The 56946-nt window shown below is 67.1% G+C and carries 50 protein-coding genes and 1 pseudogene (2 of these 51 only partly in view); 13 read left to right on the top strand and 38 right to left on the bottom strand.

Going from position 1 to position 56946, the window contains the following annotated elements; translation table 11 throughout:
* From AZKH_RS23880 to AZKH_RS23905, 6 genes are all read right to left on the bottom strand, one after another.
* Positions 1–687: the 5' portion of an electron transfer flavoprotein subunit alpha/FixB family protein gene (locus tag AZKH_RS23880; RefSeq protein ID WP_015451870.1), read on the bottom strand. The gene continues 273 nt to the left of window position 1, outside the view; only the first 687 of its 960 coding nucleotides appear in the window; its start codon is at positions 685–687; the stop codon falls past the left edge of the window.
* A complete protein-coding gene (locus AZKH_RS23885) occupies positions 687–1487 on the bottom strand; it encodes an electron transfer flavoprotein subunit beta/FixA family protein (protein ID WP_015451871.1) in 801 nt (266 codons plus the stop codon). The genes AZKH_RS23880 and AZKH_RS23885 overlap by 1 nt, the downstream gene beginning before the upstream one ends.
* A complete protein-coding gene (locus AZKH_RS26480) occupies positions 1484–2929 on the bottom strand; it encodes a hypothetical protein (RefSeq protein WP_015451872.1) in 1446 nt (481 codons plus the stop codon). The genes AZKH_RS23885 and AZKH_RS26480 overlap by 4 nt, the downstream gene beginning before the upstream one ends.
* Entirely contained in the window at positions 2913–5078 is a 2166-nt protein-coding gene (locus AZKH_RS23895; RefSeq protein ID WP_015451873.1) for a (Fe-S)-binding protein, read from the bottom strand. The genes AZKH_RS26480 and AZKH_RS23895 overlap by 17 nt, the downstream gene beginning before the upstream one ends.
* A 214-nt stretch (positions 5079–5292) precedes the next feature.
* Entirely contained in the window at positions 5293–7485 is a 2193-nt protein-coding gene (locus AZKH_RS23900; RefSeq protein WP_015451874.1) for an FAD-dependent oxidoreductase, read from the bottom strand.
* Between the two features lie 61 nt (positions 7486–7546).
* A complete protein-coding gene (locus AZKH_RS23905) occupies positions 7547–8662 on the bottom strand; it encodes an aminomethyltransferase family protein (protein ID WP_015451875.1) in 1116 nt (371 codons plus the stop codon).
* Positions 8663–8821: 159 nt separating this feature from the next.
* On the opposite strand from AZKH_RS23905, the gene AZKH_RS23910 reads away from it, so the two are divergent.
* Entirely contained in the window at positions 8822–9334 is a 513-nt protein-coding gene (locus AZKH_RS23910; protein WP_015451876.1) for a flavin reductase family protein, read from the top strand.
* 189 nt (positions 9335–9523) lie between these two features.
* On the opposite strand, the gene AZKH_RS23915 is transcribed toward AZKH_RS23910, so the two are convergent.
* From AZKH_RS23915 to AZKH_RS23970, 12 genes are all read right to left on the bottom strand, one after another.
* Positions 9524–11680 carry a hypothetical protein gene (locus AZKH_RS23915; RefSeq protein WP_015451877.1) on the bottom strand — a complete coding sequence of 719 codons (2157 nt, stop codon included), beginning with the start codon at positions 11678–11680 and terminating at the stop codon, positions 9524–9526.
* Between the two features lie 314 nt (positions 11681–11994).
* Positions 11995–12915, bottom strand: a complete 921-nt coding sequence (locus AZKH_RS23920) for a DUF4238 domain-containing protein (protein ID WP_172642516.1) — start codon at positions 12913–12915, stop codon at positions 11995–11997.
* A gap of 415 nt (positions 12916–13330) precedes the next feature.
* Complete coding sequence (ltrA, locus tag AZKH_RS23925; protein ID WP_041657898.1) at positions 13331–14728, bottom strand: group II intron reverse transcriptase/maturase; 1398 nt, start codon at positions 14726–14728, stop codon at positions 13331–13333.
* 650 nt (positions 14729–15378) lie between these two features.
* On the bottom strand, positions 15379–16416 hold the full coding sequence (gene fba, locus AZKH_RS23930) for a class II fructose-bisphosphate aldolase (protein ID WP_015451880.1): 1038 nt from the start codon (positions 16414–16416) through the stop codon (positions 15379–15381).
* A gap of 70 nt (positions 16417–16486) precedes the next feature.
* Positions 16487–17791 (bottom strand): phosphoglycerate kinase, encoded by a 1305-nt coding sequence (locus AZKH_RS23935; protein ID WP_015451881.1) that lies wholly within the window; start codon positions 17789–17791, stop codon positions 16487–16489.
* 1 nt (position 17792) lies between these two features.
* Complete coding sequence (gap, locus tag AZKH_RS23940) at positions 17793–18806, bottom strand: type I glyceraldehyde-3-phosphate dehydrogenase (RefSeq protein WP_015451882.1); 1014 nt, start codon at positions 18804–18806, stop codon at positions 17793–17795.
* Positions 18807–18853: 47 nt separating this feature from the next.
* Complete coding sequence (tkt, locus tag AZKH_RS23945) at positions 18854–20911, bottom strand: transketolase (RefSeq protein ID WP_015451883.1); 2058 nt, start codon at positions 20909–20911, stop codon at positions 18854–18856.
* A 2-nt stretch (positions 20912–20913) separates the two neighbouring features.
* Complete coding sequence (locus AZKH_RS23950; RefSeq protein ID WP_015451884.1) at positions 20914–21789, bottom strand: phosphoribulokinase; 876 nt, start codon at positions 21787–21789, stop codon at positions 20914–20916.
* Positions 21790–21842: 53 nt separating this feature from the next.
* Positions 21843–22916, bottom strand: coding sequence for a class 1 fructose-bisphosphatase (locus AZKH_RS23955; RefSeq protein WP_015451885.1), 1074 nt, complete (start codon positions 22914–22916; stop codon positions 21843–21845).
* A 19-nt stretch (positions 22917–22935) separates the two neighbouring features.
* Positions 22936–23913, bottom strand: coding sequence for a CbbX protein (cbbX, locus tag AZKH_RS23960; protein WP_015451886.1), 978 nt, complete (start codon positions 23911–23913; stop codon positions 22936–22938).
* A 62-nt stretch (positions 23914–23975) separates the two neighbouring features.
* The gene (locus AZKH_RS23965; protein WP_015451887.1) at positions 23976–24401 is read right to left on the bottom strand and encodes a ribulose bisphosphate carboxylase small subunit; all 426 of its coding nucleotides are present in this window, start codon (positions 24399–24401) and stop codon (positions 23976–23978) included.
* A gap of 29 nt (positions 24402–24430) precedes the next feature.
* Positions 24431–25897 carry a form I ribulose bisphosphate carboxylase large subunit gene (locus AZKH_RS23970; RefSeq protein ID WP_015451888.1) on the bottom strand — a complete coding sequence of 489 codons (1467 nt, stop codon included), beginning with the start codon at positions 25895–25897 and terminating at the stop codon, positions 24431–24433.
* A 111-nt stretch (positions 25898–26008) separates the two neighbouring features.
* Between AZKH_RS23970 and AZKH_RS23975 the strand changes: the two genes are divergently transcribed.
* Positions 26009–26929 carry a LysR family transcriptional regulator gene (locus AZKH_RS23975; protein ID WP_015451889.1) on the top strand — a complete coding sequence of 307 codons (921 nt, stop codon included), beginning with the start codon at positions 26009–26011 and terminating at the stop codon, positions 26927–26929.
* A 55-nt stretch (positions 26930–26984) separates the two neighbouring features.
* Positions 26985–27875: a LysR family transcriptional regulator gene (locus AZKH_RS23980; protein ID WP_015451890.1), complete on the top strand. Its 891-nt coding sequence runs from the start codon at positions 26985–26987 to the stop codon at positions 27873–27875.
* Between the two features lie 4 nt (positions 27876–27879).
* Here AZKH_RS23980 and folE read toward each other — a convergent pair whose 3' ends face one another.
* The 9 genes and pseudogenes from folE to AZKH_RS24025 form a co-directional block, all read right to left on the bottom strand.
* Positions 27880–28569 carry a GTP cyclohydrolase I FolE gene (gene folE, locus AZKH_RS23985; protein ID WP_156822330.1) on the bottom strand — a complete coding sequence of 230 codons (690 nt, stop codon included), beginning with the start codon at positions 28567–28569 and terminating at the stop codon, positions 27880–27882.
* A 25-nt stretch (positions 28570–28594) separates the two neighbouring features.
* Positions 28595–29908 carry an alanine racemase gene (locus AZKH_RS23990; protein ID WP_015451892.1) on the bottom strand — a complete coding sequence of 438 codons (1314 nt, stop codon included), beginning with the start codon at positions 29906–29908 and terminating at the stop codon, positions 28595–28597.
* Entirely contained in the window at positions 29898–30602 is a 705-nt protein-coding gene (locus tag AZKH_RS23995) for an HAD family phosphatase (protein WP_015451893.1), read from the bottom strand. Before AZKH_RS23995 ends, AZKH_RS23990 begins: the two co-directional genes overlap by 11 nt.
* Positions 30603–30715: 113 nt before the next feature.
* A pseudogene (gene pabB, locus AZKH_RS24000) lies at positions 30716–31945 on the bottom strand (aminodeoxychorismate synthase component I); the annotation flags it as partial.
* 139 nt (positions 31946–32084) lie between these two features.
* Entirely contained in the window at positions 32085–32615 is a 531-nt protein-coding gene (gene fae / locus AZKH_RS24005) for a formaldehyde-activating enzyme (protein ID WP_015451895.1), read from the bottom strand.
* A 26-nt stretch (positions 32616–32641) separates the two neighbouring features.
* The gene (locus AZKH_RS24010; RefSeq protein WP_015451896.1) at positions 32642–33472 is read right to left on the bottom strand and encodes a formylmethanofuran dehydrogenase subunit C; all 831 of its coding nucleotides are present in this window, start codon (positions 33470–33472) and stop codon (positions 32642–32644) included.
* Positions 33469–34410 (bottom strand): formylmethanofuran--tetrahydromethanopterin N-formyltransferase, encoded by a 942-nt coding sequence (fhcD, locus tag AZKH_RS24015; RefSeq protein WP_015451897.1) that lies wholly within the window; start codon positions 34408–34410, stop codon positions 33469–33471. The genes AZKH_RS24010 and fhcD overlap by 4 nt, the downstream gene beginning before the upstream one ends.
* Positions 34407–36083 (bottom strand): formylmethanofuran dehydrogenase subunit A, encoded by a 1677-nt coding sequence (locus AZKH_RS24020; RefSeq protein WP_015451898.1) that lies wholly within the window; start codon positions 36081–36083, stop codon positions 34407–34409. The genes fhcD and AZKH_RS24020 overlap by 4 nt, the downstream gene beginning before the upstream one ends.
* A complete protein-coding gene (locus tag AZKH_RS24025) occupies positions 36080–37357 on the bottom strand; it encodes a formylmethanofuran dehydrogenase subunit B (protein ID WP_015451899.1) in 1278 nt (425 codons plus the stop codon). Before AZKH_RS24025 ends, AZKH_RS24020 begins: the two co-directional genes overlap by 4 nt.
* Before the next feature lie 335 nt (positions 37358–37692).
* Here AZKH_RS24025 and AZKH_RS24030 point away from each other — a divergent pair, with 335 nt between their 5' ends.
* On the top strand, positions 37693–38703 hold the full coding sequence (locus AZKH_RS24030) for a beta-propeller fold lactonase family protein (RefSeq protein ID WP_015451900.1): 1011 nt from the start codon (positions 37693–37695) through the stop codon (positions 38701–38703).
* 139 nt (positions 38704–38842) lie between these two features.
* A complete protein-coding gene (locus AZKH_RS24035; protein ID WP_015451901.1) occupies positions 38843–39364 on the top strand; it encodes an SRPBCC family protein in 522 nt (173 codons plus the stop codon).
* A gap of 137 nt (positions 39365–39501) precedes the next feature.
* Here AZKH_RS24035 and AZKH_RS24040 read toward each other — a convergent pair whose 3' ends face one another.
* Together AZKH_RS24040 and AZKH_RS24045 are read right to left on the bottom strand one after the other, a co-directional pair.
* Positions 39502–40128: an HD-GYP domain-containing protein gene (locus tag AZKH_RS24040; protein ID WP_015451902.1), complete on the bottom strand. Its 627-nt coding sequence runs from the start codon at positions 40126–40128 to the stop codon at positions 39502–39504.
* A complete protein-coding gene (locus AZKH_RS24045) occupies positions 40128–40334 on the bottom strand; it encodes a hypothetical protein (RefSeq protein ID WP_015451903.1) in 207 nt (68 codons plus the stop codon). The genes AZKH_RS24040 and AZKH_RS24045 overlap by 1 nt, the downstream gene beginning before the upstream one ends.
* Before the next feature lie 267 nt (positions 40335–40601).
* Between AZKH_RS24045 and AZKH_RS24050 the strand changes: the two genes are divergently transcribed.
* From AZKH_RS24050 to AZKH_RS24070, 5 genes are all read left to right on the top strand, one after another.
* Positions 40602–41234 (top strand): B12-binding domain-containing protein, encoded by a 633-nt coding sequence (locus AZKH_RS24050; RefSeq protein ID WP_015451904.1) that lies wholly within the window; start codon positions 40602–40604, stop codon positions 41232–41234.
* A complete protein-coding gene (locus tag AZKH_RS24055; RefSeq protein WP_015451905.1) occupies positions 41231–42283 on the top strand; it encodes a uroporphyrinogen decarboxylase family protein in 1053 nt (350 codons plus the stop codon). The genes AZKH_RS24050 and AZKH_RS24055 overlap by 4 nt, the downstream gene beginning before the upstream one ends.
* Before the next feature lie 13 nt (positions 42284–42296).
* Positions 42297–44069: a sensor histidine kinase gene (locus tag AZKH_RS26485; protein ID WP_015451906.1), complete on the top strand. Its 1773-nt coding sequence runs from the start codon at positions 42297–42299 to the stop codon at positions 44067–44069.
* A gap of 77 nt (positions 44070–44146) precedes the next feature.
* Positions 44147–45751 (top strand): ATP-binding protein, encoded by a 1605-nt coding sequence (locus AZKH_RS24065; RefSeq protein WP_172642517.1) that lies wholly within the window; start codon positions 44147–44149, stop codon positions 45749–45751.
* A gap of 201 nt (positions 45752–45952) precedes the next feature.
* On the top strand, positions 45953–46261 hold the full coding sequence (locus AZKH_RS24070) for a hypothetical protein (protein WP_015451908.1): 309 nt from the start codon (positions 45953–45955) through the stop codon (positions 46259–46261).
* Positions 46262–46304: 43 nt separating this feature from the next.
* On the opposite strand, the gene AZKH_RS24075 is transcribed toward AZKH_RS24070, so the two are convergent.
* From AZKH_RS24075 to AZKH_RS24115, 9 genes are all read right to left on the bottom strand, one after another.
* Entirely contained in the window at positions 46305–47258 is a 954-nt protein-coding gene (locus AZKH_RS24075) for an MBL fold metallo-hydrolase (RefSeq protein ID WP_015451909.1), read from the bottom strand.
* Complete coding sequence (locus AZKH_RS24080) at positions 47259–48092, bottom strand: quinoprotein dehydrogenase-associated SoxYZ-like carrier (RefSeq protein WP_041657900.1); 834 nt, start codon at positions 48090–48092, stop codon at positions 47259–47261.
* Positions 48083–49042, bottom strand: a complete 960-nt coding sequence (locus AZKH_RS24085; RefSeq protein WP_015451911.1) for a quinoprotein relay system zinc metallohydrolase 2 — start codon at positions 49040–49042, stop codon at positions 48083–48085. The genes AZKH_RS24080 and AZKH_RS24085 overlap by 10 nt, the downstream gene beginning before the upstream one ends.
* Entirely contained in the window at positions 49027–49377 is a 351-nt protein-coding gene (locus AZKH_RS24090) for a hypothetical protein (protein WP_015451912.1), read from the bottom strand. Before AZKH_RS24090 ends, AZKH_RS24085 begins: the two co-directional genes overlap by 16 nt.
* Before the next feature lie 2 nt (positions 49378–49379).
* Positions 49380–50108: a hypothetical protein gene (locus AZKH_RS24095; protein ID WP_051071806.1), complete on the bottom strand. Its 729-nt coding sequence runs from the start codon at positions 50106–50108 to the stop codon at positions 49380–49382.
* A 7-nt stretch (positions 50109–50115) separates the two neighbouring features.
* On the bottom strand, positions 50116–51033 hold the full coding sequence (locus AZKH_RS24100) for a quinoprotein dehydrogenase-associated putative ABC transporter substrate-binding protein (RefSeq protein ID WP_015451914.1): 918 nt from the start codon (positions 51031–51033) through the stop codon (positions 50116–50118).
* Between the two features lie 4 nt (positions 51034–51037).
* Entirely contained in the window at positions 51038–51436 is a 399-nt protein-coding gene (locus tag AZKH_RS24105; protein WP_041657901.1) for a cytochrome c, read from the bottom strand.
* A gap of 91 nt (positions 51437–51527) precedes the next feature.
* On the bottom strand, positions 51528–53330 hold the full coding sequence (locus AZKH_RS24110) for a methanol/ethanol family PQQ-dependent dehydrogenase (protein ID WP_015451916.1): 1803 nt from the start codon (positions 53328–53330) through the stop codon (positions 51528–51530).
* Between the two features lie 417 nt (positions 53331–53747).
* Positions 53748–54446, bottom strand: a complete 699-nt coding sequence (locus AZKH_RS24115) for a HisA/HisF-related TIM barrel protein (protein WP_015451917.1) — start codon at positions 54444–54446, stop codon at positions 53748–53750.
* Between AZKH_RS24115 and AZKH_RS24120 the strand changes: the two genes are divergently transcribed.
* The 3 genes in view from AZKH_RS24120 to AZKH_RS24130 are tightly spaced (each overlapping or abutting the next) and all read left to right on the top strand, a layout consistent with a single transcriptional unit that may run on beyond the window.
* Entirely contained in the window at positions 54445–55458 is a 1014-nt protein-coding gene (locus AZKH_RS24120) for an ATP-grasp domain-containing protein (RefSeq protein WP_015451918.1), read from the top strand. The two genes, AZKH_RS24115 and AZKH_RS24120, sit on opposite strands and share 2 nt — an antisense overlap.
* Entirely contained in the window at positions 55445–56530 is a 1086-nt protein-coding gene (locus AZKH_RS24125; RefSeq protein WP_015451919.1) for a hydantoinase/oxoprolinase family protein, read from the top strand. Before AZKH_RS24120 ends, AZKH_RS24125 begins: the two co-directional genes overlap by 14 nt.
* A protein-coding gene (locus AZKH_RS24130) for an aspartate/glutamate/uridylate kinase (RefSeq protein ID WP_015451920.1) crosses the window boundary here: on the top strand, positions 56521–56946 show its 5' portion. The gene runs 177 nt beyond the window's last position; 426 of the gene's 603 nt are visible here — the first part of the coding sequence; it begins with the start codon at positions 56521–56523; its stop codon lies off the right edge, out of view. The genes AZKH_RS24125 and AZKH_RS24130 overlap by 10 nt, the downstream gene beginning before the upstream one ends.

Below are 56946 nucleotides of genomic sequence, written 5' to 3' on the forward strand. Positions count from 1 at the left end.
GACGCTGTCGGCGAGCTCCTTGAACTGCTCGACGTTGTCTTCCTCGCCGACGCCGCGGCCGATCGAGACGATGAACTCGGCGCCGGGGATGTTGACGTCGTCCCCGCCGGCCGGCTCCTCGAAGCCGAGATGCTGGCTGCGGGGCATGACCGCCGGCGCCGGGATGGCCGAAACGGCGGGCTCGGCGAGGGTCTCCACCGGCTTGTAGGAACCCGGGCGCACGGTCAGCACCACGACGGAACGCCCGGGGAAGTCCACTTCGATGTTCACCTTCTGGCCGTAGCCGGAGCGCGTCGCCACCCAGCCATCGGCGTCGCGTTCGATGCCGAAGACATCGCTGGCGAAGCCGTAGCCGTTCTTCACGACGAGCGGCGCTGCGTAGCCCAGGCTGTCGACCGAATGGGCGAGCAGCACGAGCGAGGGCTCGCGCGCCTCGATCAGCGCCCGGACCGAGGCCTCGTAGATCTCCGGATCGAAGGCGTCGACCACCGCCTGCACCGTAAGGATCTCGTCGACGCCGGCGAGCTTCAGCTCGGCAACGTAGCGCTCCGGCGCCTCTCCGATGACCGCTACCCGCACCGGTTCGCCGGTCGCGTGCTTCAGCGCTACCGCGGCACCCACCAGTTCGCGGCTCACCGGCCGCAGCTCGCCATTGCGATGCTCGCTGACTACCAGAATTCCACTCATCACGCTGCCCCCCCGAATTCCTTGATGATTTGCGCCAGACGCGCTGCCTGTTCCGCAGGCGTTCCCTCGATCATCTGGGCACGTCCCTTCTCGGGCACATACATGCGGCGCACGCGCGAAGCCGAACCCGCCGCCCCGAGAGCATCTGCCGTCACGCCGAGCGCTTCGGCGTCGAGTACCTCGATCGGACGCTGAGCGGCCTGCTTGATGCCGCGCAGTGACGCGTAGCGCGGGGTGTTGATGCCGAGTTGCAGCGTCAGCACGGCCGGGCAACCGATGCGTACCGATGCGTAGCTGCCGCCTTCGAGCTCACGGCGGACCGTCGCGCTGTGGCTGCCGGGAACATAGTCCAGCGCCGCGACCACGGCGGCGTGCGGGAGGTCGAGAAGCCCCGCGAGTGCCATTCCGGTGGCGCCGCAGGCGTGGTCCGCGGCCTGCACCCCGGCGAAGATGAGATCGGGCGATTCGCGTCGCGCCAAGGCGGCGAGCACGCGCGCCACGCCGACGGCATCGGCATCCTCTAGGGCGTCGCTCCACACCCGTACGGCGCGGTCGGCGCCCTTGGCGAGGCACTTGCGCAGCTCCTCGTCGACACTCTCCGGGCCCACGGTGGCGACCACCACCTCGATGCCCTCGCCGCCGGGGCCTTCCTTCAGGCGCATCGCCTCCTCGAGCGTGTAGTTGTCCCACTCGTTGAGGTCATGGATGAGAAAGTCAGGGTCGACGTCGCGGCCGTCGTCGCGGAACTCGAAGTCCTCGTCGAGCGTGGCCACCTGCTTGATCGGCACTAGTATTTTCATGTCGTCTCCTTGTGCTCCTTGGGTGGATGGGGGTGGTATTGCAGCTGCGGCGTGGCATCGCGCCGCGCGAAGTGCTGGAAGACTCGGAAGCGCACCTGCACGTCCGGGTCGTCGCGCATGCGCCAGCGGTCGGTGTCGGCGAGGCGGGGGTGGTCGACCGCCATGGCGCGGTGCAGGGCGTAGCCGTCCTGGCGCAGCAGTCGCAGCACCGGGCGCGGCGTGCGCGGATTCAGGATCACCGCGCGGCGCACGTCAGGGCAGTCGTGGACGGCCAGGCGGGCAAGCCGTGAGGGCGCCGTGGCGGGGTGGCGCGCAACGCCTGCGAGCACATCCACGTCGCTGCTTCGGGCGAGGCGCCGCAAGACCGCAAATGGGATGTCGTCACGATAGGCCACTGCGGCCTGCACCCACGCGACCCCGTCGCGGCTCAGGCGATCGAGCAGTTCGTGCGGGCAATGGGGGTGTCGGGCGGCAGCACGACGCACCTCGGAATCGGCATCGGCGGCCGGTCGCACGAGGAGCTCCGGCGGGCAGGCCGGGTTGCGCGCGAGCACGCGGCGGACCCAGGCGTCGGAGTCGTCGACCAGGCAGCCGGCAAGCACAGGCGAGAGGTCACGCCGGGCAGCGACGGCGCGACGCACGGATGCATCGGCATCGAAGCAGCCCGTCACGAGCGCCGCCAGCGGCGTGCCGGGGTTGGCGGCCGCGGCGCGCCGCACGACTGCGTCGCGGTCGTTCGCGAGTTCGGCGAGCAGCGCCTGGGGGGCGCGCGTCTGCCGGGCGAGGCAGCGGCGTTCCAGAATCGATGCCGGAACCGTTGTAAGGAGTACGTCCGGGCAGTGCGGATGCAACAGGATCTGGGCGCGCACCGCCTCGTCGTCCGCCTCGGCCCACAGCGCAATGAGCGTGTCTTCGGCGGTAGCGAGGTTCACTGCCAGCAGGCGCTGTAGCACACCGATGCGGTGCTCGCTCACCGCTGCCAGCACATCGGCGGCCACCCCACCGTTCTCGCACAGCGCGCGCAGCGTCTCGATCTCGTCGGCAGCAGCGGCAATCTGCCCGAGGATGACCTTGGGCGTGTGGGCATGGCGAGCGATGAGCTGGCGCTGGCGGGCGCTCGTGCCCGCGCGCCACAGCGCGGCGAGAGCGATTGCGGGCGTCGCCGGATTGCGCGCAAGGCGCAACTGCAGAGCTTCGTCGTCTTCGAGCGCGGCGAGTCGCGCGAGCACCGCCGACGCGACAAAGTGCGCCGAGGCAAGCGCCAGGCGGTCGCGGCGCTCCCCGAACATCCGCGCCTCGAGGCCGGCGCGGTCCGACGGCGCGGCGTAAGGGTAGAGCGCGGCAGCGACGAAGGGGGCGTCGTCCGCGCAAGCCCGAGCCGCCAGCTCGCGCCATTGGCGCCGAGCCGTGCCACGGGTGCGCGGATCAGGCGAGGAGCGCATCTTCTGCATCCTCACGCACCGCGCCCGGTACCGAAGCGGGGCCGGCGAGCGCCTCGGTGATGAGCTCGATGAGCTCGCGCACGACGAAGCGCCCTTCGAAGCCGCTGGTCTTCAGCGCGTCCTCGAACATCGTGAGGTCCTTCGGGCAGCACACCACGAAGACCTCCAGTCCTTCGATGTCGCCCGCCTCGCGCATGCGGATCTGCGAGGGTTTCTCCGCGCCCACAGGATCGGGCATCCAGATGCGGCCACCGCCGGCACCGCAGCAGAAGGAGTTGTCGCGGTTCCGCACCATCTCGACCAGCTCGCAGCCGAGCGCCTGGAGAATCCGCCGGGGGGCGTCGTAGCCCTTGTTATAGCGACCGAGGTGGCAGGGGTCATGCAGCGTGACGCGATACCCCAAGGGGCGCGGGACCCTTAGCGTGCCCTCCTCCAGCATGCGCTGCACGAAGCTGGTGTAGTGCTCGATCTCGTACTTGCCGCCGAAATCGGGGTATTCGTTCCGGATCGTGTTGAACGAATGGGGGTCGGTGGTGACGATGCGCTTGAAGGTCGAGGCGGCCAGCATCGCGATGTTGTTCTCGGCCAGGAGCTCGTAGAGGCCCTCCTCGCCCACCCGGCGCACGTCGTTGCCGGCGTTGGATTCGCCCTCGAAGAGCAGGCCGTAATCGACGCCCTTGTCGTGCAACAGCGTGGCGAAGGCCTGGCTCACCTTCTGGTTGCGTGGATCGAAGGCGGCGTAGTCGCCGACGAACCACAGCACGTCCACCGCGTCCTTGCGCGCGTCCTTGATTTGGAAGGGGAGCGCCTTGGTCCACGCGGCACGCTTGCGCTTGGATTCGCCGAACGAGTTGCCGGTCTTGTGGATGGTCTGCAGGGTCTTCTGCAGCTGCGGCTCCATCGCGCCGTCCTCGACGAGTTTTCTCCTCATCTGCACGATGATGGGCACATGCTCGATCGCCACCGGGCAGATCTCGACGCAGGCCATGCACGTGCGGCAGGACCACAGCGTCTCCATGAACACCTGGCCGATGTCCTTGCCATGCACCGAGAGCTTCGCCTCGTCGGGCAGCGCGTTCTTCTGCAGCGCCTCGTTGGCGAACTCGCGCAAGGACAGGATGACGTCGCGCGGCGACAAGGGGGCGCCCGACGCCCGCGCAGGACAGGCTTCGTGGCAGCGGCCGCACTTGGTGCAGGCGTCGAGGTTGAGGAGATGCTTCCAGGTGAAGTCGGTGATGGTGGAGTAGCCGACGCGCTCGCTGTCGGCCGACTGGCGCGGCAGGCGTTGGGCGGCAAGCGGGTTGCGCAGCATCAGCGAGGCCGGCGCGGTGACAATATGCTTGACCTTGGTGAAGGGAATGAGCGCGATGAGCGTGAGCGCCAGCGCGCCGTGGAACCACCACAGGCCGCTACGCAGGGCCCCCGCTCCATCGGCGTCCAGGCCCGCGCCGCGCATGGCCTCGGCGACGAGCGCACCGATCGGCGACCACCAGCGCAGCTCCCACACTTCGGGGCGGGCCTGCAGCCACACCAGGCGGGAGGCTTCGAGCACGAAACCGGTCGCGCCGATGACGATGAGCGTCCACAGGAAGGCCCAATCCTCGCGGCGATAGAAGCTGCGGTCGTAGTCCGGGTCGCCGGGCTGGCGGTCGGGGCGCGCGTAGTCGAGCTTGGGCGGTTTGATCCAGCCGCGGCGCGCCATCATGTAGAGCAGACCGCCGATGAGGGCCACGCCGGCGAGATCGAGCACCAGCGAAAACCACAGGTAGAAGTCGCCGGTCCAGACGCTCCGACCCATGAGGCGGGCGATGACGTCGTAGTCGAGCGCGATCACTGAAGTGCCGACGAAGAGCAACGCGAAGCCGAAAAAGATCAGCCGATGCGCGCGACCGGCGGACGGATCGCGGCGCACGAGGGTGCGGTGGGAAAGCACCGTGCGGCACATGTCGATGAAGCGCGGGACGAGCTCGAGCGCGACGCCCAAGGGCTGGCCGCGGCGGTACTTGCGGATCTGCACCCAGGTGCCCCAGCAGAAGACACCGATGGCGGCAAAGCCGACGACATAGAACAGCGCGATGGCCGGCGACGAGAACCCCTCGAAGAGGATGCGCGTCACGTGTTGCGGATCGAATCTCTCTGTAGCGAACATGGGCGATGGTCCGTCTGATGTGGCGGGTGCCGGCCGGGCCGGCGTCCAGCGCCGCGTATGCCCCCTCTCCCCGCAAGGAGAGGGACGGGGAAAGGGGGCGGCGACGCAGGGGACGGTCGGATCGGGGCGCGGGAGGGGGCAGGCCCTCCCCTACCCTCGTCCGGACGGGAGAGGGTTGCCCGGCACCGGACCGCCCCCTCGGGGGCTACGGCGCTTACACCTTGTACTGGATCTCGAAGGTCCCGCCCGGCTTGTGCGGCGTCCCCCACACCGCCACCTCGCGGCGGTACGGCAGCGGCAGCTGGGCGTTTTTCTCCTCGATCTCGCGCGCCAGACGGTGGCCGCTGAAGGTCGCGTCGGCGATCAGGCGCGGCGCTTCGGCGTCACCGATGAGATACACGTCCTTGATGCCCTTCGCCGCCCACTGGTCCTGCGCCGCCTTGAGTTCGCGGAACAGGCTGTCGTTGGAGCGCCGGCCGGTGACCAGCACCAGCGAGTCGAACTCGAGCCAGCGGTGCGTCTTGTTCGTGTCGCGGGGCAGGTTGCCCGGGCCGCGATAGGTGCGCTTCGAGCCGTCGCCCCAGATGTTGTACACCTCCAGCGCCCCCGGCTTGATCTGGCTGCAGAAGTGGTCGCCCATCTCCTTGACGCCGAGCTCGTGCAGCCGCCGCATCATGTTCGGGTACTCGAGCGTGAAGTGCATGTAGTTCGCCAGATGCACCCCGCTGACGATCGTCACCTCGTGCCCCGCCACCGCCAGCTTCTCGGCGAGGCTCGGCGCCATGAAGTAGGTGTCGGCGTTGAGGATCACGACACGCTTGCCGATCGGCTTCTTGCCGGCGATCACCTGCTCCGGCGTGAGCTGGTCGTCGCGGGTGGCATCGGCGCCCGGGATGATGTCGTGCGAGAGGCAGTTCGTGCCGTCGCCGACCCAGTGCGCGCCCGTCGCGATGACGACCTTCTCCGCGCCGTACTCGAGGATTTCCGCCGCGCTCATCGGCTTCTGACCGAGGGCGAGCTGGTGCTGCTTGTTCTGCTTCAGCAGCTTGGCGATCTGCGTCTCGCGGTAGTCGCGGTGATAGCCCCATTCGCCCAGGCCCGGCAGCGTGACGACCTGATTGAGGTGGCCGCCGATCTTCTCGGCCGTGTCATAGAGGTGCACCGTGTGGCCGCGCTCCATCAGCACGCGCGCGCACTCGGAACCGGACGGGCCGGCGCCGATCACGAGCACCGCGTCATCCGACTTGGCCTTGGCGAACTTCTCGGGATGCCATCCGCGGCGGTATTCCTCGCCGGCCGTCGCGTTCTGCGTGCAGATCATCGGCGGCCCGCCGATCTCCCAGCGCGAGATGCACACGTTGCAGCCGAGACAGACGCGGATGTCGTCGACGCGGCCCTCTTCGATCTTCTTCGGCAGGTAGGGATCGGCGATCGAGGGGCGCGCGGCGCCGATGATGTCGGCATAGCCCTTGGTGACGATCTCGGCCATCTTCTCCGGATCGGTGTAGCGGCCCACGCCCAGCACCGGCTTCTTCGACACCTGCTTGATGAACTTGGTCCAGGGCACTTGGTGGCCCTGCTGGTAGAAGCGCGACGGACCGGCGTCCTCACCCCACTCGGCGATGTCGCCGACATCGACGTCCCACAGGTCGAGCAGCGAGTCGGCCATCTCGACGAAGGCCATGCCGTCCCTTTCGACCTCGATGCCGGCCTGCCCGTACAGCGAGTCGACCGCAAAGCGCGTCGCGATCGCGCAGTCGTCGCCAACGGCGCGGCGCACCTTCTCCAGCGTTTCGAGCCAGAAGCGGGCGCGGTTCTGGACCGAACCGCCGTACTTGTCGGTGCGCTTGTTGTAGTAGGGCGACAGGAACTGCAGCGGCAGGTAGGAATGCGCGCCGTACACATAGACGATGTCGAAGCCAGCATCACGTGCGCGCAGCGCCGCATCGACGTAGAACTGCTGCACCTGGGCGATGTCGTCGAGGTCCATCTCCTTGCAGTAGGTCAGCGTCTCGAACTCGGAGGCATACTGGCTCGGCCCGCGCGGCGTGGCGCGGCTCTCCATGCAAGGCGCATGAGCGCCGCCGTACCACATCTCGATGCCGGCCAGCGCGCCGTACTTGTGCACCTCATCGGTCATCGCGCGCAGGTTGCGCACGTCGCCTTCGTCCCAGATGCGGGCTGACAGGCGATGGGTGTCATCGGACTCGGGGTGGATCGAGCAATATTCGGTGTTCATCGCCGCCCAGCCGCCTTCGGCCTTCATCGAGCGGTGCGCAGCCTGGAATCCGGGCAGGTTCGAGCCGGCGCCGATGCAGTGCGGAACCTGATAGAAACGGTTGCGCAGGGTTTTCGGGCCGATCTGGATCGGTTCGAAGAGAATGTCGTAACGGGGATCGCGGGCCATCTTATTGTCTCCAAGTCTCCAACCGGTGATGAAACGGGATTTGCAACTCCGCCGCCTGAACTCAGGCCGCCTGAACTCTGGCGCGCAGGCGCAGTGGGTCATAGAACGGCGTCCTCACGACCACACCGCCGTGGTTGCCGGTGCCATCGCGGATCTCGACCTTCGTCCCGAGCGCCTTGTACTCGGGCTTGAGGTGAACCAGCGCGAGGGATTGCATCAGGTAGCGGCTGAAGGAGGCGCTGGTCACGACGCCGGCCTCCTTGCCGTCAACCAGGATCGGCGCCCCGGCCTCGACTGCGGCGTCGTGACGTACGGCGACCCCCGCCTGGAAGAAGCGCTCCTTGCCGCGTGCCGCGAGCAAGGCCGTCTTGCCGACATAGTCGGCGGCCTTGTCGGCATCGATCGCCCAGCCGAGATTCACCTCCCAGGGCGTGGTATCTCCCTCGGGCATGTCGAAGGGGAAGAACAACAGCCCAGCCTCGATGCGCGCCACCTCGAGCGAATCCCACGAGCAGGGAATGACGCCGTGCGCGGCGCCCACTTCGAGGATCGCATCCCATAGGGCCACGGCATGCTTGGAGGCGCAGGCGAGTTCGAAGCCCTGCTCACCCGAGTAGCCGCCGCGCGAAACGGCCACCGGCAGACCGCAGAGCGTGGTCTCCCGATGTTCGAAATACGGCAGCGAGGCGAGCTCGGTGCCTATATGGGGCTGCAGCAAGGCGGCCGAGCGCGGCCCCTGCAGCGAAAGCATGTGGATGTCGAGATCCTGCTCCCAGCTCACCCGACGTCCCTCGCACAGCGCGGCAAGTTGCGCCTGCGTGGTGCCGCTGCCGTGGGACAGGCGGAACGCCGACTCGCCGTCGCGGATCACCATCAAGTCGTCGCTGATCGCGCCGCGTTCGTCGACCAGGGCTGCCAGCCGCGCGGTGCCGGGACGCAGGCGATGGACGTCGATCGGCACCAGCCGGTCGATCACCGACGCGGCATCGGCGCCCGACACGCGGACGATGTTCAACGCACTGATGTCATAGAGGCCGGCGGCGGTGCGCACTGCGACGACTTCGTCGTGCGGGTCGCGCCGATATCGCCAGGGAATCGGCATTTCGTTCCAGGTCGCGCCGTCCAGACTCGAACCCAGTTCGCGATGGCGAGGGTTCAGAATCGAATTTCGTGTCATCGGAAATTCTCCGCTTGGGTTGTGATCGCGGAGCCGAGTATGGGCAGCTCCACTAGGCGGGAAAATTTCTACTTGGCACTACTCACTAGGTGGTATCGATGCGTCCTATGCGAGAGCGCTAGCATCGGCGCGTGTTCAGAGTCGCCTCAGGAGACCAACGTGATCGACTCCCGCGAGCTTCGCAACGCACTGGGCCATTTCGCGACCGGTGTCACCGTTGTCACGACGCGCAACGCGGCCGGCGCGCCGATCGGCGTCACCATCAACAGCTTCGCATCGCTGTCGCTCGACCCGCCGCTGATTCTTTGGAGTCTTGCGAAGAAGTCGCACAGCCTCGCCGCGTTCGAGGCCGCACCGCATTTCGCGGTGCATGTGCTCGCGGCCGACCAGCGGGCGCTGTCGGACCGGTTTGCGCGCAGCAGCGACGACAAGTTTGCCGACGTCAGAGCGTCGAGCGGACTCGGTGACGTGCCGCTGCTGCCGCACTGCGCCGCGGTTTTTCAATGCTCGGTCGAGCACTGCTATGACGGCGGCGATCATATGATCGTCGTCGGCCGCGTGCAGCGCTTTGCGACTGACGATCGGCCTCCATTGCTGTTCTACCGGGGTCGCTACGCCAGTGGGGATGACGCGCCGCAGGCGCTTGGGAGCCTTGTGCGCGTAGTCTGCTGACTGCACCCGGCCACTTCCGCTCTGTAACCCGTCCTATCGGCTACGTATGCAACTTGGCCGAGATCGAGTAATGGCTGTATTCACTAGAATTTGGACACACCCGGACGAGAAAGCATGAACGGGTCTCTTCAATAACACGCTCCACCATCGTCGCAGACCGGACCTTCTGTGTCGTACTGTTGAATGTCATTAATTCATCGTCGGAATGGAAGCAGTCAGTTTTTCCCGAAGCTCGAGCCAAGTCATTTTTACAGATATGTTTGCCACGGCCTTTTGGTCTACGAAGTAGATCTCGACATCAGGGTCGCGTACGGGTAACAGCAACTGTCTAAACGGCACGTCTACCTCACCCACTCCCCAGCTGCCGTTCTGGCTGAGTACGACGGCCGGCCATTTGCAACCACTCTCAAAAATTTTGCGAGCGCTCTCTCGCATGCCGTCCCAGTCGAGCGCCATGTCGGGCATTTCACCTACGGTATGCAGGATGGCAGGGACGGCTTCGTCAAGCCCTCTTGCTCCAAGGTCCCGAAATGCGGAGAGAAGGTCGACTGCCGGAATTGTGTTGAACAGCGAAGGCTGGACAGCCAGCTCAGCAGATGAAGTGATTGCAACTCGGCGCAGGAACCCCCGGAGCGCGCTCGTCCTAGAGATCCCCATCTCAAATGGGTTCGCGTTGTTCAAGAGCGGCCCCAGCATTTCGCGCAGGGGATTTGCTAACGCCTCTGCATTTGCATGCACAAAGGCCTGCTGCTCGCGCTCGTCGAGCCAGTCACTAAAAAACAGTGCCCCCCAGCGGCCTAGTTCGAAGCACCGCTGATGTACCGGGTTGTCTTCCCCAATCAGGTGATCCATGACCCACGTGCACAGACTTGTTGCCGAGGACGCACGCGTGCTTTTAGCAGACGACAACGGCGGGGGCGGCTCTTCAACCTCCGCAACGGTCCTGTAAATCTCTGCCATCTCAATAGCTACGCGCGTTGCCTCCAGCAGGGTCCATCGCATTAGAGCAGCTAGGTTTCGCTCCTCGTTTGCGGACTCCTGCGATATCTTGGCGAGCGCTTCGTGGAGACCTAACTTAATACCTGTCTCAAAAGCATCACTGCATCGAACGACTCCATCGGGAAAGGGGATGTCGCCGCAGATGTTCCCGATCAGCGGAAGCGCAACGTCTGCGTGAGTCCAATCCAGCCCGTAGTGCTCGATATATGGAATATATCTCTCACGAACATCTTGGTGACAGATGAATTCACGTGCGTAATCGCCGAGGACACCCCAAAACTCGAAGTAAATCGGTGACGCCCTACGTCTGAGGAGCGCCATTTTGTCATCCCAAGCACATGCGGTCTCAAACATTGGACTGTACTTCCCACGAAGCACTGGGAACGCGTCCTTAGCGATCTTGTAAATCGATGAAGGAACCTGAGAAGGCATATCTTTAGCATGCTGTTCCAAGTAATCGGTGAGCTTGGACGAGCGAGTCGGGAGACCATGCCTGCGGCACCATGCGTGCATTGCGATAGGGTCGACGCCGCAAAGCGTCAAACTCCATTGGCCGTTCCCAAGGTTAGCGTGATCCCTCCATAGCATGACGAAACCATGAGACTCATGACGATCTCCCGACCTTGCAATGATGTTGATCGCTGTGATCAGCGCTACCGGGATCTGTTCATCATCCTCTTCATCGTCGCCATCACCGTCTTCGTATAGGTATACATCGATTGTTTGCAGTGCCTCTTGAGGCAGACCATTGCCACCTCGAAGCTGCCAAGCATCGGGAACATGGCAAGTCAGGGTGAACGGCCGCGAGTCAGCTGAGACTTTAAGCGCAAGGCAGTGCTTACCTGACCATGTGTTGAAGTTCGAGATTGCATGACTCAGGAGAGTGTCCCAATGCGTGGAGATCACCACGAAGTTCACGTCAAAGTCCCCAAGGAAGGGAAGCGCGTTCCTCAGTTCCTGTTCGTATCCCGCGAGCTCGGTGACGGCCTGCCGCTCGGTCAGCTTGTCTCGCTTGATCTCGAAGACCACTAGCGTTCTCGACTCGGGGTTGAAGCACAGGATATCGGGGCGCAGCACCTCCCCTGTAGTCAGGGAGATACTCTTGTCGACTGCAACGATATCGAGAAGCGTCAAGTTGTTCAGCACAGTGGCTGCAGCGCGTACGTTCGCCCTTCGCGACAGATGATCGAATCCGAACGCAGGAATACCGACACGTTGATCGAACGATTTGACGGCAGCGTCAATCCGCGCCGACTCGCCTATGGCTTCAGTCAATGACTCAGCCTCAATCAAGTCAACGAGCCACTTTGAAATTTCGCTTTCGAGCGACGTGTTGCTACTTGCCATCTTCCCCTCCGATATTCCGTGTCAAGCTCAGCTATATTTCGCAAAATCTAGCACCAGGAGCACCGGTCATTTGCGTCCTACCCAGTCTTCCTGCTACGTATTCCCGATAGCTACTGATTGGAAATCAGTTGCCAGAAATCCTACCGACGGCTCATTCTGAAATTGCCCCGCGCTCACCTTGACGCTTGCGTGAACTCGAACACGCCTCGCATTATCGTCGCAGTGCAGATGTTTCGTCGATACTTGAAGCGACGTAACACAATATCAATTCGATCAAATGGATAACGTCTGACGGCGCGCCTGCGCGCCGCGAATCAATAAATTTGACCATCTCCCCTTAGCCGACGCTCAATGACAGGAAGGTACTTTGTAAGTTGATTCGCGCTGCTGAAATATATCGACCGCCTCGCATTGAAAATCATCTGACAATTAATATCTCTCAGTTCGACATAGCTAATGTTGCTGCGACACTCCAGCCTCGCACCCAGTCCGATATGATCGATCTCCATCAACACGTGCGGGCTCAACGGCATCCGGCCCTTAATCTCGTCAAGTTGGCGCACAGCTCCGCCACTCAAAATAACAGGAGCATCAGAATTAATAAACCTTCCACCGCAGTCCGCATAGTTCAATCGAATCTGACAGCCCTTCCTTACTATGTCCGCAGCCATCGCCAGTGCAGAGATCAGCAGATGCATCTTGATGAATTCATCTTTCTGTTGAGCGTCTAGCTGGTGATTTCCGTGATATATCTCCATCATTTCGCCAGACATGAGATGGCGGATTTTCGGTGTGCGGAACAGCTGTAAACAGAAGAAGAATATCAGGCTATCAAACGCTTCGAAAATTCCGTTATTGATCAATTTTTCAACGCGCTTTACGCGCCGCAGCGCTTCATCTATCCTGGTTTCAAAATATCCGTAGAAGTCTTCAAGAAAATTATCCGTCTTGTGTTGATAATCGAAATTCTTCATGAAATCGATGAAACATAGCATCGGACGATAGACTCCGTTCGACTCACCTCGATTCACCCTCTCCGCAAAAGTGTAGTGGAGTAGGTCAATTACCCTTTCGTCGAAGCTAAAGACATTGAACTTCCCCTCCGCCCCGACATCACGCCCTGTTTTTTCAAAAGACTTCCTTTTTTGAAGATCGTACACATAGATGATTTTTGGCATTCGCCATGCTTTGAGATAACCATCATGCACGAAGTGATGTACCTTCTTCTTCGTCATCTCTAACGTCAACCTGTTAGTTTGAATTGCCCCGGCTCTTCTAGACACCTCAAATAATCTTCCCCCATGCATCATGAGCTGTAAAAGGGCTGCAACTCCATTGGTAAGCAGCCTATGCCACTTGATAATCTTACATCCACTTTGGCCGAACAGCCGTCCGCGAGCCGCAGTACCGAACGGCTACTCCATTCTGTTATCTATCGTTGAATTTTTGACGGCTCGACTTGCTGCACTGGGTTGCGGACTCAGCCGGTGGATCGTCGCCGCAACGAATGACGGCAGTCGAGAGTGGGCGTTCGGCTCCTCAGAAGCTGAGATGCGCGCCCCCTGAACAACCAGAATGAATCGAGTAGGGGACGGGGTCACCCCCGTCGCCCTCTCACACCACCGTACGTGCGGTTCCGCATACGGCGGTTCATGAAAGACACTGGAGTCGTCGCGTCGTATCGAGCAGCGACACCAGACCCATGCGATCAAAGAAGGACTTGCGGAAGGCCGCGTTCATGTGGCGGGCGCCACTGTTCCACCACGGCCCGCGTTGGTTGAAGGCCGAGCGAAATGCGCGCTCCTCCGTCAGTCCTGCCTTTATCAGGTTCTTGGCACGAGTATACGGGCGTTTCCACTGCCGCCACAGGATGCAGCGCAGCTTGCGCCGGAGCCAACCGTCGATCTCTTCCAGCGCCCCTTTGGTTTCGGTCAGCTTGAAATACGCCGCCCATCCGCGCAGCACCGGATTGAGTTCGGCGATCGTGCGACTCAGACTGCGCCCTCGTGCCCCTTTGAGTACCTCCCGGACCTTGTCTTCCAGCCGTTTCAGGCTGGTCGGCGCAATCCGCAGCTTCGGGGCCTTGTGCCACGTCAGGCTGTAGCCCAGAAACTTCCTCTCCCACGGCGCGGCCACCGCGCTCTTGGTCGCGTTGACCGTGAGCCTGAGCCGTTCCGTCAGGAACCGGGTGATGCTTGCCAGGACCCGCTCTCCGGCCACTTGGCTGCGGACGTAGATGTTGCAGTCGTCCGCGTAACGGCAGAAGGCGTGCCCCCGGCGTTCCAGCTCCCGATCCAGCTCCGTCAGCAGGATGTTCGACAGCAGCGGACTGAGCGGTCCGCCTTGCGGCGTCCCTTCCGTCCTCGGCGAGACCACGCCGTCTGTCATCATCCCTGCTTCCAGATACCGGCGGATGAGTTTCAGTACCCGCCCGTCGCCAACCTTCTTCGAAACCTTCTCCATCAGAATGTCGTGATTGACCCGGTCGAAGAACTTCTCCAGATCCATATCCACCACGACGCGCCGGCCTTCGGCCACATACCGCTGCGCCGCCTTGACCGCCTGATGGGCGTTTCTCCCCGGCCGGAAGCCATAGCTCGACTCGGAGAACTCCGCCTCGAAGATCGGTGAGAGCACCTGATGCAACGCCTGCTGGATCAGTCGATCCGTCAGCGTCGGAATGCCGAGTGTCCTCACCCCGCCTTGCGGCTTGGGGATATCCACTCGGCGCACTGCCTGCGGAATGTACGTTCCCGCCAGCAGCCGGGCCCTGATCGTCGGCCAGTGTCGTTTCAGATGATCCTTGAATTCGGTCACGCCGATGCCATCGACACCGGCCGCGCCCTTGTTCTCGACCACCCGCTGATACGCAAGCCACAGGTTGCCGCGCTCGCACACGACTTCCATCAGCCCGCTCGTCTCCGCTTTCGTCCGCAGATCAGTCGCCGATTCGGCCTCGGCACGCAACGCAGCCCGCACCGGATTCCGTCCGCAACCTGCCGCCTGCGCCCCGTCTTGCCGACGGGCTTCTGCCTTCATTGACCTCATCGAAAGCTCATCGCCTACTCGCGTTCTTCCATGTTCGGCCCTTCGGTCCGTCCCGGCACCTACTATGGCCTCGGCTGACTTCCTCACCCGCATCCCGACACCTCGCGATGCCGGTAGCACCAAGGCACCGGTGAGGATCTCCCCGGGTATGACGCACCCACCTTCACGCTTATACCTGTCGGATATACGTCACAGCGTTCCGTGCAAGTTTCGGGCTTCGACGATATTGGCCGCCTTACCCCGCTGTGCCGCCTCGTATCCGCTTCCTGTTCGTCAGGCCCGCGCTTTGCCTTCGGCTTCCTCCAGATTCGCAGTTACCCGCGACACCCTTGCCGTTCGGCTAACCCTTCCCCTTGCCGGGCGAGCAGAGGACTTTCACCTCCAAGTAGGTGCGCCCTGCCGGGCGCACCAAGAAAAAAGGCTCCGAAAGGAGCCTTTGGCACGGTTTTCACTTTCAGTGGCGTCCGATAGGCGGCGACCACCTGATCGTCGTCGGCCAGTGTGCAGCGCTTTGCAACCGACGACCGCCCGCCGCCGCTGTTCTACCGCGGCCGCTACGCGACGCCGGATGCAGAGCCGCAGGCGCTTGCGAACGTTGCGCGCGTAGCCACCACCGTCGCGTAACGGCGGCGACCATGACGCGTTTATCTTCAAACGTAGCGCTTGGCGATCTTCGCGAGCGGCAGCGGCTTGATGCTGCTCGCCTGACCGGCGGTGCCGAAGGCTTCGAAGCGCGCCACGCAGATCTCTTCGGCGGCTTCCTTCGCGACCTTGAAGAACTTGCGCGGGTCGAACTCGCCTCGCGACTTCACCGTCAGGCGGCGGATTGCGGCGCTCATCGCGAGCCGCAGGTCGGTGTCGATATTGACCTTGCGCACGCCGTTGCGGATGCCGGCGACGATGGCCTCGACCGGCACGCCGTAGGTCTCGCCGATCTCGCCGCCGAATTCGCGGAAGATCGCCAGCCATTCCTGCGGCACGCTGCTCGATCCATGCATCACGAGGTGGGTGTCGGGGATCCGGCGGTGGATCTCGGCGATGCGTTCGATCGCGAGGATGTCGCCGGTCGGCGGGCGCGTGAACTTGTAGGCGCCGTGGCTCGTGCCGATCGCGACCGCGAGCGCGTCGACGCCGGTCGCGGCGACAAAGTCGGCGGCTTCGGCCGGGTCGGTGAGGAGCTGGTCGTGGTCCAGCGTGCCTTCGGCGCCGACGCCGTCCTCCTCGCCGGCCTGGCCGGTTTCGAGCGAGCCGAGGCAGCCGAGCTCGCCTTCGACCGACACGCCGACCGCATGCGCCATCTCGACGACGCGGCGCGTGACGGCGACGTTGTAGTCGTAGCTCGCCGGCGTCTTCATGTCTTCCTTCAGCGAACCGTCCATCATCACGCTCGTGAAGCCGGAGCGAATCGACTGCTGGCACACGGCGGGGCTCGCCCCGTGGTCCTGGTGCATGCAGATGGGGATGTCCGGCCACTGTTCGGCGGCCGCCTCGACCATCTTGCGCAGGAAGGCCTCGCCCGCGTAGCCGCGCGCGCCGGCCGAGGCCTGCAGGATCACCGGGCTGTCAGTACGTTCGGCCGCGGCCATGATGGCCTGGATCTGTTCCATGTTGTTGATGTTGAACGCCGGCACGCCGTAGCCGTGTTCGGCGGCGTGGTCCAGCAATTGTCTCAGCGCGATCATTGCCATCGCTGTCTCCTCGAAAGGGGGATTCGGTGGGCCGTCCGGCGCAAGACGCGCCAGACGGCCGATGAAGGACTCAGCCCGCTGCCCGTGCCGGTTCCGGCTCGTGCTCGTAGGCCGGCATCGGTACGTCGCGGCGACTGGTCATCGCGCGAGTGCGCACGCGCAGCGCGGCGACCGCCGGCAGTTGGCGTCCTTCGAGGAACTCGAGGAAGGCGCCGCCGCCGGTCGAGATGTAGTCGATGCGCTTGCCGACGCGGAAAGCCGCGATCGCCGCGAGCGTGTCGCCGCCGCCGGCGATCGAATAAGCGGGGCTCGCGGCGACTGCGGCTGCCAACGCCTTGGTGCCGGCCGCAAAGGGCGCGAGCTCGAACACGCCGATCGGGCCGTTCCAAACGATGGTGCCGGCGTTCGCGAGATCACCGGCAAGGCTCGCCTGTGCGCGCGGGCCAATGTCGAGGATCATCTGCTCGGGCTGCACGTCGCAGGCCGATCGCACCTCGACATTCGCGTCGGCGCTGAAGCGGTCGGCGACGACGACGTCCTCGGGCAGCCACAGTCGCGCGCCGCGAGCCGCGAGCCGCAGCTCGACGGCACGCGCGGCGTCGAGCAGATCCGGCTCGTACAGCGAGGTGCCGACCGACAGCCCGCGTGCCGCGAGGAAGGTGTTGGCGATGCCGCCGCCGACGACGAGCGCATCGACCTTGTCGGCGAGGCTCTCGAGGATCGTCAGTTTGGTCGACACCTTCGAGCCGCCTACGATCGCCACCAGCGGAGGCGCGGGCTGGGCGAGCGCGCGGCCGAGCGCGTCGAGCTCCGCGGCGAGCAGCGGCCCGGCGCAGGCGACCGGCGCGGCCAGCGCGAGCGCATGCAGCGTGCATTCCTTGCGATGCGCGGTGCCGAAGGCCTCATTGACGTAGACGTCGATCCAGCTCGCGATGCGGGCCGCAAGCACCGGATCGTCGGCCTTCTCGCCGACGTTGCCACGGCAGTTCTCGAGCAGCACGAGCTCGCCGGCACGCATGGCGAAGTCGCCGTCGACCCAGTCGCTGACGAGGGGCACCGGACGGCCGATGAGCTGCGACAGGCATTCGGCGACCGGCGCGAGCGAGTCGGCAGAGCCGAGCGCGCCCTCCTTCGGCCGTCCCAGGTGCGAAGTCACCATGACCGTCGCGCCGGCGTCGAGGCATTGGCGGATGCCGGGCAGCGTCGCGCGGATCCGCGTGTCGTCGGCGACGCGGCCGTCCGGCGTCAGCGGCACGTTGAAGTCGGCACGGATGAACACGCGGCGCCCCATCAGCGGCACGTGTTCGAGCCGCAGGAAATCGCCCGTCGCGCGCCGGGTCGTGTCGCCCGAGCGTGAGATTTTGCTCCTGTCCATTTCAGTTCGCCTCCATCATCGCGACGGTCGTGTCGAGCATGCGGTGCGAGAAGCCCCACTCGTTGTCGTACCACGCGGTCACGGTGACGAGGTCGTGGTCGACCCGCGTCAGCGTCGCGTCGAAGATGCTCGAATGCGGGTTGTGGTTGAAATCGCAGGACACGAGCGGCAGGTCATTGACGGCGAGGATGCCTTTCAGCGCACCGTGGGCGGCTTCGCGGACGAGGTTGTTCACCTCGTTCTTCGTCGTCTCGCGCGCGGCGACGAAGGTGAAGTCGGTGAAGGACACGTTCGGCGTCGGTACGCGAATGGCATAACCGTCGAGCCGGCCCGCGAGTTCGGGCAACACGAGGCCCACCGCGGCAGCGGCGCCGGTCTTGGTCGGGATCATCGACTGCGTCGCGCTGCGGGCGCGGCGCGCGTCCTCGTGATAGACGTCGAGCAGCACCTGGTCGTTGGTGTAGGAATGCACGGTCGTCATCTTTCCGCGCACGATGCCGAGCGGGCGATGCAGTGCGTAGACGACCGGCGCGAGGCAGTTGGTCGTGCAGCTCGCGTTCGACACCACGCGGTGCTCGCGCCGCAGGGCGCCGTGATTGACGCCATAGACGACCGTCGCGTCGACGTCGGAGCCGCCCGGCGCCGAGATCAGCACCTTGCCGGCGCCGGCGTCGAGATGCGGCTGGGCGCCCGCCTTCGAGCGGAAGCGGCCGGTGCATTCGAGCACGACGTCGACGCCGAGCTCGCGCCACGGCAGCTTCGCCGGATCGCGCTCGCTGATGACGCGGATGCGGTCCTCGCCGACGACCCAATCATTGCCGTCGACGTCGATCGTGTGTGGAAACGGGCCTTGCAGGCTGTCGTAGCGCGTCAGGTGGGCGTTCGCCTCGGCGCTGCCGCGCGGGGCGTTCACCGCGACGATGCTGATCGGCTGTCGACGCCCGCCCTCGTAAAAGGCGCGCAACACGTTGCGCCCTATTCGGCCGTAGCCGTTGATTGCAACTCTGATGGTCACTGCAGTCTCCTCGATGGTGTTACGAATTCGTGGCGATGCGATTCCGTTCAGCCGGCGATCAGGCGGCGCGCGGCATCCGCAACGCGTTCGGGCGTCAGCCCGAAGAGCGCGGCGAGCTCGCCCGCGGGTGCCGATTCACCGAAGCGCTCGATGCCGACGACGTCGCCGCGCGTGCGTCCGTCGCGGCCGGCGACGTATTTCCACCAGCCGTCGGGCCGGGACGCCTCGACCGCGACGCGCGGGATGCCCGGTGGCAGCACCGCGTCGCGCCAGGCGGCGTCCTGCGCGTCGAAGCGGCTCGTGCAGGGCATCGACACGACACGCGCGGCGATGCCGTCGGCCGCAAGGCGTGCGCGGGCGGCCATCGCGAGCTCGACTTCGGAGCCGGTTGCGATCAGCACGACGGCCGGCTTGCCGCCCTCAGCTTCCGCGAGCACGTAGCCGCCGCGCACGATCGCCGCGAGCTGCTCGGCGCTGCGAGCCTGATTTGTCAGATTCTGACGCGACAGCGCGAGCAGGCTCGGACCGTCGGTGCGCATCACGGCGGCGTTCCATGCGGCCTGCGTCTCGGCGGCGTCGCAGGGGCGCCAGACGTCGAGATCCGGGATCAGGCGCAACGACGGAATGTGCTCGATCGGCTGGTGCGTCGGACCGTCCTCGCCGAGGCCGATCGAGTCGTGCGTCATCACGTGGATGACCCGTTGCCGAAGCAGCGCGCTCATGCGGATCGCATTGCGCGAGTAGTCCGAGAACACCAGGAAGGTCGCGCCGAAGGGCAGGAAGCCGCCGTGCAGCGCGACGCCGTTCAGGGCCGCCGTCATGCCGAACTCGCGCACGCCCCAGTTGATGTGGCGTCCGCCTGCGTCTGCGCGCACGGCGCCGCAGCCCGGCCAGTCGGTGAGGTTGGAATGCGTCAGGTCGGCCGAGCCGCCGAGCAGTTCGGGCAGCGCACGGGCGAGGCGGCCGATCGCCTGCTGGCTCGCCTTGCGGGTCGCGACGGTCGGGCTCTCGTTTTGCACTCCGCGCAGCAGCGCGTCGGCGAGCACGTCGAAGCCCACCGGCAGTTCGCCGGCCACGCGGCGTGCAAACTCGGCGGCGACCTCTGGCCATTGCGTGCGGTAGGCGGCAAAGCGCGTCTTCCATGCGTCGCGGCGGGCGGCACCGACCTCGCGGGCGTCGAATGCGGCACGCACCTCGGCCGGCACTTCGAACGGCGCGTGCGGCCAGTCGAGTGCGGCGCGGGTCGCGGCGATCTCGTCCTTGCCGAGCGGTGCGCCATGCGCCGCGGCGGTGCCGGCGCGCGCGGGGCTGCCTTGGCCAATCACGGTGCGGCAGCAGATCAGCGTCGGGCCGACGTCGTTGTCGGCGTTGGCGAGTGCCTCGCGGATCGCGCGATCAACCGCTTCGACGTCGTGGCCGTCGACGCCCTCGATGACGTTCCAGCCGTACGCGCGGAAGCGCCGCGGCGTGTCGTCGGCGAACCAGCCGCCGACGTCGCCGTCGATCGAAATGCGGTTGTCATCCCACAGCGCGACGAGCTTGGACAGCCGCTGCACGCCGGCGAGCGACGCCGCCTCGTGGCTGACGCCTTCCATCAGGCAGCCGTCGCCGAGGAACACCCAGGTGCGGTGATCGACGATGTCGTGGCCCGGCCGGTTGAACTCGCGCGCCAGGAGCTTCTCGGCGAGCGCCATGCCGACGGCGTTGGTCAGGCCCTGCCCGAGCGGCCCGGTCGTCGTCTCGACGCCCGGCGTCAGGCCGTGTTCGGGATGGCCCGGCGTCTTCGAGTGCAGTTGCCGGAAGCGCTTCAGCTCGTCGAGCGGCAGGTCGTAGCCGGTGAGATGCAGCAGCGCGTACAGCAGCATCGAGCCGTGGCCATTCGACAGCACGAAACGGTCGCGATCCGGCCACTGCGGGGCGGCCGGGTCGTGCTTGAGGTGGCGGCGCCACAGCGCGACGGCGATCTCGGCCATGCCCATCGGCATGCCGGGGTGGCCAGAATTGGCCTGCTCGACGGCGTCGATTGCGAGAAAGCGCAGCGCGTTCGCACACTGCGTGTCGAGGGCGGCAGCGTCGAGAGCCGGTGATTCGAGTCTCATGTTCATGGTCACATCACCTTTTTGCGGCGCTCGATCAAGCGCCAGATGAACGGGGTGAAGATCAGCTGCATCGCGAGCTCCATCTTTCCGCCGGGCACGACGATGGTGTTGGCGCGGCTCATGAAGCTGCCGTGGATCATGTTCAGCAGGTACGCGAAGTCGATCTCCTTCGGATCGGCGAAGCGGATCACGACCATGCTCTCGTCGGGCGTCGGCACGGCGCGCGCGATGAAGGGGTTCGAGGTATCCACCATCGGCACGCGCTGGAAATTGACGTGCGTGCGCGCGAACTGCGGGCAGATGTAGTGCACGTAGTCGTGCATGCGGCGCAGGATCGTGTCGGTGACGGCCTCGGTCGAATAGCCGCGCGTGCTCTTGTCGCGGTGCAGCTTCTGGATCCATTCGAGGTTGATCACCGGCACGACGCCGATCAACAGATCCGGAAAGCGCGCGATGTCGACCTTCTCGGTGACGACGGCGCCATGCAGGCCCTCGTAGAACAGCAGGTCGCTGCCGGCCGGGATCTCGTCCCACGCGGTGAAGGTGCCGGCCGGCTGGCCGTAGGGCTCGGCCTCCTCGGCGCTGTGCAGGTACTTGCGCCGCATGCCGCGGCCGTTTTCGGCGTAGCTGCGGAAGAGCTGCTCGAGCTCGGCGAAGAGGTTCGCTTCATCGCCGAAGTGGCTGAAGTGGTTGTTCGGCACGCCTTCGAGCTCGGCGAGGCGCTTGCGCATCTCGAGGCGGTCGAAGGCGTGAAAGCTGTCGCCTTCGACGACGGCCGCAGTGACCTTTTCGCGGCGGAAGATCTCCTCGAAGGTGCGCTGCACGGTGCTGGTTCCGGCCCCTGACGAGCCGGTGATGGCGACGATTGGGTGGCGTTCGGACATGATGTCCCCCTTGGCGTTTGAGAAATCAGTTCTGCCGGCTCAGTTTTGGCGGCTCAGTTCTGGCGAAAGAGGCTGCGCGAGTGGAACAGCGGCAGGTCGCTGTCGGGCTGCGGCGCGGGCTCGGCGTGGTAGCGTTCGATGCGCTCGACCTCTTCGCGCGAGCCGAAGACGAAACCGATGCGCTGATGCAGACTCGTGGGCTGGACGTCGAGGACCGGGCCTTCGCCGGTCGAGGCGCGGCCGCCGGCCTGTTCGATGATCATGCCGATCGGGTTGCACTCGTAGAGCAGGCGCAGACGCCCCGGCTTCGCGGGATCCTTGCGGTCGCGCGGGTAGAGGAACACCCCGCCCCGCATCAGGATCCGGTGCGTCTCGGCGACGAGCGACGCGACCCAGCGCATGTTGAAATCCGACTCGCGCGGACCGCTGCGGCCGGCGAGGCATTCGTCGACGTAGCGGCGCACCGGCGGCTCCCAGAAGCGCGAGTTCGCAGCGTTGATCGCGAATTCGCGCGTCGTCGTCGGAATGCCGATCTCGGGGTGGGTCAGGAAGAATTCGCCGATGATCGGGTCGAAGGTGAAGCCCGCGACGCCGTCGCCGACGGTCAGCACCAGCATCGTCGAGGGGCCGTAGATCGCGTAGCCAGCGGCGACCTGGCGCGTGCCGGGCTGCAGGAAGTCCTCGGGCTTCGCGTCCTCGCCGGGGGTCGGCGCGCGCAGCACCGAGAAGATCGAGCCGACGGAGACGTTCACGTCGATGTTCGACGAGCCGTCGAGCGGATCGAACACGAGCAGGTATTTGCCGCGCCGGGTGCCCTCGGGCAGCGGGATCGGCGCGTCGTTCTCTTCCGACACCATGCCGGCGAGCTCGCCGCCCCAGTGCGTGGCGCGCAGGAAGATGCGGTCGGCGAGCACGTCGAGCTTCTTCTGCGTCTCGCCCTGGACGTTCTCGGTGTCGAGCGAACCGAGCACGCCGGCGAGCGCGCCGTGCTCGACGGCGCGCGAGATCGCCTTGCAGGCCTGCGCGACCTGCAGGATCAGTGCGTTGAACTCGCCGGTCGCGCCAGGATGCAGGCGGCGCTGGGCGATCAGGTATTCGGTCAGTGTGGTGCGTTCGATGTCGAACATGATGGCGACTCCCCAGTGGTCAGAATTCGGTGCACTCGCGGTTGCGGACGGAGACGGTCGAGGGGGTCTCGACGACGCTCAGGGCCGGCGCCGGCCGGAAATGGCGGCTGCTGCGTACGTCGGCCTCGGTCAGCGTCGTGAGCGCCTCGGCATCGACGGTCGCGCCCGCTTCGAAGAGCCGCAGCGCCTGGCGCAGCCGCATGCGGTCGAGCGCGTTGCGCACGCTGCGGGCATTCGCGAAATGGGGCTGGGGGCGGCGCAGCGCGATGTATTCGTCGAAGGCGCGGCGCGCGGCCTCGTCGAAGCGGTAGTTCCACTGCGCGAGCATCTTTCCGGCGATCTCGCCGAGCTCGCCGTCGGAGTAGTCGGGGAAGTCGATGTGGTGCGCGATGCGGGACTTGAGTCCCGGATTCGATTCGAAGAAGCGCTCCATGCGACCGGCGTAACCCGCGAGCACGACCACGAGGTCGTCGCGCTGGTTCTCCATCACCTGCAGCAGGATCTCGATCGCCTCCTGGCCGTAGTCCTTCTCGTTCTCGGGGCGATACAGGTAGTAGGCCTCGTCGATGAACAGCACGCCGCCCATCGCGCGCTTCAAGACTTCCTTGGTCTTGGGCGCGGTGTGGCCGATGTACTGGCCGACGAGGTCGTCGCGCGTCACGGCGACGACGTGGCCGCGGCGCACGTAGCCGAGCCGCTGCAGGATCTGCGCGATGCGCAGCGCGACCGTGGTCTTGCCGGTGCCGGGGTTGCCGGTGAAGCTCATGTGCAGCGACGGGGGCTCGGTCGCGAGGCCGATGCGGCGGCGGGCGCGGTCGACGAGCAGCAGCGCGGCGATCTCGCGCACGCGGCGCTTGACCGGCACCAGCCCGACCAGCTCGCGGTCGAGGCCGTCGAGCACCTCTCCGACGCCGGCCTCGCGGTACTCGGCCGCGAGGTCCACCGTTTCCAGCGTGTTACCTGGCAAGCCGTCGGCCTGCCGTTCGACAGCGTTCATCGTTGTGTCTCCTCGTGGGTGGAGGTGCGGCGCGCCGTCGATGCGGCGCGTTCCTGCACCGGTCAGGCGGTGTAGCGCTGGCCTTCGGGCCCTCGTGCGACGGCGTAGCTCTCAAGCGTGTAGCGCACGACGCGCCCTTCGCTTTCCTGACGTACGAGCCGGAAGCCGGGCTCCTCGGCGGGGCGGTTGACGAGGAAGGACATGCGCATCGTCTCCCAGCCGTGGGTCGAGTCGAACGCGTTGATGCGGATGTAGTACTCCGGGAAAGCCGCGCGGCATTCGGCGAGCTCGACCATCACGCCCGCCGGATCGGCGAGGTCGAACATCGGGTTGCCCCACATCGACCAGTAGGTGTTGCGCGGGTGCGGATCGTCCGTGTATTCGATGCTGACCGCCCAGCCCTGGGCGAGGCAGTACTCGACCTGCTTGGAGATCTGCGCGTCGGTCAGGTCGGGCAGGAAGGAAAAGGCGCCTTGGGTGATTCTCATGTCATGTCTCCTCGGATTCTGTTGGCGGTTCAGGCGACGCTCGCCGTCGGTACGAAGTCGGACGTGTCGGTCGAGGTGTAGTTGAAGCTCACTTCGCCCCAGGTATCGAGCGCGGCGCGCAGCGGGGCGCAGTCGCGTGCGGCGGCCTTCAGGATGTCCGAGCCTTCGCTTGCGATGTCGCGGCCTTCGTTGCGGGCGAGCACCATCGCTTCGAGCGCGACGCGGTTGGCGGTGGCGCCGGCCTGGATGCCCATCGGGTGGCCGATCGTGCCGCCGCCGAACTGCAGCACGACGTCGTCGCCAAAGAGGTCGAGCAGCTGGTGCATCTGCCCGGCGTGGATGCCGCCCGATGCGACCGGCATCACGCGGCGCAGGCTCGCCCAGTCCTGCTCGAAGAAGATCCCGCGCGGCAGGTCGACCGCGTTCTTCATCTCGCGGCAGACGTTGTAGTAGCCCTGCACCGTCATCGGATCGCCTTCGAGCTTGCCGACCGCGGTGCCCGCGTGCAGGTGGTCGACACCGGCAAGCCGCAGCCACTTGGCGATCACACGGAAGGAGATGCCGTGGTTCTTCTGCCGCGTGTAGGTGCCGTGGCCGGCGCGGTGCATGTGCAGGATCATGTCGTTGGCGCGGCACCAGTTGCTCATCGACTGGATCGCGGTCCAGCCGATGATCAGGTCGACCATCACGATCGTCGAGCCGAGCGACTTCGCGAACTCGGCGCGGGCGTACATCTCCTCCATCGTGCCGGCGGTGACGTTGAGGTAGTGGCCCTTGACCTCGCCGGTCGCGGCGGAGGCGCGGTTGACGCCTTCCATGACATACAGGAAGCGGTCGCGCCAGTGCATGAAGGGCTGCGAGTTGATGTTCTCGTCGTCCTTCGTGAAGTCGAGACCGCCGAGCAGCGCCTCATAGACGACGCGGCCGTAGTTCTTGCCCGAGAGCCCGAGCTTCGGCTTGGTCGTCGCGCCGAGCAGCGGACGCCCGAAGCAGTTCAGCCGCTCGCGCTCGACGACGATGCCGGTCGGGGGGCCGCGGAAGGTCTTCACGTAGGCGACCGGCAGGCGCATGTCTTCGAGGCGCGCCGCCTTGATCGGCTTGAAGCTGAAGACGTTGCCGATGATCGACGCGGTCAGGTTGGCGATCGAGCCTTCCTCGAAGAGATCGAGCTCGTAGGCGACGTAGCAGAAATACTGGCCCGGCTGCCCCGGCACCGGATCGACGCGGTAGGCCTTGGCGCGGTAGCGGTCGCAGGCGGTGAGGCGGTCGGTCCACACCACGGTCCAGGTCGCGGTCGATGACTCGCCGGCCACCGCCGCCGCGGCTTCGATCGGATCGACGCCTTCCTGCGGCGTGATGCGGAACAGCGCCAGCACGTCGGTTTCTTTCGGCTCGTAGTCGCCGTCCCAGTAGCCCATCTGCGCGTACTTCAGCACGCCCGCGCGATAACGCTGCTTCGGGTCGATGATCGCTTCAGCGGTTTCCAGTGCGCCCATGTCTTGTCTCCTCTCGTTCGGTTCGAAATCCGTTGCCGGTGGATGGACAGTAAGGCGTTTTGGAAATAAGCTCCAATCGAATAAACACCGATTTTGAGATAAGGAATCCTGATGCGACTCGTTCAGCGATTGAGCATGCGCCAGCTGCGCGCACTGGTCGCCGTGGCGGACTCCGGTAGCTTCACGGCGGCCGCGCATCTGCTGCATGTGACCCAGCCCGCGGTGTCGATGCAGATGAAGGAATTGGAGGAGATCGTCGGCGAAGTGCTCGTCGACGGCCGGCGCCAGATCCACCTGACCTCGGCCGGCGAGATCCTCGTGCGGCAGGCGCGCGTCGCGCTCGACGCAATCGAGATGGCCGAGCTGCAGTTGAAGGCGCAACGCGACGTGCCCGCGGGCACGATCGAAGTCGCGGCGATCACGACGTCCGAGTATTTCGTGCCCTATCTGCTGGCCGAATTCGGGCGCCGCTACCCGGACGTGGGCTTCCGGCTGACGGTCGCGAACCGCGAAGTCGTGCACAAAATGCTGCGCGAACAGCGCGCCGACCTCGCGATCACCGGCGAGCCGCCGAGCGGACTGCCGCTGCGCCGGATCCCGTTCGCGCCGCATCCGCTGTCTTTCGTCGCGGCACCGGACCATCCGCTCGCAGCGCGCGAGCGGATCCCCCCGAGCGCGCTCGCCGGCGAGCGCCTGCTGCTGCGCGAACAGGGCTCGGGCACACGCGCGAACCTCGAACGCTTCCTGCGCTCGGCCGGGGTCAAGGCGGTGCGCGCCGACGAGATGGGGAGCAACGAGACGCTCAAGCAGGCCGCAATGGCGGGCATGGGGGTCGCCTTCCTGTCGCATCAGTGCCTCGCGATGGAGCTCGCCGGCGGGCGCCTCGTGCGGCTGAACGTGCAGGGGACACCGGTGGTGCGCGAGTGGAACGTGCTCGTCCCCGAAGGCCGCGCGCCGACCCCGGCGTTGGTCGCGCTGCTCGACTACTTCCAGGCCGAAGGCGCCGAGCGGCTGCGGGCGCTGGCGGCGTAATGCGCCTTCCCTTCCCCCTTGCCTTCGTTCATCCGAGCGCCGAAGATCCATCGCCATGATCGCCCGCAAATATCTCTACCTGATCGCCCTCGCCCGCGAAAAGCATTTCGGGCGCGCCGCCGCGTGCTGCCACGTCTCGCCCTCCACGCTGTCGGCGGCGATCCGCGGCCTCGAAGACGAGCTGGGGGTCGTGCTCGTCGAGCGCAGCCAGCACTTCGCCGGGCTGACACCCGAAGGCATGTGCGTCGTCGAGCATGCGCAACGCATCGCGGCCGGCGCCGAGGGGCTCAGGCAGGACATGGCGCGGCTCAAGGGAGGTCTCAGCGGGCGGCTGCGCATCGGCGTGATCCCGACCGCGCTGACCGTCGTCGCGTCGCTGACGGCACCGTTCGCGCGAAAGCATCCGCGCGTGGATATCGAGGTGCTTGCGGCGGCGACGGGCGACATCCTCGCGCGGCTGCGCGCCTTCGAGCTCGACGCAGGCATCGTCTATAGCGCGTCGGCCGGCGCCGCGGATCTGCTTGCGACACCCGTCTGGCAGGAGAACCACGTGTTCCTGACCGCGCCGGGCGGGCCGCTGGCCGGGCGCGACTCGGTGAGCTGGCGCGAGGCCGCGCATTTCCCGCTGTGCCTGCTGACGCGCGACATGCAGAACCGCCAGACGATCGACGAGGTATTCGCGTCGCTCGACTGCCAGCCCAAGGTGAGCCTCGAGACGAACTCGATCATCACGCTGCTCGCGCACGTGTGCGCCGGCCCGTGGGCGACGATCGTGCCGCGCAGCGTGCTCGACCTGATCGGCGCGCCGCGCGACGTGCAGGTGTTGCCGCTGACGGAGCCCGCGGTCGCGTGGGAGACCACCGTCGTCACGCTCGCGCGCGATCCCAGCCCGCCGATGGTCGCGGCGCTCGTCGCCGAAGCGCGCAAGCTCGGCGGGGCCGAGTAGGCGTTCAGCCATAGGTCGGCGTCTGCGCCGCGGCGCCGCCGACGAGCGCGAAGAACTCGCGACGCGTCGTCGCGTTCTCGCGGAAGGCGCCGAGCATGCGGCTCGTGATCATCGCGACACCCGGCTTGTGCACGCCGCGCGTCGTCATGCACTGGTGCGCCGCCTCGATGACGACCGCCACGCCCTTCGGCTGCAGCACCTCCTGCAGCGTGTCGGCGATCTGCACGGTCATCTTTTCCTGGATCTGCAGCCGCTTCGCGTAGGCGTCGACGAGGCGCGCGAGCTTCGAGATGCCGACGACGCGGTGGCGCGGCAAGTAGGCGACGTGCGCGCGGCCGATGATCGGGACCATGTGGTGTTCGCAATAGCTTTCGAAACGCACGTCGCGCAGCACGATCATCTCGTCATAGCCCTCGACCTCCTCGAAGGTGCGGGCGAGCAGCGCCTTGGGATCGACGTCATAGCCGGCGAAGAACTCCTCGTAGGCGCGCACGACGCGGCGCGGCGTGTCGCGCAGGCCTTCGCGCGCCGGATCGTCGCCGGCCCAGCGCAGCAGCGTGCGCACCGCGGCCTCGGCTTCCTTGCGCGTCGGGCGCGGCAAGTCCTTCGCCGCTTTCGCTGTCTTCGGCTGTCGGGGCAGTTTCGCGGGGGATTGGGCGGGCAAAGCTGCGGGTTCGATGGAAGGGGTCGGCATCCAGGCGCCGTCGGTGTCGCGCTCGTCAAGCATGTTCTGTCTCCTGCAACTGCTGATGGGGATGGGGGCGGGTGCCCGCGCGCCGGGCGGGCCAATCCGTGAGAAGTTCGGCGGACGGGGGCCGGCCGAGAAAGGCTTGCGGGCTCGCGCTTGCACCGTAGGCGCCGGACTGGAACACCGCGACGAGGTCGCCGGGCCCGGCGGCCGGCAGTTCGATGTCTTCGGCCCAAGTGTCGTGCGGAGCGCACAGGGGTCCGCAGACGGTCACGCGTTCGGTGGCGCGGTCCTCGGTTGCGCCGATGAGCACGAGCGGGAAATGCAGATGGCGCCGGCCTTCGAGGGCGCCGGTCGCGTGCCAGTGGTGATGGGCGCCGCCGTCCAGAATCAGGAAGACACGGCCGCGCGACTCCTTGCGCTCGACGACGCGTGTCAGGTACAGGCCGGCCTCGCCGACGAGGTAACGGCCGAGTTCGAGCGCAAGGCGCGCATCGGGCAGCACCCGCGCGGCCTCGCGGGCGGTCGCCCGCAGCGCGTCGCCGAGGGCCGGAAGGTTGAGCGGCGCCTCGCCGGGGAAGCAGGGAATGCCGAGCCCGCCGCCGAGATTCAGCAGGCGTACGGGCGCGGGCGCGAAGGGCGCGAGCTCGCAGGCGAGGCGCAAGGTTGCGCGCTGCGCTTCGGCGATCGCGAGCGCATCGAGGCAGCGCGAGCCAGCATAGACATGGAAGCCCTCGAAGGCGAGCGGCAGGCGCCCGATCTCGGCAAGCACCGCGGGCGCGGCTTCGCTGTCGACGCCGAAGCGGCGCGGGCCGCCGCCCATGCGCGCATCGGCCGCGAGGCCGAACGGGGGATTGATGCGCAAGGCGATGCGGGGGCGACGGCCGCCGGCAAGCGCCGCGAGCCGCCGCGCCTCGCCGAGCGATTCGATGACGACGAGCGCGTCCGCGGCGACTGCGGCGGCGAGGTCCTCGTCGCTCTTGCCCGGCCCCGCGACGCTCAGCTTGTGCCCGGCGACGCCGGCGCCGAGCGCGATGCCGATCTCCGCGGCCGACGTGACGTCGCAGCCGTCGACGAGCGGGGCGACGTGCGCGACGACGTCACGGTGCGGGTTCGCCTTCAGCGCGTACAGCAGGGCGAGGCCGGCGGGCAGCTCGTCACGCAGCTCCGCGATCCGGCGCTCGATCAGCGGCGCCGAGTACAGGTACAGCGGCGTGCCGTGGCGTTGCGCGAAAGCTTCGAGCACGGACGCGCCGGAGCCGTCCGCGAGCTGCCAGTCTTGCAGCAAGGCGGGGAGGAAGTCCTTCAAGCCACGGCCGGCCGACGCGACAGCTTCAGGGCGCATCGCCGAGCTCCTCGACGATGCGCCAGCCGCGCTGCGCGGCCTCGGCTCGCAACCTCGGATCGGGCCGCACGGCGACTGCCTCGTCGACGCGGGCAAGCAGCGGCAGGTCGCTCGCCGAATCCGAATAGAAGGTCGAGTGCGCGAGATCGGCCCAGCCGACGCCGAGCCCGGCGAGCCACGCTTCGACGCGCGCCACCTTTTCGGCGCCGTGGCACAGTTCGCCCTCGACCTCGCCGGTGAAACGGCCGTCGCGCACTTCGGCCCGGCTCGACAGCAGGTCGTCGATGCCGAGCAGGCGCGCGAAGGGCGCGGCGACAAAGTCGTTCGTCGCGGTGACGAGGGCGCAGAGGTCGCCGCGCGCGCGATGCGAGGCGACGAGCGCGCGCGCGGCCGCGGGAATCGTCCCGGCGACCGTCGCGGCGAAGGCCTTCCCCCACTCGTCGAGCTCGGCGAGCGAAAAGCGCGCGAGCGGCGCCATTGCGATGCCGTGCAGCAGCCGCACGGGCAGCTCGCCACGCACGTAGCGGCGGCAGCCGTCGAGGTAGCGCTCGGCGACGGCCGCTTCGAGCGCGCCGCGATCGACGAGGAAATGCAGCCAGGCCATCCCGCTGTCGTAGGGGATCAGCGTCAGGTCGAGGTCGAACAGCGCGACCCGCGGGCTGGATTGGGCCGATCGCGCGGCCGCCGTCCTCATGCCGAGTTCGCCACGCGGCGCGGCGCCTCGTCGGCGGCACGCGGCCGACGCTTTGCCGCACGACGCAGCTTCGCAGGCACGGCCGACGCAGGCACCTCGGCATGATCGGCTACCAGCCCGGTCAGGAAACGGGCCTTCAGCGCGCACTCGGCGAATTCCTCGGGCGCCGTGCTGTCGATGACGATTCCCGCGCCGACGCCCATCTGCCCGCGCCGCAGATGGCCGTGGGCCGCGCCGAGTGTCAGCGTGCGGATCGCGACCGACAGGCAGAAGTCCCCGCACGCGGCGTCGCCGCGATCCGAGCGTGGCGCATCAATCCAGCCGATGCTGCCGGTGTAGAGCCCGCGCGGCGTGCTCTCCAACTCGCCGATGAGCTGCATCGTGCGGTGCTTCGGCGCGCCGGTGATCGAGCCGCAGGGAAAGAGCGCGCGCAGGATCGCCGGGAAGCCGACCTCGTCAGGCAGTTCGGCCTCGACCGTGGAGGTCATCTGGAAGACGGTCGTGTAGGGCTCGATCGAGAACAGCGCCGGCACACGCACGCTGCCGACGCGCGCGATGCGGCCCAGGTCGTTCCGCAGCAGATCGACGATCATCAGGTTCTCGGCGCGGTTCTTGATGTCCTCCTCGAGCAGCCGCGCGAGCTCGCTGTCGACTTCGACGACCGGGGCGCGGCGCGACGTACCCTTCATCGGACGCGTGACGAGCCGCCCGCCTTCGTGTCGCAGGAAGAGCTCGGGCGAGCACGACAGCACATGGCTCGGCCCCGGTCCCGGCGGCAGTCCGATGAAGGCGCCGTAGGCGACCGGTTGCCGCTCGCGCAGCCGGCGGTAGAGCGATACCGGCGAACCGAACACGTCGAAGTCGAGGCGGTAGGTGTAATTGACCTGGTAGGTCTCGCCTTCGCCGATCGCGTGGTGGATGCGCGCGATCGCTTCATCGAAGGCCGCGCGGTCAACGCTCGCACGCGGCGCGAGGATAGCCGCCGGCTCGGCGTGATCCGCGTCGTAGGGATAACCGGCGCGACCGTCGACATCCTGTGCGAGCAGCCAGTCCTCGACCTCGGCGGCCGAGAGCTGGGACAGCTCCGCGAAGATGAGCACGCGCAGCGCGCCGCCCTGAGCGGCCGGCCGGGTGTCGACGCCCTGCAGGCGCGCGCCCCATTCGTAATCGGCCAGCACGACCGCGTGGCCCCCGGTGCGCTGGTCACGCTCGACGGCGCGCCAGACGGCGTCGAGCGTCGCGGGATCATCGCAACGATGCTCGCGCACGAAGCCGGTGTAGAGCCGGCTCGTCGGGTGCGTCGCGGTGGCATTGCAGTCGTCGAGCAGGGCAAAGCAGGCCATGGGGGTCTCCTGCGTAGGTTGAGTTGAAGCCGACTTTGCCAACTAAGCCAACATTCGGCGTAGTCGGAACCGACCTTGTTGAGCCTCGCTGCGCTCAACCCAGGCTATCGGTTCCGAAAACCGTGCCGTCGGCCGCGGGTCAGCTCCAGTCGTCCATGTCGTGGCGGATCGTGTGACGGTTGGCGATCAGCTCGTCGACGCTCGGCTCGTTGGCGAGCGCGCGGCGGATCGCGAGCTTCGTCGCCTCATAGTTCGTCCGATACATGTCCTTCTTGTCGAGCTCCGCATGCGTCGCGCAGCGCGGATCGATCCACACCAGGCTGATGATGCACAGGCGGTTCGCCTCTTCGCGCGGGATCACGCCTTCGATCAGGCAATCGACGATGGCGTCCGCGGTCGCCGACTGCACGACGCCGCCGAAGAGCTCGATGTTCGCGCTGTCCTTCAGCGTGACCTTCGGCACCATCATCGTCGCCGGGCGCACCAGCTGGTTGCACGCGCGGATCGCGAACATCGCGGTGTGGCCCTTGCTCTGCGCCATCATGTTCGCAAAGGCCTGGCCGACCGGGCCGTCGGTGCGGCCGATCAGGATCTCCGGCATCGCGTCGGTGTATTGGCCTTCGGCCGCCAGCACGGTCGCTTCGCCGGCGTGAAAGGTGTAGTCGCTCATAAGTACTCCGTGGATAAAAGCTTGGATCAGGCCGGCAGCAGCCATTCGCCCTTGCCGTCCGCGGCGAGGTCGCCGACGAAACGGCGCGGATGGGTGGCCGCGAGGGCGGCGAACGGACCGCCGTGTGCCGCGAGGTTGCGGGCGAGCAGCGTCCAGATGACCTGCACGTCGTGACCGGTCGGGACGAAGGCCGGCGGCGGCTCGGGCTGCGGGCCGGCGAAGATCAGCGTGCCCCGACGCATGCCGTAGCCGCAGTGCGCGCCGACCTCGCCCGCGACGGCGATCGTGCCGGCGACGAGCCTTGAGGCGAGGAAGTCGCCTGCGTCGCCGAACACCAGCGCCGTACCGCGCCGCATGCGGTCGCCGAAGCGCGCGCCGGCGTTGCCGCGCACAACGAGGAGCCCGCCGCGCATGCCGTCCATGTCGCCGGGCAGCGCGCTCGCGGCGTAGTCGCCCACGTCGCCCGCGATCTCCAGCCGCCCGCCCGCCATCTCGCACGCAGCGAGCATCCCGGCGCTGCCGGCCACGACGATCTCGCCCGCCGACATGCCGGCACCGAGGTAGTCGCCGACATCGCCCTCGATGCGGATGCACCCCCCGTCTAGCCCGCGGCCGACGCCGTCGCAGCGCGACAGGTCGCCTTCGAAGACCAATTCAGCGCTGTCGCTGGCCAGCGCTTCGACGGCGAAGAACTCGCCGAGCGGCACCTCATCGTTGCCGTGCCACAGCATCTTGCGCGCGACGTCGGAGGGCGTGGCGCCCGCCAATGCGACGGGCGTGAGTCCGGCGAGATCGAGCCGCAGCGCGGGTTGCGCGCGCAGCCGCAGACGGAATGCGGAGCTTGAATTTGCGCTCACTGGACTTCCCCCCCGAGCAACGCGTGCAGCCGGTACAGGTAGGGCCCGAGCTTGCCGCCGTAGTTGCCGGCCGAGATGCGCCGCACGCCGGCCGCCGCCCCCCGCGCGACGATCGTTTCGATGCCGACGCGCATCGCCGCCGCGACGTCGCCGTCGGTCAGGCCATCGATGACGATTTCCATCACGCAGCCGATCTCGCTGCCCGGCTCGGCCGCGAGTTCGGTCCGCTTTGCGAGCGGCGTCAGTGCCGGGCAGAACGCATCGTTGCTGGAGGCCGGCAGCGAAGCGTATTTGCTGCCGATCTTCGAACCCGAGCGCACGACGCCGCCGGGAAAAGGCAGGATCACGTTGGGCAGCGCCCGCATCGCCGCGACCGCGATTTCGGCCGCGCCGAGCGCCGCTTCGGTGTCGCGCGCGAGGATCAGCAGGTTGCCGCCACCGACCGCCTTCACGACCGGCGTCGTCTCCTCGGCGACGAACTCCCCGTCCATCACCGGCACGCGCCAGTAGCGTCGGCCGTCGATCATCTTCGAGATCTGCCAGCCGTCGCCGAAGAAGCGCAGGTTCTTGCCGAGCGCGACCGGCTCGCCGTCGTCGAGGCCCGCATAGACCGCCGTCGTCGGGCAGGTCAGCACGCACTGGCCGACGCGCCGCTCGATCTGCTTCGCGAGCTCCTTGCCGGACATCGAAAACAGCAGCACCGACACGCCCGGCCGGCCGTCCGGCGTCTCGTCCGAACCGAGCACGCGCTCGATCCCCGCTTCGCAGCCGCAGGCGATCACCGAGGTCGCGAAGCCGGTCAGCGCGACCGCCGCGTGGTTCGCCCAGGTCGCGTTGTGCGCGGTGATGACGAGGCGCGTCGCCTTCATCGGGAAGGCTTCGGCGAAGGTGTCGTCGATGGTGATGCCGTTGATTTGCACGACCGTCGCGGCGCTCATTTGTTGCCCCCCCGCCCGTGCATCGGACACTGCAGCAGGCGCCCGCCGTTCGCGCAGCTGCACAGCTCGTCGCGACCGATCGCGGCGTGCCGCCGGCTCGTCGCCAGGTGCTCGTCGGCGTACTTCGCGAGATCCCGCTCGATTGCCGGATCGAAGTCCGGCTCGAGGAAGTGCGTGCCGCCGACCGGCGTCGCGACGATGCGCCCCGCCCGCGCGACGAGCTCGCCGTCCTTGAACACGTACTCGGGCGTCGCGAACATCGCCTCGCGATCGGCGTCCTCGCGATACACGGCGATATCGGCCGCCGCACCTTCGCCGAGCTGGCCGCGATCGGCGAGCCCGAGCAGCCGCGCGGGTGCGGCGCGCGTCATGATCGCGATCTCGTAGAGGCTGAGTTCGCGGCGGATCTCACGCAGCGGCGCGGCTGCGGCGACCTCGGGGTGCAGCTTCGCGAGCTGCTCGTCACGGAAGGATTTGTCCATCAGCAGGCGGATCAGGTGCGGATAACTCGTGAAGGGGCCGCCGTTCGGGTGGTCGGTCGTCAGCACGACGCGCCACGGGTCGTCGACGAGCAGGAAGAGCTCCAGCCCGATCGCCCACTGCAGCGCATTGACGAAGCTCTGCTCGCGGTAGCGGAAGGGCACGATGCCGCAGCCGGCGTCGCACTCGATGTCGGCGCCGATCCACTTGCGCGGGCTGCCGAGATCGGCGTTCGCGTGCTGGCGCATCGTGTCGCCGGACGCCGTCACGGTCTGGCCGAAGATGATCTGGCCGACGTCGATGCTGACGTTGCGATTCGCATTCACCGCTTCGGCGAGCTCGCGCGCCGCCGACGAGAACTTGCGCGGACCTTCGGTGCCGTAGGCATGGAACTGCACGTGCGTCAGGTGCGCCGGCAGCCCCTCGAGTGCCGCGATCGTCGCGAGCGTCGAGCCGATGTTGCCGGGCACGCCGAGGTTGCTCGCGTGGATGTGCAGCGGATGCGGCACGCCGAGCTCGTGCAGCGCGCGCGCGAGCGTCTGCACGACGCGCCGCGGCGTGATGCGCCAGTGCGCGTGGTCCTCGTCGACGTCGAGCTTCCTCTGGTTGAACTTGAACGCCGAGATGCCGCCGGGATTGACCACCTTGACGCCCATCGCGCGCGTCGCGTGGATCGTCCAGCCGACGTAGTCGCGGATGCGCTCGAAGTCCTGGCCCTCGGCGAGCATGCGCAGCATCAGCTCGTCGTTGCCGAGCATCACGTAGGCGCCATGGTCGAGGATCGGCGTATCGCCCATCTCCATGTGCGCGTGACGCGCGTTCGATACCGCCATCGCCGGCTCGAACGCCGCCGTGTAGCCCATCTCCGCGTAGCGGTAGCCGGTTGCGAGCGTGCCCGGCGTGCAGCAGCCGGCGGACGCGAGCTCCAGCGGATTGTCCGGCGCGCGATTTGCGCGGTGGTCCTCGGGCAGCAGCATGCGCGCGAGATTCACCTTGCCGCCGCCGATGTGCGTATGCATGTCGATGCCGCCTGCCATCACGACCATGCCCGAGGCGTCGTACTCGCGATCGACCTTCTCCGCCGGATGCAGCGCGACGATGCGCCCGTCGCGCACGCCGACGTCGCGGATCTCGCCGTCGATGCCGTTGGCGGGGTCGATGATGCGGCCGCCCCTGAGACGCAGCGTGCTCATCGCGCACCTCCTTCGCTCGCGGCCAGACGGGATGCAATGTCCCCGGCAACGTCGGCCACGCCGGGCAGTGTGTCCTCGTAGATCGGCGCAAGCGGCAGCACGACGCCGCCGTCGGCGCGGAAGAGATGTCCGGCCGAGCCGATGCCCGGCGTCGACACCGGGATGAAGACGGTATTCGCCCGCGTCGCGGCTTCGAGTCCCGGGTGGCCGAGCACCACGAGCGGCAAGTCGGTGGCCGGCGGCGCGAGTTCGGGCGTGAACGCCGACACCCACAGCACCGCATCGACGGCCCGGTGCGCGAGGAGCTGCGCCGTCGCGTAGCGCTGCGGCTCATGCACGAGCCCGCGTTTGTGCACGCCGGTCCGCAGCGGCAGGCCCGAGAGCCAGGTCGTGACCTGGTTCGCCGTGTAGCCGCCATCGCCGCCGCCAAGGCAGAACGCCGCCGCACGCGTCGTGCGGTTCAAGGTATTCACGATGCGCTGGATCGTTTCGGCGACGAGCGCGCCATGTGCCGGGAGGCTCCCCGATTCCCACACGACGACCGTGTAGCGCGCGCCCAGCATGCGGGCGACGAGCGCGTCGAGCGCGGGATCGCTGGACGCCATGCGACGGCCGGCGAGCCGTGCGGCGAGGAGCGCGACGGTGTCGAAGACGTTGCCGGCGAGGCCGATCTCCTCCACCGTGACGCCTCCGAGCCCCGGCGCTGCGGTATCCGCATTCGCGCCGACGAACACGACGTGACGCTCGGGCGCATCCGCGGCTGGCGCCGTGCGGCGAAAGAACTCCGGATAGTGATCGCTCGCGTTCGTGCCGAGGCAGACGACGAGGTCGGCGCGGTTGCGGATCTCGGCGAGCGTCGTATAGAACACGCCGCGGTCCTGCAGCGCGCGCGTCGAATGCATCAGCGCGTCGCCGTTCGCGTGGTCGAGGATCGCACCGCAGCCGTTCGCCAGCCGGTACAGCGCGCGCATCCCCGCGACGTCGGTCGCGAGCCCCGCGAAGAGTGGCTGACGACTCGCGGCGAGGATCGCGGCGGCGGCAGCGACGGCGCTCCGGTGGTCGGCGGCGCGTCCGTCGATCCGCGCCGTCGCAGACGCAAGCACGGCGGCGAAGTGGGACAGAGCAGCCGTCGCACGCGGGCAGTCGCTATCGACCAGCGTTGGCCGCGGCGCGTCCGCCAGCGAAAAGCCGTCGCAGGACAACGGGCAGAACGGGCAGGTCCAGGGCCGGCCCGTTGGCGCGTCGGAGGTTGGGGAAGCAGTCTTGGCAGTCATGGCCAGAGCTAAGGCAAGCCATATGCCACCCAAGCCCGACGCGGCCTGTGCCGCCGAACGGCGCGCGAAGCGCCCCCCGGCTCAACACTGTGTCAGCGCCGCCCACTGCGGAGCCGGGACACAGTGTCACAGGAGCGCCTGCCGGGCCCGTCAATGCGCCGCTGCCCACTGCTGGCCGAACCGCCGCCCTCCCTCTCCCCAAAGCAGGCGAGGGGAAACATCGGCGCGCTACCGGCAACTGGCATGAATCCTGATAGGGGGTCTGGTAACGGCTCAGCGCGACTTCGCACCGCGGCCATTTACTCCTATCGACCAGGCCCCCGATCCGCACCACCATGCCGTCTGTCCGCCACCTCGCAAGCTCCCTCCCGCGCCGCACGGTCGCCCGCCGTACCGTGCTCGCGCTGGCCGCGTTCGCGCTGCCGGCGGGTGCCGCGCCGACCGCCTACATCACGAACCAGGGCTCGCACGACCTCAGCGTCATCGACGGCGAACGCCTCGCGGTCGTCGATCGGATCGCCGTCGGACGCTCGCCCGCCGGCATCGCGGTCAGCACCGCGAGCGGCAAGGCCTTCGTCAGCAATCCGGACAGCGCGACGGTCAGCGTCATCGACCTCGCCACCCGCCGCGTCGCCGCGACGATGCCGATCGACGGCGTGCCGCTCGGCATCGCCGCCTCGCCCGATGGCAGCCGGCTCTATGTCGCCGCGTGGCAGACGGACCGGCTGCACGTGTTCGCGACCGACGACTACCGGCCGCTCGCGAGCATCGCGGTCGGCCGCTCGCCCGCCGGCATCGCCCTGTCGCCCGACGGCGCAACGGTCTTCGTCGCCAACCGCGACGACAACGACATCGGCGTCATCGACGCCGCCACCCTCACGCTCACGCGGACGATCCCGGCCGGCCGCCATCCCTTCGCGCTCGGCGCGAGCCCGTCGGGCCGGCATCTCCTCGCGCTCAACGTCTATGGCGACGACGTCACCGTCATCGACGCCCAACGGCACACCCCGCTCGCGACCCTCGCGGTCGGGCGTGCACCCTACGGCGTCGCGTTCGACGACACCGGCCGGCGCGCCTTCGTGACCAACCAGCAGGCGGCGAGCGTGTCGGTGATCGACCTCGATGTGCAACCGCCCCGCGTCGCCGCGACCTGGGCGACCGCCGAATACCCCGAAGGCGTCGCGTTCGACGCCGGCCGGCTGTGGGTCGTCGGCTGGATGGACGACGTCGTCGCGATCCACGACAGCAGCTCCGGCCAGCGCCTCCGCGAAGTCGCCGTCGGCCGCAATCCGCGCGGCTTCGGCGCCTTCCTCGCCACGACAAGCCACAGCGGGGCAGCGCGATGACGCCGCTCGCTCGCCACGATCCTCACCCTCTCCCTCTCGGCGACCAACCCGCAAATGCGGAACGGCTACGCCCCCCCTGCCCGCCCATCCCTTTCCGGGCAGGGGGCTCTTTTTATTCCCCTCCTGGAGCGACACCATGATGCGCAAGACACTGATCGCCGCCACGCTGCTGTGCGCCGTCACCGCCGCCTGGGCCCACGGCCCGACGCGCCAGAAAGTCGCCGAGACCGTCACGATCGCGGCGCCTCCGGAAGCCGTGTGGGACCGCCTCAAGGACTTCGCCGCGTTGCAGACCTGGCATCCGGCCGTCGAATCCTCGCAGACGACCGCCGGCAACGAGATCGGCTCGGTGCGCACGCTGAACCTGAAGGGCGGTGGCAAGATCGTCGAGGAACTGACCCGCTACTCCGCCGAGGAGCACCGCCTCGCCTACAAGATGACCGACCCCGGCCCGGTCCCGGTCACGAACTACAGCTCCACGCTGAGCGTCGGCCCCGGCGATGGCAACACGACCGTCGTCGAATGGAAGGCCGGGTTCTATCGCGGCGACCCGAACAACAACCCGGCCCCGGAGCGCAACGACGACGCCGCAATCGCGGCCGTGACGGGCATCTACAAGGCCGGCCTGGACAACCTGAAGAAGCTCGCCGAGGGCAAATAGATGCGCGCGACGGCACAAAAATCGAGATGAAGGGTAACGAAATCTCGCGCGCTCAAGCGCTCTACCAGATCTACCGGGGCGGTTGAGTCTTCGCCTGAGACGCACAACGATTCGGCCCCGCAAGGGGCCGAATCCTTTTACGGATCGGACGGGCCGAGCCGAGCCTCCATGCATTTGCTCTCCACCATGCGCCGCAGCACGGCTTCCTCGGCCGCGAATGCCTCGGTCGCAACCGGATCGAACTGCTTGCCGGCCGAACGCAGGATTTCTTCCCGTGCCGTCTCGAAGCTCAGCCCTCGCCGATAGGACCGGTCCGAGGTCATTGCGTCGAGCGTGTCGATCACCGCGAAAAGCCGCGCCCCGAAAGGAATCTCCTCGCCGCGCAGGCCGCACGGATAGCCCTTGCCATCGAAGCGCTCCTCGTGGGACAGCACAATCCCGGCAGCGGTCTCCATGCCCGGCAAGCGGCTGACGATGCGGTAGCCGTCCTCGGGGTGGCGGCGCATCATCGCCCACTCGGCCGCGTCGAGCGGGCCTTCCTTGAGGAGGATATGGTCGGGCACGCCGATCTTGCCGATGTCGTGGAGCAGAGCGCCCCAGTAGATCTGGCGCAACTCTTCCGGGGTCTCGGTGAAGCGGCGCGCGAGGACCAGGGTGTGGCAGGCCACGCGCCGCGAATGCAGGCCGGTTTCGTGCTCGCGCAGATCGAGGGCGTCGGCTAGGGCTTCAACGAAGCCAGCTACGCCTTCTGGAAAATCCGGCATCACCGTGACTGCCGCAGGCGCTGCTTCATGGTACGCAACTGCCGCTCCATCATGTCCATGCGCCGCTCCATTTGTTGCATACGTTCCACCATGGCCTCGTGGCCGCCGGGCTTCACCATCATTTCGCCGCAGTCCATCATATCGTGCATCGGGCCGTTGATACCGCCCATGGCCATCTGCTGACCGAGCATCATGCTCTCGCGCATGGTCTGTGAATATCCGGGTCCGGCCCCTTTAATCGGCCGCGTGACGAACTGATGGAGGGCGGCAGTTTATGACTTTTGCCTTAGATCAACATAGCCTCCGGATGCATTCGGTATGATCCTCTTGCCTCGTCCGTGACGACGCTCGGAGGCGTCTACGGATTTCGGGGCGATTCACGCTAAATCCATCGATGCCGCACTCCTCTGCAGGCCCCGGGAGGATTGGCGGGCAAAAGAGAAGCCCAACTTCACTGAAATTAATGGGAAGCGATGGATGAGTTGATCACGCGATTCCGTGATGCACTGGTAACACTCGATCGGAACCATGCCGAGAGGCTTTTCCAGCAAGCCTTGGCCTCCCATTCCCCGCTGGCCGCGGTCGAGCAGTTGGTGGTGCCTGCGCTGGAACTGATTGGCCGGGACTGGCACGAAGGAGGCATCGCCCTCTCGCAGGTGTACATGAGCGGACGCACCTGCGTGGAACTCGTCGAGCGCGTGCTGCCGCCCACCGACCCAGACCGCAAGAACCCGCTGCGCTCGGCCATCGTCGTACTCAATGACAATCACATGCTCGGCAAGCGCATCGTCTATTCGGTGATGCGCGCCAGCGGCCACGAGTTGTTCGACTACGGCCGCCTGGATGTTGATCGACTGGTCGAGCGCGTGTCGGCTGACAAGATCCGCGTGTTGCTGATTTCGGTCCTCATCCTGCCTTCCGCGCTCAAGATCAAGGAAGTGTGCGCCAGATTGAAGACGGCCGTCCCCGACATCAAGATCCTAGTGGGCGGCGCGCCCTTTCTGTTCGACGACCAGTTGTGGCAGGAGGTGGGCGCCGATGCCATGGGCCATAGCGCCGCCGATGCCGTCGCCATCGTTGACCGCTGGATGGGAGAGATGCAATGAATTCCATGCAGCGCACGCTGACCGCCCTGGGCCAGCAGGAACCCGACCGCGTACCGCTTTTCCTTCTCACCACGCTTCATGGCGCGAAGGAACTCGGCATGACGATCGAGGAATACTTCAGTCGGGCCGAGCACGTCATCGAGGGCCAGTTGCGTCTCCGGCGGAAATATCGCGCCGACTGTCTCTATGGCTTCTATCACGCCTCGATCGAAATGGAGGCGTGGGGCGGCAGCACGATCTACCTGCCCGACGGCCCGCCGCAGAACGGGCGGCCGGTCATCGGGAGGCGCGAGGATATCGATGCGCTCCAGGTGCCCGATGTCGCTGCTGCGCCGGGCCTGCAGCGGGTGCTGGCCACCCTGCGCGGCCTCAAGGCGGCGGTCGGCGACACGGTCCCGATCATCGGCGTCGCAATCTCGCCGTTCTCGCTGCCGGTGATGCAGATGGGCTTCGACAAGTACTTCGAGCTGATCTATGAAGACCCGGCGCGCTTCGAAAAGCTGATGGAAGCCAACATCGCCTTCTCCGTCGCCTGGGCCAATGCCCAACTGGCGGCGGGCGCGACCGCGATCTGCTATTTCGACCCCGTGTCCTCGACGACCAACCTCCCGCGCGAGCTGTATCTCAAGACCGGCCAGCGCGTCGCCAAGCAGGCGATTGCCCAGATCAAAGGGCCGACCGCGACGCACATGGCCTCGGGACGCTGCCTGCCGATCATCGGCGACATCGCCCAGACGGGGACTGCGATCGTCGGCGTCAGTGGGCTGGAAAACCTGGCCGAACTCAAAGCGGCCGCCGGCAAGCGTGTCAGCCTGCTCGGCAACCTGAATACCGTCGAGATGCGGCGCTGGACGCCGGCGCAGGCCGAACTCGCAGTGAAGCGCGCGATTGCGAGCGCCGGGCGTGGCGGCGGCTTCCTGCTCGGCGAGAACCACGGCGAGGTGCCATGGCAGGTGCCGGAAGAGGTGCTGCTCGCCATCGGCGATGCCGTCGAGCGCTGGGGACGCTATCCGCTCGACTGGGTCGAGGAATGGACCGACAGCCCGTAAGGGCGGATATCGCATGGCCGGCAAGCTCTGTCTTTTCTGCTGCCACACCTTCCACTCAGAGGTCGCCGCTGGCGTAGCGGAGGAGGACTGGGATGACGTGGTGACTGCGCCCTTTCCAGCCCGTTGCGGGCGGCCGCCCGTGAATTGGGACGAGTTGCGCCCGCTCCTGCCGAATGGGTGCACGCAGGTCGCTGTCCTCGGTCGCGCCTGCCTGCGTGGGCTGGGCGTCCCGCCCTCCGACTTCCCGAAGGTCCGACTCCTCTCGGCGAAGCAATGCTTCCACTGGGTCGCCGGGGAAACCCTGGTGGATGAAACCATCGGCGGCGGCGGCTACCTGATGACGCCGTCCTGGCTCGCCGACTGGCGCAGCCACATCCGGGAACTGGGCTTCGATCCCTACAATTCGGTCGAGCTTGCCGATTTCTTCCGTGAATCCGCCAGCGAGATGGTACTGCTCGACACCGGACGGAGTTCACACAAGAACGCGGACACCGACGCCCAGTTGGCCGCGTTGCAGGCGACGGTGCAGTTGCCGGTACGGCGCGTCACCATCGGACTCGAGACCCTGAGGCTGAAACTCGCCCGGCCGGTGCTCGAATGGCGGCTGGCGCAAGAGCAGCAGGCCCGCCGGGAATACGCACAGCGCCATGTCAGGGAACTGGCGGATCACCTCGCCGCCATGGACATCCTGGTGCGACTGGCGAGGACGCAAATTGAATCGGAAGCCATCACGGCCATCGAGGATCTCTTCCGCATTCTCTTCGCCCCGGGCTCGCTCTATTACCTGCGCGTGGTGAACGACGTGCCCGTGTCGGAGGGGCAGATCCCTGCTCCTCTGCTGGATGCGATGCGGGCCCTGCGTGGTGATCACGCCCGGAGTCCGGACGGCCGGGGCTTCCTCCTGCGCATCGCCAGCGGCGAGGATACGTTGGGCATCATCGCCCTTGAGGAGATCGCCTCGTCGCAGTCGAGCGAGCACTACCTCAATATGGCACTGGCGCTCACCGGCGTCTGCGGGCTGGTGATCGACAATGCGCGCAATAGGAAGCGTCTGATCGAGTCGGAGAAGATGGCCGCGCTCGGCGTACTCATTGCCGGCGTCGCCCATGAGATCAACACCCCACTCGGTGTCGGGCTGGCCGCCGCCAGCATGCTGCGTGAACGCTCGCGTCGCCTCGCCGAGCGCTTCGACGCCCGCAGCATGACGCAGTCCGAACTGACCCACTACTTCGAGACAACCCAAGCCGGCACCGAACTGTTGTGCCAGAACCTGGAGCGGATCGGCAACCTCATCGATGCCTTCCGCCAGGTGGCCGTCGATGGCAAGACCTCGGACAAGGCGCGGTTTCGCCTGCGGGATTGCATCGACGACGTGATTCGCAGCCTCGGCGACCAGCTGCTCGCAGCCGGCATCCCGGTGCAGATCGACTGCGATCCGGCGCTTGAAATCGAAGGCGTCGCCAGCGATTGGGGCAGCATCTTCGTAAACCTGATCGTCAACTCCCTCAAGCATGGCTTCAAGGATCGAGCCCAGGGCAGCATCGCCACGCGCATCGTCAGCGATGCAAAACGACTGCGGGTGGATTACCGCGACGATGGCTGTGGCATGGACGCCACGACTCGCGCGCGCATTTTTGATCCCTTCTTTACCACCGATCTCCAGCACGGCATGGGGCTCGGCATGCACCTCGTATACAACCTGGTCACGCATCGCATGGGCGGCAACATTCAGTGCGACAGCCAACGTGGTTACGGTGCTCACTTCGTCATCGAGATTCCCCAATGAGCGCCCGCTACAACTTCGCTGACCTGTTCGCTCCCGAGTTGCTCCAGACCGAAGCCCTCTCCCCGCCGCCATGGAAGGTGCTGCTGGTCGATGACGAGCCGGCGATTCGGGCAGTATTGCGCCTCGCGATGCAGGACATCGTCTTCGATGGACGCACACTTCATTTGCTGGAGGCCCGATCCGGCATCGAAGCCAGGGCCCGACTGGACGAACATCCAGACATCGCGCTCGTCCTGCTCGACGTCGTGATGGAAACAGAGCACGCCGGTCTCGACCTCGTGCGCCACATCCGTCAGGAACTTTCCAACCGCTGGATGCAGATCGTGCTCGTCACCGGTCAGCCCGGCTATGCGCCCCAACGCGCGGTGATTACCGACTACCAGATCGACGGCTATCGCCTCAAGTCGGAACTGACCGCCGACAAGATCTTTGTCTCGGTCTATGCCGCGCTGCGCACGCACCAGGCGATGCTTGATCTGGCGCAGCAGCGTCAGCAGTTGGCTCAGGTCAAAGTGGAACTCGAGCAGCACCGACGGCACCTGGAAATGCTCGTCGAAAAACGGACCGCCGATCTTGCGGCGGCGACGAAGGCGGCGGAGGCTGCAAGAATCGATGCCGAACGGGCGAACAACAGCAAGTCCCGTTTCCTGGCCGCCGCCAGTCATGACCTGCGGCAGCCGCTTTCGGCCGTGAACCTCTACATCGATGTCCTTCGGGCCAAGAGCTCTGCCGCCGACCGGCCGCTGCTGGCCAATCTGAAGGAATGCGTCGGCAGCCTGAACGAACTGCTGACCGACCTGCTCGATCTGTCCAAGCTCGACGCGGGCGTCGTCACGCCGAGCATCGTCGATTTTCCCATCTCCGATGTCCTGAGCAATCTTCAGTCCGTCCACGCGCCCGATGCGCAGGTGAAAGGTTTGCGCCTGCGCTGCGTCAAATCCGGTGTGACAGTCCGCACCGACGCGGTCATGTTCCGGCGAATGCTCGCCAATCTGGTATCGAACGCGATCCGTTACACCGAACGCGGTACCGTGCTGATCGGCTGTCGGCGGCGGCAGGGGAAACTCTGGGTCGAGGTGTGGGATACCGGAATCGGGATTCCCGAGGACAAGACGAAGGAGATCTTCGAGGAGTTCAAGCAGCTCGACGAGGCGCGAACCCGCGGCAGCGGGCTGGGCCTCGCGATCGTCGACAAGTCGGCAAAGCTGCTTGGCCTCGGCGTCCGTGTGCGATCAACGCCCGGCCGGGGGTCGATGTTCGCGATCGAAGCGCCGCTCGGGATCCAGGCGAGCCAAGGCCCCCTGCCGCAACCCGGCCGCCGCTCGCTTCGCATCGCCCTGGTGGAAAACAACGAACAAGTTCGCCAGGCGCTCGAACTCGCATTGCAGGCGACCGGCCACCTAGTCGTGTCGGCTGCAGATTGCCGCTCGCTTCTCGCCCGGTTCGACTGCTGGTCGCCCGACGTCTTGATCTCGGATTACCGGCTGTCGAACGGGGAGACGGGATTCGACGTGATTACCCGCGTCAGGGCCAAGTTCGGCGAGGATCTTCCGGCGGTTCTCATCACCGGCGATACCGATCCGAATCTGATCCGCAGCATGGCCGGTCGCGGCGTTGTCATTCAACACAAGCCCCTGCAGATCGACGCCCTGCAAGCGTGCATCCAGGGCTTGGCCGGCTGAAGTCTGCGGTCGGCGGCGTTCGCCTGTCGGCATAGGTTGTGGACGGGATCTTATGCGCCCATAAACACGCTTATCTTGCTGCACTGCAGCATTTCCGCGTAATATGTGCGGGTTCAAGATTGATTCCGCGGATAACAAGTGTGCTGCACAACGGCACGCCGCAACCCCGGCCAACCTTTTATGACCTGAAAGGAGCCCACCATGAAACTGAAACCCGCAATCGCACTCGGCACGGCTGTGCTGTTGGCCGTCAGCTTCGGCGCATTGGCCGAGCCGGCCGAAGATACCGCGCCTTACGGCAAGCACCTGACCTCGATCGAGGCCGTCGCGAAGTCCCGTCCGGGATCGTTCGACGTCTATATCGATGCGCCGACGGGATTCGCCTTCGTCAACACCCCCGCCGGCTGGAAGTTCACGCGGAAGGTACAGGACGACTCGCCGGTGCTCGCCGAACTGCGACTCCGGCAGAGCGGCGAATTGCTGACGAGCGCAGCGCAGTCGCAGCAATAAGACAAAGGCCGCAATTGCGGCCTTTTTTCCGTTCCGCCCTCGCCTACGGGCGCACGGTTCGCGCCGCCGCATCGAATTCCGCGCGTTCGAGCGCCAGATACCGGTAATGCACGTTCTGCCGATGGACCTGCGGGTAGCCGGCCCATGTCGCGTACGCCGGCATCGCGACGCCCTCCACCGCCTCCGATAGGCTCGCGCCGGCCGCATATCGTCGCCGCACTTCGGTATCGAGCTCGACAAGGTAGGCGCGTAGCGCCGTCGCGGCCTCGACGGCAACGACCGGCCCGTGGCCGGGGACGACCCGGTGTATCGGCAGTGCCGCGATGCGGTCGAGCGCGGCGATCCATGCGGTGACGTCGGCGTCGCGCACGAGGGGCACCCGGCCGATGATGACGAGGCCGCCTGCGAACAGGATGCCGTTCGCGCGGTCGAGCACCGCGACGTCTCCAGGCGTGCTCGCCCAGCCGAAGTCGAGGAGTTCGACGCTGCGGCCACCGAGATCGATCGAGCGGTCCCCGGGAGCGAGCGGGTCCGGCCGCGGCACCCACGAGCCGGCCATCGCGTCGGCGCCGTGGGCCTCGACGAAGTGCTGCAGACAGATCGCGCAGCGTTGTGCGATGAGCTCCGCCGTACGGGCGTGGGCGACGACCGGGATGCCGGCATCCTGCAGCGAGTTGGCACCGAACAGAAATTCCGGCAGGCCGTGGGAGATCAGCGCGAGCCGTAGGGGCCGGTCCGTCGCGCGGCGCGCCGCGGCGAGGGTTTCATGGCCCTGTCGGGCCGAGGCGCCGGTGTCGACGAGCAGCGCCGCATCCTGGCCGACGAGCAGGCCGACGTTTCCCGTATCCGCGTCGGGCGGAGCGGCCGCGGCGAGCGACGGGCCGGGCAGTACGAAGGCGCCGGGCGCGAGCGCGATAAACTCCGCGGCGTGGGCGCTTGCGGCGGACACCAGCACAGCGACGGCAAGCAGCAGCCCGCCGAGCGCGGCCGCGCGCACTCAGACTCCGTCGCGGCGGGGAGCGACCGGGACGCGGCTCTCGAATGTCCGGCCTTCGGTATCCACGACCTCGGCCGCGAGTTCGCCGTTGCCGCCGCCCTCGCTGCTGAACAGGAAGCGGAAACTCGGGTTTTCGCTGATCGAGAAGTCGACGTCGGCTTCGAGCACCGGCTGGCCGCGGTAGCGCACCGTCACCTGTCGCACGAAATGCGCCTTCGGATAGAGCCGCGTGATCTGGTCCATCGCGAGTCCCGACGTGTTCGGGTGGCTGATCATCAGCTGCGCACGCCGCGGTTCGCCCGCGTCGTCGACCTTCAGCCTGATGCGCCCGAGGTTCGCGGCGGCGGCGACGGGATCCTTGCCGGCGGGCGCCGAGCATCCGCCCGACGCCTTCACGAAACGCGTCGCCATGTGCAGCGAACCGTCTTCGAGTTCGGCGATCGCGCGCACATACCCGTACTGTTCGACGCGCACGCGCGTCTCGACATCGGCGCGCCCGCTCGCGGGCGCAAAGTGCAGGGTCGCCGCAAGCGGCGACGGATTGCCGTCGATGACGAGCCATACCGTCTTCACGCGCCGCGCGCTCGTCTGGTCGAGGCGGCTGCGCACGGAGAGCGGCACGATCGCCGCGTCCTCGGCGCGGGCCGGCGCCTCGAGCACGAGCGTACCCTCGTCCGCCGCGGCGATCGGCCGCGCTCCGAAGAGCGCCGGGCGCAGCCGTTGCCAGACGGCATTCGCTTCGGCGTCGTCGGGCGCCGCATACGCCGATCCGCTGCCGGCAGCAAAGGACAGGAGGATCCACAGCAAGGGGCCGAGCATCGTCGCTACTCCCATTCGAGCTCCGCATACGCGGCGGTGAGATTGCGCCGATGGTAGGTCTCCGCGAGCGCCCAGCCCTCGGCATCGGTCGGGTCGGCGGCGTCGACGGTTTCGCCGAGCGTCTTCCCGGCCGCGATCGCCTCGCGGACGCGGGTCACGACCTGCCCGAGATAGCGCGATTGCGCATCGAGCGAGGCCGGCCAGGGTGGCGTAACACGGCCATGCCCGGGAATGACTCGCGACGCCGGCAGCTCGCGCAGCCGCGCGCCGACCTCAAGCCAGCCGTTGATGCTGCCGTCGACGGACGGGATGCGCTCGTCGAACAGCAGATCGCCGAGCCACAAGGTTCCGCTCGCCTCGTCGAACACCGTCAGGTCGTTATCCGTGTGCGCGGTCGGCCAGCGCTGCAGGAGCAGCGTGCGGCCCCCGAGATCGAGCCGCAAGTGATCCTCCACGAGCAGGTCCGGCGCGACAATACGGCTGCCGGCCGCGGCGTCGCCGAGCGCAGCGACGAGTGCCGCCTCATAGTGCGCGGCTCGTGCGGCAAGGGCTTCCGGCAGGCGTGCGGCGCCCACGAAGCGGGCGGCGCCGTCGGCGAACGCGGCGTTGCCGAAGACGTGATCCGGGTGCATGTGCGTGTTGATGACGTAGCACACCGGGCGGTCGGTCGTCCGGCGGACCGCGGCGGCGAGCGCCTGGCCGACCGGCAGACTCCCGCCGGTGTCGATGACCGCGACGCATCGCTCGCCGACGATGAAGCCAACGTTCGCGATATCGCCGCCGTTCGCGCGCGACGTCTCCTCGTGACGGCCGACATGCACGAAGAGGCCGGGCGCGGCCTCGACGAGCTCGAACGGCGTGACGGCGCCGCCCTTGGCCGGCGCGAGCGCGGCGAGGGCGGCGCAGGCCCACGCCGCGAGGTGTCGCGCCGCCGGGAAGGCGCCGCGCCTCAGCTCATCAGGCACGCCTTGCGCGCGTCCGCCTGGAGCGCGCGAAACTTGGACGCCATTTCCTTGCCGGCACCGTATGCGCGCATCGTCTCGCCACGCTCGCCGCCGATGCTCAGCGCGTTGGCCGAGGTCGAATACGCCACGTACTGATCATAGGAGATGCGCTGCGCGATCGTGTCGATCATGCAGGTGCACTTGTAGATGTTCTCCTGCGCCGGCCCATGGGCGTCGCGCGCGCAGCCGAGCACGTACTCGACGCGGTCGAGGGTCGGGAAGTCGTTCGCGGCGACGGCCGCCGGCGCCCAGGGCACCAGGCCGCAGGCGAGTGCGCAAAGCAGTTTCTTGATCATCGCTATTTTCCCTCCGTCATGTAGCCCGGTGCCTGCCGCGGCCCTTCATCACCACCCTTGCCGCCGGCTTCGCTGCGAAGCGTCACGACTTCTTCGATCAGCGGCTGGCCGCCGGCCGCCGCGGCGACCTGCGTGCTCAGTTCGTACACGCCGCCGGGCACTTGTGGCGACAGCGTGAAACGATAGGTCTTGCCCCCCATTCCCCGCAGGCGCTCCTGCTCCGCGTCGGCGGCATACGGGCGGATCTCCACGCGCGTCGCGGGCAGCGTCTTGCCGGCGTAGCTGACGACGACGTTCGATACTTGCGCGCCTTCGGCGAGCGCAAGCCGGATGCGGCGGCGGAAGTAGTTCTCCTGCCCGCCGAGCCGTCGGTGCATGTCCCGTACATCGGCCTCGAGGAAGTACAGGATCAGCGGATTGCTGGACGGGTGCTCGACATCGGGCAGCGCGAGATGCCGTTCGCCGTGCAGGTAGTCGACCTGCACGACACGCCCTTGGCCCTTGTCGCGGCGCGCGTTGAGGACTACCTCGTCATCGACCTCCGGCTGGCCGGCCTCAGTGCGGCGGTAGCGGTAATGCAGGCTCGCCGTGGCCGGCAGGTTGTCGAGATGCGCGTCCTCGAACACCCTCCGCTCGGCCTCGGAGATCGGCGCAGTGTCGGCCGCGGTTACCGGTGCCGCCGCGACCAGCGCAGCGAGCAGCGGGATCGGCCACAGCAGGCGTCGCATCATCGTTCGGTCACCGCGACACCGCCGCCTGCCGCACGAGCTCGGGCGAGGCAAGCGGCAACACCACCGGCTGCGTGATCAGCGGCACCCCGTACTGCTTCAGGATGTTCGCGATCTCGGCCTGATTCTCTTCGATCAGCGTTTCGATCTGCTGCTTCCACGCCTTTTCGCCGAAGCGCACGCCCATCGCCATCTCGTAGTCGAACTTGACGCCCGGCTCGGATGCGAGCGGCACCACGCGCAGCGCAATGTCCTTCGCCTGGCGCACCGTGTAGCTGCCGATCGGACCCCACATCACGGCGACGTCGATCGCGCCGCTCGCGAGGTCACGCGCGATGAGTTCGCCGGGAACCTCGTCCGGATTCGGGTTCATCGTCTTGTACGGAACGCCGGAATCGACCAGGTTGTGACGCGCGAGCCACGCGGAGCCGGGCGAGCGGTCGAACACGGCGATCTTGAGGCCAGCGAGCTTGTCCGGCGGCAGCGCGAGGAAATCCTCTTCGCTGCGCACACCGTCGAGCCCCTTGCCGGGCGCGATCACCAGCACGTAGGTCGAACGGTAATAGGGTTTGGTCGGCAGCAGCTGGCCGAAGTCGGCCGGCACGCCCATGACGATGTCACAGGGATAGTCCTTGCCCGGGAGCTTGTAGCGCAGCGTGTTGCGCACGAAGCCCAGCCGTTGCGGGAAGGTGTAGGTCTCGACCGGCAGGCCGAGCTTGGCGGCGAAGAGTGCGGCGATCTTGTCCTCGAAGCCCTCGCCGCGGGCATCGGTGAACGGGGGGTTGTTCGGATCCTTGCAGACGCGGAAGGCCTTGCGCGACGGGGCATCTTCGGCGGAGGCCGGCATCGCCGCACCACCGAGCGCAAACGCGAGGAGCAGGCACAGGCTGGCGCGCAGCCACGACCGGGATGACGGTGAGCGCGTCATGATGCTACTGCTCGATTTCGATGACTTTCGCGCGGGTGATCGCACCGTCCGACCGCCCCTTCAGGTAGGCGTAGAGCTGGTCGATGTGCTCGGACACCTTCGCATTTTCGCCGAAGCTCGGCATGCCCTTGGCCATGCGCCCGCCGAGTACGGTCGTCTTGAATTCCTCGGGCGTCAGCACCTTCAAACGCTCGATCAGCGACGGACCGACGAGGCCTTCCTGATTCGGACCATGGCAGCGGTCGCACGCCGCCGAGCGCCAGGTACGGAAGCCCTGCATCGTGTTCGCGTCGACCTTGTAGCCTTCGACGACCGTATACAGCGGGCCTTCGCTCAGCGCCGTCGCAGGCACCGCTACGCTCGCCATCAATACCGCCAAGGAACAAAAAATTGCGGGTTTCATCGACTGTCTCCTCCGGTGTCGAAGTGTTTGCGCCCTGCCTGCCCCGCATCCGCGGGGCAGACGGGCGTCTGGTTTGCCTAGTGAAACCGCCTCAATCAGGCAGCGCGAACACCGTCAGCGAACCGCCGAGCGCGGTGTGCTTCTGCAGGTCGCGATAGCCGCCGACTGCGCCGAGGCCGTCGTTGTCCTTCTCGAGACCCGCGGCCATGCCGATGCCGGCCCAACCCCCGATGCCCGAATAGACGCCGACGTACTGCTTGCCCTGATGCATGTAGGTGAAGACGTTGCCGATGATGCCGGACGGCGTCTTGAACTTCCACAGCTCCTTGCCATCCGACAGGCGCACCGCCTTCAGGTAGCCTTCGAGCGTGCCGTAGAAGATCACGTCACCGGCAGTCGTCAGCGCGCCGCTCCACACCGAGAACTTCTCGGGCTTCGACCAGGCGATCTTGCCCTTGCCGGCGTCCCACGCGATGAAGTTGCCCATGCCGCCATGGCTCTTCGGTGCCGGGTACATCGCGAGCGTCGCACCGACATACGGCTGGCCCGCGGTGTATTCGACCTCGAACGGCTCGTAGTCCATGCACACGTGGTTGGTCGGCACGTAGAAGAGGCCGGTCTTAGGACTGAAGGCCGCCGGCTGCTGGTCTTTCGAGCCGAGTGCCGCCGGGCAGACACCCTTGGTATTGACGTCCGGACCGTTCTGCTGCGTGCTGTACTTCGCCACCACCTCCGGACGGCCGGTCTTCATGTCGACGTGGGTCGCCCAATTGACCGCCGGATCGTACTTCTCGGCGACGAGCAGCGCACCGGTCGTGCGATCGAGCGTGTAGCCGAAGCCGTTGCGGTCGAAGTGCACCAGGGCCTTGGTCTTCTTGCCCTTGACGTCGATGTCCGCGAGGATCATCTCGTTGATGCCGTCGAAGTCCCACTCGTCGTGCGGCGTCATCTGGTAGACCCACTTCACCTTGCCGGTGTCGAGGTCACGCGCCCAGATGCTCATCGACCACTTGTTGTCGCCGGGCCGCTGCGAAGGGTTCCAGGTGCTGGGGTTGCCGGTGCCGTAATAGACGAGGTTGAGCTCCTTGTCGTAGCTGTACCAGCCCCAGGTCGTGCCACCGCCGGTCTTCCACTGGTCGCCCTTCCAGGTCTTCAGCGACGAGTCCTTGCCGACCGGCGCGAGCTTGCCGTCGGTCCAGGTCACGGTCTTGTCCGGATCCATCAGCATCTCTTCGTCCGGGCCCGTGCTGTAGCCCCGCCATGCGACCTTCCCGGTCTTGATGTCATACGCGGTCAGGTGGCCGCGCACGCCCCACTCGCCGCCGGAGATGCCGGTGATGACCTTATCGCCGAAGACATGCGGGGCGTTGGTGTTGACGGCACCGAGCTTCGGATCGCCGTTCTTGACCGACCAGACGACCTTGCCGGTCTTCGCATCGAGCGCGTCGAGCACGCTGTCGGCACGCTGCAGGAAGATCTTCCCATCACCGTACGCCACGCCGCGGTTGACCGTATCGCAGCACATCTGCGCGACCACCGCCGAATCCTGCTTCGGCTCGTACTTCCACAGGATCTCCTGCGTCTTCAGGTCCATCGCAAAGACGTTGTTGGGGAAGGGGGTGTGGATGTACATGACGTCGCCGACGACGAGCGGCGAGCCTTCGTGGCCGCGCAGCACGCCGGTCGAGAAGGTCCACGCCGCCTGCATCTTGCCGACGTTGCCGGCGTTGATCTGCTTGAGCGCGCTATAGCGCTGGTTGTAGTTGTCGCCCGCCTGCGCGGCCCAGTTACCCGGGTCCTGCATGGCGCGGTCCAGTTGCGCGTCGGCGTGCGCAAAGCCCGCCCATGCGAGAACGACCCCGGCGATCACTCGATGCTTGAAGGCCATATCCATTGAAATGTCTCCTCGTCTTTTTTCGAACGTTTCGTTGCCGGATCTCGTCCTGCGGGACCGGCCTACCACAATCGATGCCAAGTCGCCGTCCCTGGAGACCCCGTCGAACGGGCGGGAAGTCGGGAGGGCGGAACAGCCTTTGTTTCTGTCCCGCCGATGTCGGACGCAAGCGACGTGCCATGGTGCGATGCACACACGAATCCCGCGGCGCCGAGCCTGTCGCAGATGGGAAAACGGAGGTCGCGTCGCGTTCCTCGAGGCCCGACGGCCCCCAACGGCGCAAGCGCGCACGGGGACGATTACAGAATGTCCCGTTACACAGTGGTCCCGATGGCACACAGTCGGTGGCGGTAGCGCAGTGTCACGGGCGCCATCCGCAAGCCCCGCGGGGAGCGGGCTCTTGGCATGGATTGTGTTTCAGGGATTGGGAACGAGCCGGCGGTCGTGCAGTGCCGACGCGACGAGCCAGGCATCGGCGCCGGCCGCCGCGGCAGCGTCGAGATCCGCGGCGTCGCGAATGCCACCGGCACCGACCAGCATCGCGCCCGGCGCACGGCGGCGGATCGACGCGAGGAGCTCGAGGTCCGGGCCGGCGAAGGCACCGACGCGCTCGAGCGTCATGACGATGACGCGCCCGGGCCAGAGCGACGCGTCGGACCAGCAGCCGGCCGGGTCGAGGACCTGGTCGCCGCGCCGGTCGAGCGAAAGGATGGCGCCGGGCAGGCTCGCAAGCGCATCGCGGGCGGCCTGCGGCGAGGCGAGCGATTCGCTGGCGAACACCGGCGCGACGCGTGCGGCGTCGGCGCCGAACTGCCGGACGAGGGCGGCGAAGGCCGACGCGTCGCGGAAGCCGCCGTCGAGCCAGATGGTGGTGGCGGGCAGCGCCGCGAGCAAGGCGGCCACGACGCCGGCCTGCGGCACGCCGCCGGTCAGCGCGTCGAGGTCGGCGATGTAGAGGATGTCGGAGCCGGTGTAGTCGAGCAGTGCACGGGCCACGACGAGCGGCTCGCTGCCCGCGCAGAGCGCAGAACGGATCGGACGGTAGGTGCTGCGTTCGCCGCGGACGGCGCGCACGACCTCACCGGCGAGCAGATCGATGACAGGAACGACTTGCATGAACGGAAAGAAAAAAGTGTTGGTATACGAATGTATCAGCGGCGGGGGCTTCGCGTCGCCCGAGGGCGGGTGGCCGGACCCCGGCCTGCTCGCGCAGGGACGGGCGATGCGTGACGCGCTGGCCGCCGACCTGCAGCGGCTCGACGACGTCGCGCTCACCTGCGTCGCAAGCCCGTATGCGCCCTTGCCCGCCGCGCTCGCGGGCGTCCGCTGCCTCGACGCGGGAGACGGCGGGCAGGCCGCGGCCGATTTCCTCGCCCGCGAGGCCCCCGGCCACGACCGCGTCTGGGTCGTCGCGCCGGAGTGCGACGACCTGCTCGCGCAACTATCCGCCTGCGTCGGGGCCGAGCGCTGGGTCGGCTGCACGACCCCCGCGATCCGCGTAGCGGCCTCGAAATCCGCGACGCGCGACCGTCTCGCCGCGGCCGGCATAGCCGTGCCGGCGGCGTGGCGCCCGGGCGAACCCGAACCTGCGGCCGGCACCGGCTGGATTGTCAAGCCCGACGACGGCGCGGGCAGCGTCGATGCGCAACGCTATGCAGACTTCGCCGCAGCGCGCGACGACCTCCTGGCACGGCTCGATCGCGGCGCTCCGAGCACGCTCGAAGCCTGGACCGAGGGCATCCCGCTGAGCCTGTCGCTGCTATGCCGTAGTGGCCGCGCCGAACTCCTCGCGATCAACCGCCAGCGCATTGTCTCGTCGCCGGGCTCGGCTGTCGTCTATCAGGGCGTCGACATCGGCGTCGCGCCGATCCACGGATCCGCCGGCGGGCGGCTCGCCGCGCTCGGGCAGCAGATCGCCGCCGCGCTGCCGGGCCTCGCGGGCTACGTCGGCGTCGACGTCGTCTGGCCGGCCCGGTCACTGTCCGAGGATGCAACGCCGGTCGTGATCGAGATCAACCCGAGAGTCACCTGTGCCTATGTCGGGCTGTCGGCGGCGCTCGGCCGCAACCTCGCCGGCGAGATCCTCAACGCCCGCGCCACGGAGGCTCTGCAGCATGGCCTCCACTAACCCCCGCCCGCATCGCTCGCCGGTGGTCGGCTGGGACATCGGCGGCGCCCACGTCAAGGCGAGCCTGCTCGTCGACGGCCGCGTGCGCGACGTCGCGCAATGGGCCGCGCCGCTGTGGCAAGGGCTCGCGCACCTCGACGCGGCAATCGACGCGGCAACCGAACGCTGGCCCGATCTCGGCGAGGCTCGACACGCGGTCACGATGACCGCCGAGATGACCGACCTCTTCCCCGACCGCGAGGCCGGCGTGGGCGCCCTCGTCCGACGGGTCGCCGAACGACTCGGCGAGGCGACCTGCTTCTTCGCCGGCCGGGCCGACTGGGCGAGCGCGGAGGAAGGGCCGGCACGCTGGCGCGATGTCGCGTCGGCCAACTGGCTCGCGACCGCGTTCCAGGTCGCCGCCCGCTATCCCACCGCCCTGCTCGTCGACATCGGCAGCACCACGACCGACCTGATCCCGATCCGCGGCGGCTCGCCCGCCCCGTGCGGTCGCAGCGACGCCGAGCGGCTCGCGAGCGGCGAGCTCGTCTATGTCGGCGTAGTGCGCACCCCGCTGTGCGCGCTGGCACGCCAGATGTCCTTCGCCGGCAGCCGCTACAACGTCATGAACGAGTACTTCGCGACGACCGCCGACGTGTTCCGCCTGACCGGCGAGCTCGACCCCGAGCACGACCAGCATCCCGCCGCCGACGGCGGCGACAAGAGCTGCGCGGCGAGCTGCCGCCGCATCGCGCGCATGATCGGCATGGACGCCCGCGACGCCGATGTGCTGGACTGGATCGAACTCGCCGGACGCTGGCGCGCCGCGATGCTCTACGAAATCGCTACCAATCTCGCGCGCGTCGCCGCACAGGCCGGCTTACCGGCAAGCGCACCGATCATCGGCGCCGGCTGCGGCATGTTCCTCGCCCGCGAACTCGCGCATCACAGCAGCCACGAATTCGTCCCCTTCCATTCCGTCGCCGGCCTGAACCCCTCGGCCGCCGACGCCATCCATCGATGGGCCGACACCTGCGCACCGAGCGTCGCCGTCGCCCTCCTCCTCGACCGTTGGAGTCCGACATGTGGGTAATCAAGATCGGCGGCAGCCTGGCCAAGGATCCCTTGCTGGTCGATTGGCTCGAACACCTCAATGACCTCGGCGGCGGCCGCGTCGTCATCGTGCCGGGCGGCGGTGACTACGCTGACGGCGTCCGGCACGCGCAGGCCGAATGGCACCTCGACGACGTCGTCGCCCACAACATGGCCGTCCTCGGCATGGGCCAGTTCGCCTTCATGCTGCAGGGCCTGTGCCCCGACCTCGTCATCGCGGCCGACGAGCTGGAACTGGAGAAAACCGTACATAGCGGTCGGGTCGCGCTATGGATGCCGCTGCAGTTGCTGCGCCGCGAAGCCGACGAACTGACGACCTGGGACGTCACCTCCGACAGCCTCGCGCTGTGGCTCGCCAACCGCCTCAACGCGGAGCGCGTGATCCTCGTGAAGTCC

It is taken from the genome of Azoarcus sp. KH32C, assembly GCF_000349945.1.
Classification (GTDB): Bacteria; Pseudomonadota; Gammaproteobacteria; order Burkholderiales; family Rhodocyclaceae; genus Aromatoleum.

Excerpts from the sequence above, each read along its gene's own strand:
- ltrA (WP_041657898.1), bottom strand. The coding sequence starts at position 14,728 with ATGAGGTCAATGAAGGCAGAAGCCCGTCGGCAAGACGGGGCGCAGGCG.
- AZKH_RS23995 (WP_015451893.1), bottom strand. The coding sequence starts at position 30,602 with ATGAGGACGGCGGCCGCGCGATCGGCCCAATCCAGCCCGCGGGTCGCG.
- AZKH_RS24110 (WP_015451916.1), bottom strand. The coding sequence starts at position 53,330 with ATGGATATGGCCTTCAAGCATCGAGTGATCGCCGGGGTCGTTCTCGCA.
- AZKH_RS23915 (WP_015451877.1), bottom strand. The coding sequence starts at position 11,680 with ATGGCAAGTAGCAACACGTCGCTCGAAAGCGAAATTTCAAAGTGGCTC.
- AZKH_RS26485 (WP_015451906.1), top strand. The coding sequence starts at position 42,297 with ATGGCCGGCAAGCTCTGTCTTTTCTGCTGCCACACCTTCCACTCAGAG.
- AZKH_RS23980 (WP_015451890.1), top strand. The coding sequence starts at position 26,985 with ATGATCGCCCGCAAATATCTCTACCTGATCGCCCTCGCCCGCGAAAAG.
- AZKH_RS24025 (WP_015451899.1), bottom strand. The coding sequence starts at position 37,357 with ATGACTGCCAAGACTGCTTCCCCAACCTCCGACGCGCCAACGGGCCGG.
- AZKH_RS23900 (WP_015451874.1), bottom strand. The coding sequence starts at position 7,485 with ATGGCCCGCGATCCCCGTTACGACATTCTCTTCGAACCGATCCAGATC.
- AZKH_RS24055 (WP_015451905.1), top strand. The coding sequence starts at position 41,231 with ATGAATTCCATGCAGCGCACGCTGACCGCCCTGGGCCAGCAGGAACCC.
- AZKH_RS24035 (WP_015451901.1), top strand. The coding sequence starts at position 38,843 with ATGCGCAAGACACTGATCGCCGCCACGCTGCTGTGCGCCGTCACCGCC.
- AZKH_RS24095 (WP_051071806.1), bottom strand. The coding sequence starts at position 50,108 with ATGATGCGACGCCTGCTGTGGCCGATCCCGCTGCTCGCTGCGCTGGTC.
- AZKH_RS23975 (WP_015451889.1), top strand. The coding sequence starts at position 26,009 with ATGCGACTCGTTCAGCGATTGAGCATGCGCCAGCTGCGCGCACTGGTC.
- AZKH_RS23970 (WP_015451888.1), bottom strand. The coding sequence starts at position 25,897 with ATGGGCGCACTGGAAACCGCTGAAGCGATCATCGACCCGAAGCAGCGT.
- cbbX (WP_015451886.1), bottom strand. The coding sequence starts at position 23,913 with ATGAACGCTGTCGAACGGCAGGCCGACGGCTTGCCAGGTAACACGCTG.
- AZKH_RS24080 (WP_041657900.1), bottom strand. The coding sequence starts at position 48,092 with ATGGGAGTAGCGACGATGCTCGGCCCCTTGCTGTGGATCCTCCTGTCC.
- AZKH_RS23905 (WP_015451875.1), bottom strand. The coding sequence starts at position 8,662 with ATGACACGAAATTCGATTCTGAACCCTCGCCATCGCGAACTGGGTTCG.
- AZKH_RS24040 (WP_015451902.1), bottom strand. The coding sequence starts at position 40,128 with ATGCCGGATTTTCCAGAAGGCGTAGCTGGCTTCGTTGAAGCCCTAGCC.
- AZKH_RS24115 (WP_015451917.1), bottom strand. The coding sequence starts at position 54,446 with ATGCAAGTCGTTCCTGTCATCGATCTGCTCGCCGGTGAGGTCGTGCGC.
- fae (WP_015451895.1), bottom strand. The coding sequence starts at position 32,615 with ATGAGCGACTACACCTTTCACGCCGGCGAAGCGACCGTGCTGGCGGCC.
- fhcD (WP_015451897.1), bottom strand. The coding sequence starts at position 34,410 with ATGAGCGCCGCGACGGTCGTGCAAATCAACGGCATCACCATCGACGAC.
- AZKH_RS26480 (WP_015451872.1), bottom strand. The coding sequence starts at position 2,929 with ATGCGCTCCTCGCCTGATCCGCGCACCCGTGGCACGGCTCGGCGCCAA.
- tkt (WP_015451883.1), bottom strand. The coding sequence starts at position 20,911 with ATGAACATGAGACTCGAATCACCGGCTCTCGACGCTGCCGCCCTCGAC.
- AZKH_RS24125 (WP_015451919.1), top strand. The coding sequence starts at position 55,445 with ATGGCCTCCACTAACCCCCGCCCGCATCGCTCGCCGGTGGTCGGCTGG.
- AZKH_RS24070 (WP_015451908.1), top strand. The coding sequence starts at position 45,953 with ATGAAACTGAAACCCGCAATCGCACTCGGCACGGCTGTGCTGTTGGCC.
- AZKH_RS23990 (WP_015451892.1), bottom strand. The coding sequence starts at position 29,908 with ATGCGCCCTGAAGCTGTCGCGTCGGCCGGCCGTGGCTTGAAGGACTTC.
- AZKH_RS24090 (WP_015451912.1), bottom strand. The coding sequence starts at position 49,377 with ATGATCAAGAAACTGCTTTGCGCACTCGCCTGCGGCCTGGTGCCCTGG.
- AZKH_RS23935 (WP_015451881.1), bottom strand. The coding sequence starts at position 17,791 with ATGGACAGGAGCAAAATCTCACGCTCGGGCGACACGACCCGGCGCGCG.
- folE (WP_156822330.1), bottom strand. The coding sequence starts at position 28,569 with ATGCCGACCCCTTCCATCGAACCCGCAGCTTTGCCCGCCCAATCCCCC.
- fba (WP_015451880.1), bottom strand. The coding sequence starts at position 16,416 with ATGGCAATGATCGCGCTGAGACAATTGCTGGACCACGCCGCCGAACAC.
- AZKH_RS23955 (WP_015451885.1), bottom strand. The coding sequence starts at position 22,916 with ATGTTCGACATCGAACGCACCACACTGACCGAATACCTGATCGCCCAG.
- AZKH_RS24100 (WP_015451914.1), bottom strand. The coding sequence starts at position 51,033 with ATGACGCGCTCACCGTCATCCCGGTCGTGGCTGCGCGCCAGCCTGTGC.
- AZKH_RS23920 (WP_172642516.1), bottom strand. The coding sequence starts at position 12,915 with ATGACGAAGAAGAAGGTACATCACTTCGTGCATGATGGTTATCTCAAA.
- AZKH_RS23885 (WP_015451871.1), bottom strand. The coding sequence starts at position 1,487 with ATGAAAATACTAGTGCCGATCAAGCAGGTGGCCACGCTCGACGAGGAC.
- AZKH_RS24020 (WP_015451898.1), bottom strand. The coding sequence starts at position 36,083 with ATGAGCACGCTGCGTCTCAGGGGCGGCCGCATCATCGACCCCGCCAAC.
- AZKH_RS23965 (WP_015451887.1), bottom strand. The coding sequence starts at position 24,401 with ATGAGAATCACCCAAGGCGCCTTTTCCTTCCTGCCCGACCTGACCGAC.
- AZKH_RS24105 (WP_041657901.1), bottom strand. The coding sequence starts at position 51,436 with ATGAAACCCGCAATTTTTTGTTCCTTGGCGGTATTGATGGCGAGCGTA.
- AZKH_RS24045 (WP_015451903.1), bottom strand. The coding sequence starts at position 40,334 with ATGCGCGAGAGCATGATGCTCGGTCAGCAGATGGCCATGGGCGGTATC.
- AZKH_RS24030 (WP_015451900.1), top strand. The coding sequence starts at position 37,693 with ATGCCGTCTGTCCGCCACCTCGCAAGCTCCCTCCCGCGCCGCACGGTC.
- AZKH_RS24050 (WP_015451904.1), top strand. The coding sequence starts at position 40,602 with ATGGATGAGTTGATCACGCGATTCCGTGATGCACTGGTAACACTCGAT.
- AZKH_RS23950 (WP_015451884.1), bottom strand. The coding sequence starts at position 21,789 with ATGTCCGAACGCCACCCAATCGTCGCCATCACCGGCTCGTCAGGGGCC.
- AZKH_RS24120 (WP_015451918.1), top strand. The coding sequence starts at position 54,445 with ATGAACGGAAAGAAAAAAGTGTTGGTATACGAATGTATCAGCGGCGGG.
- AZKH_RS23895 (WP_015451873.1), bottom strand. The coding sequence starts at position 5,078 with ATGTTCGCTACAGAGAGATTCGATCCGCAACACGTGACGCGCATCCTC.